This is a genomic window from Aquidulcibacter paucihalophilus (assembly GCF_002105465.1).
GTDB classification, from domain to species: domain Bacteria; phylum Pseudomonadota; class Alphaproteobacteria; order Caulobacterales; family Aquidulcibacteraceae; genus Aquidulcibacter; species Aquidulcibacter paucihalophilus.
Genome location: NZ_NCSQ01000171.1, coordinates 1 through 57,671, shown reverse-complemented (window position 1 = coordinate 57,671; position 57,671 = coordinate 1). Strand labels below are relative to the sequence as shown.

Genomic DNA, 57,671 nt, shown 5'->3' with positions numbered 1-57,671 from the left:
TTTGTTGTCGCGAATGGTCGAAGTCGCTCAGACCCGTATCCAAAGGCGTGCAGGGTGACAAGGCTGATGAGAGCAAAAAAAGGGCCGGGCACGAGGCCCGGCCATATAGGTGTTTGGGAGGAAACGCCCAAAAAGGGCAGGGACGCCACAGCATCCATGGGCTTATTTATCTCGCATCTGCGAAATTCTCAAGGTTTTTTGCACTGAGAAAATTGTGATCAGACTGAATTTCGGATAATTCGGGTCTTAAACATCTGATAAATATAGATTTTAGAGATATTGCACTGCAGCATTGCAAATTTGAGTAGCTTTGGAATTGGCCTTGTTTGGGGCTTGGTTGGCTTGATTAAGCGCTCGGACATCCCTTATGTGGCCCGACATGAGGCCAAGCTACCGGTTTTTCGTCTTCTGAAGGGTTATCAATGTCGTATTTAGCGCTGGTTCGTCACGGGCAATCTCAATGGAATCTGGAAAATCGGTTCACTGGGTGGATGGACGTGAATTTAACTGCGGAGGGCGAAGCCCAAGCCCGCAAGGCGGGGCAGCTTTTGAAGGCATCTGGCGTTGGTTTCTCGCGCGCATTCACATCGCTGCAGACACGGGCGATTCGAACCCTATGGTTAGCTTTGGAAGAAATGGATTGCTGTTGGCTTCCCGAGGAGAAGAGTTGGTGCTTGAACGAGCGTCATTATGGCGCGCTCACAGGCCTTGATAAGGCTGAGACGGTTGCCAAGCATGGCGAAGAGCAGGTGCGGATTTGGCGTCGATCCTATGATGTTCCGCCGCCACCGCAGTCCAAGTCGGATCCGTTTCATCCCTCGCATGATTTACGTTACAGGAATGTCCCCTCGGGCGCTCTGCCCGATGGGGAAAGCTTAGCCATGACTTTGGCGCGGGTTCTTCCTTATTGGTCGTCGAGCATTGCACCGCATTTGGCGCAGGAAAATCTCGTTATATCTGCGCATGGCAATTCTCTTCGTGCGATCATCAAGCACCTGTTCGGACTAGATGAGGGCCAAATCATGGAAGTCGAAGTGCCAACGGCTAATCCTTTATTGATTGAGTTGGATGGGGCCTTGAAGCCCGTTTCAGCGAGATATTTGGATTCGAGCCGCGCGCAGCCCTTACCGGCCCTTGGCTGAAAACATGGGCGATCCGGTCGAGGTCTGGTCGCTGGCTGATAAGGCATTCATGTCTCGGGCGCTCGTGCTCGCCCGTATGGGACTGGGTGAAACCCAGCCCAATCCGAGTGTGGGCTGCGTGCTGGTGCGCGATGGCCTGATTGTCGGCGAGGGGCGTACCCAAGCAGGCGGACGCCCGCATGGCGAAGCGATGGCTTTGGCAATGGCCGGTTCAAATGCGGCCGGGTCTCATGCCTATGTGACCTTAGAGCCGTGTGCGCATGAAAGTGCACGTGGCCCCGCCTGTAGTTCGAGTTTGATTGCAGCAGGTGTGGCAGCGGTTACCTTAAGCGTGCTCGATCCAGATCCGCGCACGCGCGGCATCGGTGCCTCGCGCTTAGAGGCCGCAGGAGTTCAGGTGCGACTTGGTCTGTTGGAGCAGGAGGGTCGGGCGCAGATTGCAGGATTTGAGAAACGACTGCGCACTGGCCTGCCTTGGGTTCATCTTGGTCGTGACGATGGGACGTTTGACGCCGTGCTTACGGCTGGATTGCACGTTGAGCTCGCAGCCCATCTCGCCCAGCTCGGCGCACAAGGGGCTATGCGTGTTTGCCTGGTGGCTGGATCGCCCATAGCGGAGATGGCAACAGCCCTAAATCTTGTCGATTCTGCGGACTAAACTTATCGCGCGATGGCGGTGAGTTTGCGGCACAAATCGTCCAATTGTTCCAGGCTGCGATAGTGGATCGTCAAAGCGCCACCCTTGTGGCCTTTATGGGCGAGACTGACTTCGAGGCCCAACGCGGCAGATAGATCATGGGCCAATGCTTTTGAATCCGCATCGCCTTGGTCGTCCCGGATCGTGCCCGGCGTGCGCGACGACTCTGGTTTGGTGGCGAGTTTTTCCGCATCGCGAACGCTCAAGCCGCGATCAATGATCGCGCGGGCTGCGGCCAATGGATCTGGCGCGCTGATGATGGCGCGCGCATGGCCAGCGCTGAGTTCGCCGGATCGCACAAGGTCTTTGACAGATTCGGGTAGGGATAACAGCCGCATCATATTGGCGATGTGTGCCCGACTCTTGCCGACAGTTTCTGCGATTGCCTGTTGGGTGCGGCCAAAGCGCTCTGCCAATTGCTGAAAAGCCAGGGCTTCTTCGATAGGGTTTAGATCCGCGCGCTGGACATTTTCAACGATCGAGACTTCTAGGGTCGCCAAGTCATCGAAGGTGCGCACCAAGGCCGGAACGACATGCAACCCGGCCAATTGTGCGGCGCGCCACCGGCGTTCGCCCGCGACAATCTCATAGCGTCCAGAACCATCCTCTAGTTGACGCAACAGCAATGGCTGCAAGATGCCATGCTGGCGGACGGAATCAGCCAATGTTTGCAAGTCAGCCTCGTCAAATTGACGGCGTGGCTGCTGTGGGTTGCGGATGATTTGGTCCAAGCCAATTTCACGTGTACCGCCATCGGTGCCGCGGTCCTCGGTCGGGCGCGTTGTTTCTGCATCGCCCAAAAGTGCGGAGAGGCCACGGCCCAAACCACGCGCGGGACGGCTATCAGGTTTGGTGGTGGCTTTGGGGGCTAAGTCGGTTTCGTCGCTCATGCTGCTAACCTTGTGCGTTCACGATGCAGGACCTCGCTCGCCAAGCGCATATAGGCTTGGCTGCCCGAGCATTTATGGTCATAGAGGAGGGCTGGTTTTCCAAAAGAGGGCGCTTCAGAGACCCGCACATTGCGCGGGATTACAGTTGTATAGACTTTGTCGCCGAGATGGGTGCGCACATCCATAGCTACTTGGTCAGATAGATTGTTACGCTGATCATACATAGTTAGCACGATGCCTTGGATCTCAAGGGCAGGATTGAGAGAACCTTTGACGAGATCGACAGTCCGCATGAGTTGCGTCAGGCCTTCGAGCGCGAAAAACTCGCATTGCAGCGGCACCAGCACGGCATCGGCCGCAGTCATGGCATTTATGGTTACAACATTAAGCGATGGTGGGCAGTCTATGAGGATAAAATTGTAATGCACGCCATCTCCACGACTTATGTCCGCTCGATGGCGAGCTAGGGCATCGCGTAGGCGGAAGGCCCGGTTTGGCGCTTGGGATAACTCCATTTCTACCCCGGCAAGATCGACACTGGCCGGTATGACTGCGAGATTTGGAATTCGGGTCGCAATGGCGGCTTCGGCAAAAGAGGCCTCGCCCATGATGACGTCATAAGACGTCAATTTACGGGCAGCGGCGGACACGCCCAAGCCGGTAGAGGCATTGCCTTGCGCATCAATGTCAAGGATCAGGACGCTCTCTCCCACGGCGGCAAGCGCAGTGGCAAGGTTGATCGCGGTCGTTGTTTTGCCAACGCCACCTTTTTGGTTGGCCACGGCAATGACGCGTGTCTTCTTCATGATAGCGCGGACCCTGTTCTGGCTTGGCACTCGGTGATTTCAACGATGCAACCTCGCGCATCGCTTGCCGAGGGGTGGATTGTCGACTTAAACAGCCAGTTTGTCGAGGCCTGTTGAAGCTCTGCAGACACTTCTTCCCCTTTTGGAAACAGTGCTTGCGTCTGCGGCCCTTGCCACTTGTCTCCATAAGCAAGGAGACGCTCTAAGGCGGTGAAGGCGCGCGCCGTGATGACATCAACCGGCCTGGGCACCACATGTTCCAGCTTATCATTGATGATTTCGGCATGCACTTGCATCGCCCGTGCCGCTTCTCTCAAAAAGCCACAGCGCTTGGTGCTCGCTTCTATCAAGGTGACCTGGGCACCATGTTTCTGATGGAGAAGGGCGGCCAAGACCAGTCCGGGGAACCCTGCACCTGACCCAAAGTCGACCCAGGTTCGCGCGTCGGGGCGAGCGAGCGGCAGAATTTGGGCCGAGTCGAGAATGTGGCGGTCCCAAAATGAGGCCAGCGTCGACGCGCCCACTAAATTGATCCGCGGAGCCCATTTCGTCAGTATGGCTTGATAGGCCTTAAATCGTTCGATGGTTTCACGTGAAACACCATAGTCTGACATCAGTAGTGCTTGGACGGCCTCCGGGGTGTAGGCTTGGTTGGCGTCACGCGGTGGCACGGGCATTAACCCCCCGACGAACATAGGCCAAAAGAGCGGTCAGTGCCCCGGCTGTCAGGCCCTCAATCCGTGAGGCTTGCCCCAAAGTTGTCGGGCGAACGGCCAATAGCTTTTCGCGTGCCTCATTCGACAGACCGCCAACCGCGCGATAGTCGAGATCCTGCGGCAGCTCCAAATCCTCATCGCGTCGGAAAGCAACAATATCGGCCTGCTGGCGGTCCAAATAACCGGAATAAACCGCTTCGGTTTCAAGCTGCGTCAAGGCCCGCGCACTCATGCTAGACAAGTCGGGGAATAGAGCCATCAGACGAGGCAACCCAATTTGGGGATGGGCGATCAATTCCAATACGCTGCGCTTGCGACCATCTTGATTGACAGGCAAGCCAAGCTTGGCGGCTTCTGTCGGTGTGATGGTTGTCTCTGTGGCATAAGTGCGGGCCGATGAGATTTCCTGGAGCTTCTGGGTGAACTCCTGAGCTCGGCGCGCGCCAACAATCCCTAGAGACATGCCAATAGGCGTAAGGCGTTGATCGGCGTTATCGGCGCGCAAAGTCAAGCGATACTCGGCGCGCGAGGTAAACATGCGATAGGGTTCTGAAACGCCGCGCGTAATCAAATCGTCAATCAGCACTCCAATATAGGCCTCATCGCGACGGAAGCTGATCGGAGATAGTCCGCCGACACGCCGCGCGGCATTCAGCCCCGCCATCAGGCCCTGCGCGGCCGCCTCTTCATACCCGGTCGTGCCATTGATTTGGCCTGCCAGATAAAGACCGGGCACCGCTTGAACCGACAAGTCTGAACCCAATGCCCTTGGGTCCACGTAATCATATTCGATAGCATAGGCATAACGCAGGATTTCAACTTTCTCGAGACCCGGGATCGTCCGCATAAAGGCGGCTTGGACTTCCTCTGGGAAGGAGGTTGAAATGCCATTCGGATAAATGGTCGGATCGTCTAAGCCCTCCGGTTCCAAAAAGATTTGGTGCCGATCCTTGTCAGAGAAGCGGACAATTTTGTCCTCTATGGATGGACAATAGCGCGGACCGCGACCTTCAATCGCACCACCATAGACTGCCGAGAGATGAAGATTGTCGCGAATGATTTGATGCGTCGCCTCATTCGTCCAAGTTATCCAGCACGGAACTTGCGGCGTCGTGATGCGGTCATTCAGGAAGGAAAAGGGAATCGGTGGTTCATCGCCGGGTTGCTTCTCACAAACCGTGTAATCGATGGTGCGACCATCCAAGCGCGCCGGTGTTCCGGTCTTCAATCTGCCCATCGGCAGGCCAAGTCTATAAAGGGTTTGGGCAAGTCCAATGGCTGGCGCTTCATCAATTCGCCCAGCCGGCCATGTCTTCTGTCCTAGATGGATCATCCCATTCAGAAATGTGCCGGTCGTCAAGACAACGGCACCCGCCTCAATCCGGTCCCCATTACCCAAGACAATGCCGCGGCAACGTCCTTCGACCAGAATCAAATTTTCAACGGCAGCACTGAGTATGGTCAGATTGTCTTGGGTGTTGAGAAGCGATTGAATGGCTTCGCGATACAATTTGCGATCCGCCTGTGCCCTTGGCCCGCGCACCGCAGGGCCTTTCGAACGATTCAGCATGCGGAACTGAATGCCTGCGGCATCGGCAGCCTTGCCCATAATTCCGTCGAGCGCGTCGATCTCGCGGACTAAATGACCTTTGCCAAGCCCGCCGATGGCCGGATTGCACGACATTTCGCCGATGGTTGCGGCATTATGGGTGACCAAGAGCGTCCGCGCGCCGACGCGCGCGCTCGCTGCCGCCGCTTCGCAGCCGGCATGACCGCCGCCAATAATGATGATGTCATATGCGTTATGTGCCAAAGTCTTGCCTCTGATTGGGGCGGCCTACATAGCGAAACTCTCGACGCAGGTCGACTCATCCGTTCAGAGCTGTTTCACGTGAAACGCGACTATGCGTTCAGACTTACTTTCCAATGCAAAATTGGGCGAAAAGGCGATCAAGCACATCCTCCATATCCACCCGCCCCGTGATGCGTCCTAGGGCACGGGCCGCGAGACGCAAATCCTCGGCCACCAGCTCTGGCGCATGAACCGATGCTGTCAAGGCGCGGTCCAATGCGTCGATCCCTTCTCGCACCGCCTCTTGATGACGAAGACGCGTGAGTGGCGCGGACTCTGATTTTCCAAGATCGGATTGGGCCCGTTCGATGATCACTGCTTCAAGCGCATCGAGGCCTTGTCGTGTCACGCTAGACACTGCCAACTCGCCGGCGCTCGGTGCGGCCCAGTCGAGCCGATCGGCCTGGCCCAGAAGCCACAAGTCTCCAGCCTTCATCAGGTCTGCAAACTCTGCCTTATCTTCGTGATCTGTAATCAAGCCCAATCGTAAGTCTGCTTCGACGGCCCTTTGACGTGCTCGACGGACCCCTTCAGCTTCAATAAGATCGGAGGACTCTCTGATCCCTGCGGTATCTGAGATCAAGACGACCATGCCGCCTATCACCAATCGTACCTCGACAATGTCACGTGTCGTACCTGGAATGGCTGATACAATCGCTGCTTCTCGCCGCGCTAGCTGATTGATTAAACTTGATTTTCCAGCATTTGGCTTGCCCACGATGGCTATCTGGAACCCCGTCCGAACCCGCTCTGCCCGGCGAGACTCTGCCAGATACGTCTCAAGCCGTCGCTTTAAGTCCTCAATCCGTTGACGTGCACGTTCACTCAGGCCCGGTGGCAAGTCTTCATCGGGAAAATCAATGTCGCCCTCGGCATCGGCCAAACAGTCAATGACCGCTTCTCGCCACCGACCAATTTCATCGGCCAGCGCGCCTTCCATCTGCCGCAACGCTTGCCGACGTTGTGCCGCCGTCTCCGCCTCAACCAAATCAGCCAAGCCTTCGGCCGCGGAAAGGTCCATCTTGCCATGGATGAAGGCCCGCCGGCTAAACTCGCCTGCGTCAGCGAGGCGGACCCCTGCCATGCCGAGGCACGCCTCTATCGTATCCCGTACGACGGCGCGACCACCATGGACATGCAGCTCTAGAACGTCTTCGCCTGTAAAGCTTCTCGGCCCGGGAAAGAAAATAACCAAAGCATTATCAATAGGTTCGCCATCAAGGTCGCGCAGTTTCGCAAGCTTGGCTTGCCGGGCCGGTGGCACTTTGCCAATCAAGACTTCTGCCACGTTTGAACAAGCTGGCCCCGACAATCGGATAATGCTGACCCCAGCTGGCCCCGGGCCAGAAGCAAGCGCCACAATGGTAGAAGCTGTCACGAGGTCTTGTCGCTCGCGCTCTTGTCCGTAGTAGAAGTGGGTTTTGTGCCGACATCACTGGTGGCAACCTTCAAGGCAGCCCCGACCAAGGCTCCAAAAGCTTCGGTCGCTGCCCCACCAAGCCCAGTCCACGTCCGCAACATGGGTTCTACGTCCACCATATTGCCGGTTTTCTCGAGCTTATCCTTAGCGATCCCCACGAAGGTCTCTTGAATGGAGGTCAAGTTCGGCATGCCCAAAAGCTCTCGTGCTTCACTAGGGGTCAAATCCACTTCAATGCTGACTTTCATGCTACCGATCTCCAAATCTGCGGTCCCAAAGGCCTGACCACCTTATCATCCGTTGCAGCCTTCTTGAAAGATAACAAAACTGATTGTCATCTTGTGGTCTTCCGACTAGGTCATAGCCGTAACACCCCTCACTTGGGACGCGACTTCCATCAGGTCAAGCGAGGCGGCGATCAATTCTGATTTTGCGGAGGATACACATATGGGCGAGCATGTCACGATCAATGGACCAGATGGCGCATTTTCGGCCTATGTTGCCAAGCCAGCGCAAGCCAATGGCCGCGCTTTGGTCGTGATACAAGAGATTTTTGGCGTCAATAAAGTTATGCGTGACCTCGCAGATGCCTATGCCGCCCAGGGTTATCTGGCCGTGGTTCCCGATCTCTTCTGGCGCATTCAGCCAGGCATTGATATCACGGACCAAACGCCAGAAGAATGGCAGCAGGCCTTTGATTATTTTGGTAAGTTCAACGTCGACACCGGCGTGATCGACATTCAGGCAACCATTGATTATGTCCGCCAAACCCATGCCTCCGTTGGCTCGGTTGGCTATTGCTTAGGTGGCTTATTGGCGTATCTGACGGCAACTCGGACCACCATTAACGCCAGCGTCAGCTATTATGGGGTCGGCATTCAAGACCGTTTGGCGGAAGCCAATGCTGGGACCCGGCCCTTGCTCCTGCATGTCGCATCCGAAGATTCTTTTGTGAATAAGGAGGCACAAGCCGCCATGAAGGCGGGCCTATCTGGTCATGCCCAAATCCGTATGCATGTCTATGATGGTCTGGATCACGCCTTTGCCCGTGTGGGGGGCCAACATTATGATGCCGCCGGAGCTGCGCTGGCGAATGAGCGCACAATGGCCTTCTTTGCTGAGACCCTGTCATGATGCGCCAAATCGGCCTGACGCGGCTTGGCGGTCCCGAAGTTCTTGAACTGCGCGACGTGCCGATCCCCAATCCGAAGTCGCATGAAATCTTGATTGAGATGGCTGCATGCGGCCTCAACTTCATTGATACGTATCAGCGCACCGGCCTTTATCCGATATCGCTGCCTTCAGGCCTCGGCCTCGAGGGGGCGGGGATTGTAACTGCAATTGGTGAGGCTGTAACCCGTTTTGCAATTGGCGATCGGGTGGCTTTCTCCTCTGGCCCACTTGGGGCCTATGCGGATTTTGCCGCCGTGCCAGAGGGACGTGCCGTAAAAGTTCCAGATGGAATTGGCTTAGATGTCGCTGCTGCTATTCTTTTGAAGGGTCTGACGGCAGAATTTTTGATCCAAAGATTACGACCGCTCAAAGCCGGCGACACCGTCCTTTTCCATGCTGCTGCCGGTGGGGTTGGTCTGATTGCTTGCGCGTGGCTTGCCCATTTGGGGGTGCGGGTCATTGGAACAGTCGGCAGCGAGGAGAAAGCGAAACTCGCACGCCAACATGGCTGCTCTGACATCATTCTTTATCGCTCAGAGCCGATTGCTGAGCGGGTCAAGGAACTGACCAGCGGCAGGGGCTGCGAAGTCGTTTATGACTCAGTTGGTGCCGACACCTTGGTTGCTTCCCTCGACACCGCAGCACGTCGCGGCTTGGTCGTCAGTTTCGGCAACGCCTCAGGGCCGCCTGCGCCTGTCTCCCCGTTGGAGCTATCTCGCCGTGGTTCGCTTTTCCTGACAAGGCCGACCTTATTCGACTATGTTGCAACCACGCCAGAGCTCGATCAAGCCGCAAAGGACTTGTTTGATCTTGTTGAGAGCGGCGTGATCCGTCCCGTGATAGGCGCGCGCTATCCGCTGGAGCAGGCGGCGGACGCCCACCGCGCTTTGGAAGGCCGTCTCACAACGGGTGCCACGATCTTGCTGCCTCGCCCTTAGCCTCTAAAGCAGAGGTCACTTCAGTCTGAGGCGGCTTCAAGCTCATCGCGCAAGACATAGCCAACCCTCTTCTCTTTGTAGCGCGTAATCTCGGCCCATTTGCCCGTGGGCGTCTCAGTATAGCCCCAAATCTGGATCATGGTGCCCGGTGGAATTGCATCGGTCTGAGCCGTTGCCGGATCTGGTTCTTCGTAAAGGGAGATAGGCTTCTGAAGCGCCTTGGCGCGATAAGCCCCCGTCAAAACGGGCCGACGATCTACATCGATGTCCGAAAGCGGGATGAAACCGTTGCTGGAAGGCGGAACCATGACCATGGCCCAGCCATCTAATTCTCGTGACAACATCACATTGACTTCCGCGCCGCGCTCTAAAGTCTGCAAAACTTCGCCGCCAGGTTTGATCTGGCTTTGGATAAAGGCTTTGGTTCGGGCGTAACGAATATCTGGCTTTGGCTTCACAAACCAGTAAATCAAGCCCCCCGTGGCCAGAAGCGCCAGCAAGACTGGAATCGCGCGACCCAAAAAGGAGGAAGGCTTTTGGGAAACAACACTTAAATCAACAGACATTCAAACTAACCTCACTCTGATGAGGTTTACTATGATGTCCCGTTGAAGTTGTGTCTAGCCCTGTCACTGGCGCTGGGACACGAAGGTCCCAAACGCCGCGGCACAGAATTTAGTCGGCCAGCAATTTGACCAAATCAATGGCCTTCTGCCGTTGTTTCGGCGATTTAATTGCGGCAAAGGCGATCACCAAGTCGGTCGCATCTGGATTCTGTGCAATCAAGCTCAAAATCGACGACTGGGGCCCTTCGGTACGCTCGGATTTCGGGGTCAAGCCATATTGCGAGCAATCAACACCCTCGTAGAAATACTCTGGACCAACACCCAAAACACAGGAAATTTGGAAAAGACGCGAGGCGGAAATACGGTTGACGCCGCGCTCGTACTTCTGAAGCTGTTGAAATGAAATGCCCAAGGCTTGGGCCAGCTGGTCTTGCGTCATGTCGACGGCATCTCGTTGCCGGCGGACTCGCTGCGCGACAAAATGATCGAGGTCATCGGCCTTACGGGGGTTTACGTTCTCTTTTACGGACACTTCACATACTCCATTACTACGAACTTAGACGCCAGAAGCGGCGATACGGCGCTTAGGTACCTGTGTTTGCGCAGATACCCTCTCGGTAACTTTGCCTGCCCCGAGCGGCAGGTTAGACGTTTGGCCATCGATGAAGGGGCCAAATTCGCTGGGCGATACATATTCTCTGCGATACCAAGGCTTCGTTTTCTGGTCGAAAACAGCTTCGAGCCATTTCAATACGACCTTAATGCGTGGAATCCGCTCGATGTCGCGATGATACACCAGGCTCATCTCAACCGGTTCGACGGCATCTCCAATCATAACGAGTTCGGGATAAATGGCCGCCAGGACAGTCGGCATCCCTGCAATGCCAATCCCGGCCAAAACACCCTCGACCACGGCAGCGCTCGAATTGGTTTCTATCCGCCGCCGTGCCAGATCCTGAAACGCGGGCACTTTACGGGTCATGTTGGACGTCAGCGTTTGGCCGGTGTGGTGCAAAAAGGGATGACGTAACGCTTCCTCGACGGTTTCCGGCTTCCCATAAAGTTCAAAATAGGACCGCGTTCCAAACAGGCCGTAATGGAAATAGGCCACGGGCTTCGAAATATAGCCCGGAGCCGGTTCCGCGTTGAAAACTAATGAGATTTCAGCATCAGCCTCCACGGGATTATTCGGCCATAAGCCACAATCCAACCGCAAGTCGAGTTTGGGATTTTCCCGCAGCAACTGGGTTAGGGCGGGTGTCAAAAGATAGGCTCCAACCCCATCCGAACAGGACAAAGTAACGGCACCTATGGGGGAAGTTGCTTCTGAGTCCAATACTTCGCGTTCGAGCTCAGCAATTTGGCTTTCAATGGTTCGAACACGCGCCAAGGCCATTTCGCCGGCTTTCGTCAGCACAACGCCCTGCGCGGTCCGCCGCACCAGACGTGCATTGAGGCGGGCCTCTAATTGGTCCAAAGCACGAGACACCGTCGAGGGATCAACCCGCAAGCTGCGCGCGGCCGCATTTAGCCCGCCGCAGACCGCGACCGCATAGAAAACATGTAGATCAGACAAGTCTGACCGATGGCGGACGACTTCCTTCAATTAGGGTCCCCTCAAGTAAGCAGCCACTGTATTGCAATTTTTCTGGCTCCCCAAGCTTTTTTTGCTGAGTAAATCTTTGCCTGCAACCAATTGGTAGCCGAGCCACCTTGGGCAGCGCTCTCGTGCTTCCTTTGGCGGGGGGTGTCACCCAATAAGCCGACTAAACCACAATCACCTAGGGATCTATGGCGCATCATTTCATCCGCACAAACTTAGAAGTTCGAAGCCCTATGGAAGCCCGGACGACGATGGAACGCATTGCCCGCGCTGCGGCTGACTTTAATGTCCACGCTCTTTCGGGGTCGCGGTTGATTGAAGGGCGGTCCTTGGCTGTAGGCTTGATCGGCGAACCGATCGCAAGCTTGGAGACCATGGTATGGGTCCATGCGCGAACCAAGCTTGGATTGTTAGGCATCACCCATGCTGGTCTCGCTGACGAAACAGATCCCACTGATTCAAGCCCGCTATGTGGCCTCTTAGGCATTGTTCCGCTCACTGCGGCGGGGAACCAAGCTGTCCTGACCGATCATTTTGACGCCGTCAGCCCAGACCCAAACCATATTTGCACGCTTGAAGACGAGCCAATCGGCATTTTTGGGTGGGGGATTGCTGTTTCTCGGCACGAAGCGGCCCGGCTCTTGGTCAATCTGGGTCTTTTCATCTCGCAGCACATCGTGCCGCACGCAGACTGGTATGCGCGTGCAGTGACCGATGATGGCGCAAGACTTCTGATGGGCCGCATGAATCTGGGCCCCCTGGAAGGTACTAAAATCGGCACACTCTACATGCCCTCATACCAAAAGGCCGAAGCGCTCTCTAACCAGACCAGAGGTGTTGCATGATCCCACCTACACGTGTCCCAGAACGGCTTGTTCCCAGTAATGGGCCTAACTGGGAAATCAGAGTCGCCCATCGGCTCGACGAAATCATGCAAGTCATTTCGCTTCGGGCGATTGCCTATATGCATGAACAGTCCTGTCCCTACGATGAAGAAATTGATGGAAACGACTTCGCAGGCGCTACCCATCTGATCGCCAGACTGAATGGTGAGCCGGTAGGTTGTGTGCGGCTTCGGTGGTTTGCAGATTTCTTTAAGGTCGAACGCGTTGCGGTTCTACCGCGCTATCGCAAGTCTGGTCTGGGTGCTTCCCTATTAGATGCGTCCTTCGAATTGGGTGCCAAAAAAGGCTACACGCACGCCCTGGGCCATGTCGAGCCATCGATCGTGGGCCTTTGGCAACGCGCTTGTGGCGTGAATCCTCGCCCAGGCCGGGCCAATCTTGCCTTTTCCGATCATGAATATGTTGAGGTTGAGAAATTTGTGCCCAAGCGGTCGGACTCGATCCACGTCGATTCGGACCCAATGATTCTCTTGCGTCCAGAGGGGGAGTGGGATCGGCCCGGCATTTTGGACCGATCCAACGAACGATTGATTCCATTGAGAACAGCAAGGCAAGCCTAACCATGTTTTCCCACAGTTATGCGTATCCGGGGCCAAAAAACCAAATCACACCCCTCCTCATGTGCAATGACCTCGTTGTGGATGGCCATGTATCGGAAGAGCCGGCCTCTTGGCGAACCTGCATCCACAACAGCATGTTGATCCTTGCCGAAGCGCGAAAGCGGGGCTGGAACATCGTCCATGTCTACCGACAAGATCGGCCTCCCAATCCCATTCCCAGCTTGCGGCCACAACCTGAGGAGCCGGTCTTTCAGTGCCGGGGACCGTCCGCTCTATCGTCGGCGGCGCTTCGTGATTTCCTTATGATGAGCCAAACCGACGAGATCATCCTCATTGGCCGCTCTATGGTTCCCAATTGCTTGGCGACAGCAGTTGCTGCCGCAGACTTGGGCGTGTCGGTTTCGTTGGTTGCCGATGCAGTTTCCTACCCAGCAGCCGATCTCGACAGTTCGTCGGTCTCCATCACGCATGCCGCGAGGCGTCTCATCCCTCAATTTGCCACCATGACCAGCACGGCGAAGCTTTTACAGCTTCAGTCCAGCCTCAGTCTGTTTGTCTCTGGAACCTGACATGACCACCCTGTCTATCGCGCCAAGCCTAAATGATAATCATGACGAGGCGTCTGGCACAAGCCAAACCACGCGCCCGACAGTGGCGTCCGGGCTCCCAAGTGAGCCCGTGTTACGGGTTATGCGTACTGCCCTACAGTGTTTGGGTCCCCTCGCTCCGAGCGATGCCATGGTTCTGTCACGCATGCTCAACCGACTTTTCGAAATCGAAGATGATGACGGGATCAGCGTCGCCATTAGCCATGCCCACGAGCTGGCCGAAGTTTTGCAGATGCAACAGCCTGCCGCACGCTAGGCCAAGGCCAATTTAGCTTGGCGTTACCCTGCCTGCACCGCGTGCCCGTGGATCAGGCGAAACGATAGGCAGGCGGCCTTGCACCTGAATCGCTGCAATATCGCCATTAAAATTCTGCGCTTCGATCCGATAGCCACGGCGTTCCAGTTCTTGGCGCAGTTCTGGGCTGGCTGGTGCATAAGGTTCTGTGAAGATGGTGTTTTCCGGCAAAAGTTGGTGGTGATAGCGGGGGGCATCCACCGCAGCCTTCAAAGGCATTTTATAGTCGAGTGCGTTGAGGAGCACTTGGAAAACGGTTGTGATGATACGTGACCCACCGGGCGAGCCCAACACCATGACCGGCAACCCATTCTGCATCAGGATCGTGGGTGTCATGGATGACAAGGGGCGTTTAAAGGGCTGGATGGCATTCGCATCCCCACCAACCACCCCATATTGGTTTGCCACACCGGGTTTGGCAGAAAAGTCATCCATCTCATTATTTAAGAGGAAGCCTGCTCCTTCGACCACCACGCCCGAGCCATACCAGCCATTCAGCGTATAGGTGTTTGAGACCGCGTTTCCATCGGCATCGACAACGGAATAATGCGTTGTCTGTGGCTTCTCCAGACCGGGCCGGATTTGCTCGGTGGGGGAAGGAAATTGTGGCTGGACACCTTTTGCGCGTGCTTGGATATAGTCCTCCGCTAGCAAGCGCGCGACAGGCACTTGAACAAAATCGGGGTCACCAAGATAGGCAGCGCGATCGGCGAAAACGCGCTTCTCGAGCTCCGCCAAGAGGTGAATATAGTCTGCAGAATTGTGCGCCACATTGGCAAACAGATCCGCGCGCGCTTCCTTCATGCCCAAGAGTTGCAGCAAAGCGATCCCGCCCGAACTTGGCGGAGGCGCGCTGATGACGTCATAGCCGCGCCACTTAGAGGTAAGGGCGGTGCGCCAAACAGGGCGATAGGCCTCCAAATCAGCCAAGCTGATGAGGCCCTTCTCCTTGCCCCGATACATTTGTGCCACGATCTGGGTCGCCACGCGGCCTTGATAGAAGGCAGCCGGGCCGCGCTGCGCAATTGCTTCCAGCGTATCGGCAAGTTCTGGTTGGGTAAAGGTCTTGCCTTCCGCCATAGCGCCGAAATAAGCGCCAAAATTGGTATCGCGCCCTAACTCAGCGAACGCTTCCTGATAGATGCGGATCATTTGTGCCGGTGGCACAAAACCATCGCGCGCCAAGCGGACTGCCGGGGCAAGGACGCGCGCCCAAGATAGTTTTCCAAATCGGCGATGGGCGGCAAAAAGACCAGCCACGGTGCCAGGCGTTCCTGCGGCCAGATTGCCAACAAGGGTGCTTCCGGGGCGCACCTCGCCCTGTGCGTCCAGATACATGGTGGGCGAGGCCTTGCCCGGCGCGGTCTCGCGATAGTCTAAGAAATAGGGCTTGCCCTGCATGACCAAAGTCATGAAGCCGCCCCCGCCAATATTGCCCGCCTCTGGATAACTGACCGCCAGGGCGAAACCGATGGCGACGGCTGCATCCACAGCATTGCCGCCGGCTGCCAAAATTTGTGCGCCAATCTCTGCCGACGGCGTATCAGCTGTCGCCACGGCCCCAGCCTTAAGGGCGCGACGGCCTTTGGCAGTGCCGGCCTCTGGCAAGATAAGCGCACCCGTCGCGCCTAGACCTAAGCCCCACAAAGTTTGACGACGCGAAATCTTCGACATGGCGTTTACTTTCTTAGAAACATCCGAATGGTGGTAACCCATCACATTAGACTGCAGTGCGACATAAAAACAACTTCCAAGCCGCTTGAGTTTCGTTAGGGTGCCTCCAAAAGAAACACATGACGGTGGGTGAGGGAAACATGACTAAAGTTGCAGTTGTTACAGGTGGGTCGCGTGGTATCGGCGCGGCGATTTCTATTGCCCTGCGCGATGCCGGATATAACGTAGCTGCCAATTATGGTGGGAATGACGAGGCTGCTGCCGCGTTTTCTGCCGAAACAGGCATTGCGACCTATAAATTTGATGTTGGCGACTATGATGCTTGCGTGGCGGCCATGGCCAAGATCGAGGCCGATCTTGGTCCAATCGATGTTCTTGTGAATAATGCGGGTATCACGAAAGACGGCTTCTTCCATAAAATGTCGCCAGAGCAGTGGCGCGGGGTCATTAATGTGGACCTAGACAGCCTGTTCAATTGCACGCGCCCGGTCATCAATGGCATGCGGGAGCGGGGTTACGGCCGCATTATCAATATTTCGTCCATCAATGGTCAAAAAGGCCAAGTCGGCCAGGTGAATTATTCAGCGGCCAAGGCCGGTGTGATTGGCTTTACAAAGGCTCTGGCCCAAGAAGGTGCCGCAAAGGGTATTACCGTCAATTGCGTTGCGCCGGGCTATATTGCGACAGAAATGGTCTCGGCCATGAACCCTGAAGCTTTGGCAAAAGTAAAGGCGGGGATTCCGTGCGGCCGCCTTGGCGAAAGCGAAGAAATTGCGCGCGCTGTTGTGTTCTTGGTGGAAGATCCGGGCTTTATCAATGGTTCAACCCTCACCATTAATGGCGCACAATATATCGCTGGCTAAACCTGTCCAATAGCTACAAAAAAGGGCTGTCAGGCCAAACCTGACAGCCCTTTTTTCGTTTTGAAGCTATGCTTAGCTCAGCAAGTCTTTCAAGCTGTCAACCAAATCGGTCTTTTCCCACGAGAAGCCACCATCGGCGTCCAGTGCCCGGCCGAAGTGGCCATAGGCCGCGGTGCGGGCATAGATGGGTTTATTCAGGTCCAAGTGACCGCGAATGCCGCGTGGTGTCAGTTTCATCAATTGTGGCAAGCGTGCTTCCAATTTGTCGAGATCGCAACGTTCGGTCCCATCGCAATTGGCATAAATGGACAGGGGCTCGGCCACGCCGATGGCGTAGGAAAGCTGCAGCGTGCAGCGATCTGCCAGACCGGCTGCAACCACATTCTTTGCCAAATAGCGGGCAGCATAGGCAGCCGAACGGTCCACTTTCGTGGGATCTTTGCCAGAGAAGGCACCCCCGCCATGGGGGGCTGCGCCGCCATAGGTGTCGACAATGATCTTGCGACCGGTCAAGCCGCAATCGCCATCAGGCCCACCAACGACGAACTTGCCCGTTGGATTGATGTGCCATACGCAATCGCGGTCGATTGGCAGAATGTCGCCCAAAGCGTTGCGAATATAGGGCTCTACAATTGCGCGAATGTCGTCGCTGGTCAGGGTTTCATCCAAATGCTGGGTCGACAATACAATCGAAGTTGCTGCAACAGGCTTGCCATTTTCATATCGCGCCGTGACTTGGCTTTTCGCGTCGGGGCCCAACATAGCCAGCACCCCACTTTTGCGCGCATCGGCCAGATCTTTCAGGATCTTGTGGCTGAATTGAATTGGGGCCGGCATCAGTTCTGGGGTTTCATTGGTGGCATAGCCAAACATGATACCCTGATCGCCCGCGCCTTCTTCCTTATTGCCGCTGGCATCAACGCCCATCGCAATATGTTCAGACTGGCCATGCAACAGCACTTCAATATCGGCATATTGCCAATGGAAGCCATCCTGGGCGTAGCCAATATCCTTGATGGCCATGCGGGCCGTATGGGCGATCAGGTCTTCGGTAACGGTGTCGGTGCCGCGGAATTCACCCGCGATAACAACCCGATTGGTAGTCGCCAAGGTCTCAGCGGCGCAGCGCAAGGCCCAAGGATCCAATCCTTCCGCAAGTGTATGACGGAAATACAGGTCAACGACTTCATCCGAAATCCGGTCGCAGACCTTGTCTGGATGTCCTTCAGAAACGCTTTCAGATGTGAAAAGATATGACGCTCGGGCCAATGGTCTACTCCGGATTGAAATTTCAGGATATAAATACATGTTTATATCTTGAAATCAACTTAACCACCGAAAGAATTGGCCTAAACGCTGCGGCCGTGGCAGAGTGACTCACATGACCCGATCCAAGAACCTAACAGATACTATCGAGATTTTGACGGCGCTGGTCGGATTTGACACCACGTCGCGCAACTCAAATCTAGAGCTAATTGAATGGGTTGAGGCCTATGTCGCGCCTTTGAAACCGCAATTGCGGCGTGTTCCAAATGCGGACGGCACCAAAACCAATCTGATCATAAGCTTCGGGCCGCTTACAGCCCCCGGTGGGGTGGTTTTGTCGGGCCACACCGATGTTGTTCCCGTCGACGGGCAAGATTGGACGACCGATCCGTGGACTTTAACCGAACTTGACGGCCGGCTTTACGGTCGTGGCACGTGTGACATGAAGGGCTTTGCAGCCTGCGCTTTGGCTTTGGCCCCTGCGATGGCGCGGGCTAATCTGATAGCCCCGATCCACATCGCGCTTTCCTATGATGAGGAAATCGGGTGTCTGGGCGCGCCCTCCTTGGTAGAGGTTCTCAATCAGCATTATGCCAAGCCTGCGGCGGTTATCATTGGCGAGCCGAGCGATATGGGTGTCGTTTCCGGGCAAAAGGGTTTGTCGACGTTTCAAATTGAAATTACGGGACGGGCGGCCCATTCCAGCCAAGTGCAGCAAGGGGTCTCTGCCATTATGGAGGCAGTTCCCTTATTGGCCAATCTTCGCGCCCTAGCAGAGGAATTGAGGGCCAAAGCCCCTGAAAGCAGCCCGTTTGAGCCATCGGGTACCACGCTTACCATCGGCTTGATTGATGGTGGCACAGCCTCCAACATTCTTGCCCAATCGTGTAACATTACGTGGGATATGCGCTTTGAGCTTGATGACGATCCCAATGTACATGAAGCCAAAGTTGCGGCTTGGGTGGCCGAACTTGATGCCTCAATAAAGGCGCGGGCCCCAGAGGGTGGTGCCCGCATGATGCGCCGCTCGCTGTCACCGGCGATGGCCCCAGAGACCCATGGAGCGGCGGAAGCTTTGGCGCGGGCTTTGACAGGAGACAACACCACCCGGGCTGTTGCCTACGCAACCGAAGGCGGCATTTTCCAAGGCGGTGGACTATCGACCGTAATCTGTGGCCCCGGCTCTATCCTCCAAGCCCATCAGCCCGATGAGTTTATCGAAATCTCCCAGCTGGCCGCCGGATGCGACTTCATGGAGCGTTTGGTAAAGCGCTTATCGGCCGAATCGCGAGACTAGATGCCGGGTGAACCTGCAAACGTCCGATAGAGGCCAATCGCTGCATCGCTCAATTGCGCCTGATTGGCCAAGCGGGCTTGGCGGGCACTGGCGAGTGCACTTTCAGCTTCCAAGCGGTCCTTGAACGACACAAGACCGGCATTAAAGCCTGCCAAGGTGGCGTCAAAGCGCACTTGGGCGGCCTGTTCGCCCTCTATCCCGGCTTTCGCGCGCGCTAGGGCTTGCCCATAAGCCGATAAGGCATTCTGTCCTTCCGCGATCGCATTGAGCGTCGTCGACCGATAGGCCAAAAGCGCCTGTTGGAACCGGGCGTCGGCCGTTTTCAAGCTGGCGCGTCTTTGGCCAAAATCAAATAGGGGGATGGAGATTGCGGGGCTTGAACTGCCGCGTTGAACCGTTTGCGCCAGCGGGTTTCCGGCCAAGGACGACAAGCTGGTAATCGTGCCAACGATCGATAAGCTGGGGTAAAGATCGGCGCGGGCAATCCCTACGGCCGCCGCCTGCAGAATGGCATCCTGCTCAGCGCGGGCAACGTCTAAGCGACGACGGACGAAATTGGCAGGTACGGCATCAACCAGTGGTGCTTCGGCACGGAAAGTAAAGTCTTTGACCGGGGCCAAAGTCTCATCAAGCGACCCAGGAACCACGCCGCGCAGGATCGCAATTCTGTCCAAAGCAGCGCGAACCCGCAGTTCCGCATCGGGCACACGTTGGCGAATTTGGGCAGCTTGGCCTTGCGAGAGACCTTTGTCTGCCAAGGAAATCAGGCCAGCTGCCTCGCGGGCATGAGCGATCGCTGCCAGTGAATCGGCGCGCGCCAAATCTTCTTGAAGATAGGCTAAGCTCTGCTGGGCATTGCGCAGATCAATATAGGCCGCCGCCAAATCCGCAATTATGGCGATCTTCGCAGCTTCGAGCGAGGCTTGAGCGCCTGCTTCATTGGCCTTTGCCCCAGAAAGGGCAGAGCCAAAGCGGCCAAACAAGGGAACTTCCCATGTGGCACGCAAAACCGCTTGCCCGGTCGTTTGCTGTTCTACGGCGGTGCCAGTCGCAGAGGTCAGCTTGGTATCGCCCATGGCATAATCGGTGTCAGCCGTCCCAACTGCGGTCAGGCGTGGCGCGAAACCCGCAATGGTGGCGCGCCCATTATTGCGCGCCTCAATCAGGCGTTGGTTGGCTAACTGCACCGAAATGCCTTCGTTCAATGCTTCACGCACAAGCTTGTCCAAAACAGGGTCAGCAAACTGTGACCACCAAGCGGCACTCTCTCCCGCAGGAGCGGGGGGCATATCGCGGAAAGCGTCTGGCAGCGTGCTGACAGGATTTTTGACCTTAGGCGCACCTATGCCCGGAAAGCCAACCGACCCGCCCGTGGCGCAACCGCCTAACAAAATCAGGACAGCCAGACTTCCGCTGAGGCCAAGCCTGCGGAGATTCTTCTTGTTGGCTGACATCTGAAACCCAAGTGCCGACGTAGACATGTTGTCTCCACAAAATGATGTTTTTTCGCTCCACCGCTTGACCTCGGGAGCAAGGCCGCATAATGCGAACGAACGTTCGCTATCGGAATAGGACTTATGTCGCGCACCGTCAACCCGTTGAAAGCTGAGATCAGACGTCGAGAGATCTTGGATGCAGCTCAAGCTTGCTTTGAGCGGCGCGGATTTCATGCGACCTCGATGGATCAGATTTGTACCGAGGCGAATATTAGCCCCGGTGGCCTTTATCGTTATTTCCCTTCCAAAGAGGCGATTATCGCCGCCATGGCAGATGATGAGCGCCGCACGGCAACTTTGGCTTTTGCCGAAGTGCGGGCGTCAGACAATTTTTTGCTGGCACTGTCAGAGCTATGCGAAAAATTTGCCGAGGCTTATGCCGAGCCTAATCGGGCGGCCTTTGCCGCAGAACTGATGGCCGAAGCGGTGCGTAATCCCAAATTTGCCGCGGTGGCGCGCGAAGCTGAGACCAAAATTCGTACCGAAATCACAGCTTTGCTGCGCGCGGGACAAGAATTGGGACACGTCGAACCCACATTGGATCCGGCCGAAGCGTCGGCGGTTCTGATGGCGGCGGCAGATGGCTTAGGCCTGCGTATGACCTTTATGAACGACTTCACTGCGGAAGAAGCCGCCCAAGCGCTGAAGAACTTGGTTCTGCGCTACCTCAATCCGGCTTCTACCCCAATCCAAATTCCCTCCCCTACCAAAAACTCGGTAAAAAAGCCGATTGGAGCTTCTAATGACGCGTAAAATCCAAGCTGTATCCTTCGCGCTTATCCTTGTCTCATCCTTGGGCTTGGTTGGGTGTGGCAACACAGGTGACGCAAAAAAAGGCGAGGATGCGAAGAAGACGTCTGAGGCCAAGAAAAAGGAAGGCGGTCGTATGCCGCAGGCCGTGTCCGTCGCCCCTGTCGAAGTTAAAAGCTTCATTGGCCGCCTGGTGGTCGCAGGCCAAGTTCAAGCCGTGCAAGAAGCCCGCGTCTTTCCAACATCGTCTGGCGCGCGTGTTATTCAGATTATGGCCGATGCGGGTGACCGTGTTGTTGCTGGCCAAGCCCTGGCCCGCCTCGACGCCCGCCAAATCAATGCTGATAGCGAATTGTTAGCCGCGCAAGTGCGCCGCGCCCGCACATCCTTGGCCGAAGCCGAAGTTGGATTGACTGCCGCGCGCCAAAACTTGACGCGCGCAGAAACGGGACCGCGCGAAACCGCCCTTGACACCGCTGCAGCTCAAATTGCCTTCGAACAAGCAGAGGCCGAATATCAACGTGCGCTTTCGATTAAGGGCGAAGGGGCGCTTTCGGTTGAGCAATTGGAGGCGCGCCGGGCCGCAGCCCGCGCCGCGGAAGCTCGGTTGCGCACCCAAAAGGGTGATATCAATGCGCTGCTTGATAGCCGTCGCCAAGCCGTTGCCCAAGCAGCAGCCCGCGTCGGTGCGGCGCGTGCGGATTTGGAAGTGGCCATTGCCCAGCAAGCCCAATCAAATTCGCGCCAGAATAATGGCTTGATCACGGCCCCGGTCGCCGGTCAGGTTATCTCCCGTTCCGTCAATGTTGGCGAAATCGCCGGTTCAACTGGCCAGCCTATGTTTGTCATTGTCGCCAATGACGCTTTGGAAGTCGCAGCTGAAGTTCCTGAGTCTGAAATCAGCCGTCTCAGCCTCGGTATGGCAGCAGAGTTTAACGCGCCTGACGGCTCTGTGGTCACAGGGTCTTTGCGCCGCCTGCCAGCTCAAATTGATCCGCAACGCCGCACCGGTCTGGCCCGCTTCACTTTGGCGCCAAACCCAGCGGTGAAGTCCGGCGTATTTTTGACGGGCAATGCCTCCTCCCAGCCACGATCGGTGACAGCCGTTCCTGCCACAGCATTGGTGTATGGACGTGACGGGGCTTCCGTCTTTGTCCTGCGAAACGACAACACGGTCACCAAGGTCAAGGTTACACTGGGTTCGCGCGAAGGGGCTTCGGTTGAATTGATTACTGGTCCGCCGGCTGGCTCCCTGGTCGTTACCGCAGGCTCTGCCTTCTTGGCAGAAGGCGAGAAGATCAACCCGATTAAGGCCGCCGCCAAGGCGCCGGCTCAACCCGCAACTCTCCCCAAGAAGTGAGGTAAGTCGTCATGCGCAATATTTCTTCTTGGGCCATCAAAAACCCAATTGCCCCAATCCTCTTGTTCTTCATGCTCACCATTATGGGCATTGGGGCCTTCTTTAAGCTGCCGATTAACTCCAACCCAGACATTGAATTCCCGGCCTTTACGGTCTCCGTGGGTCTTCAAGGCGCGGCACCGAGCGAACTCGAAAATCAGATTGCGACAAAGGTCGAAGGGGCTTTGGCCTCGATTGAGGGCGTCAAGAAAATGACGACCACCTTGGTCACGGGTAGCTCAAACACGTTTGTTGAACTGCAAATCGGCACGGACATCTCAAAAGCGGTGGACGATGCGCGGGCCGCAGTTTCGCAAATCCGCTCAGACCTTCCAGATGGGATTACTGAGCCACAAGTCGCCCGGATTGATTTCAACGATCAAGAACCCTTGGCAATTTACTCGGTGCGTGGCCCCGACATGCCAGCTGAAGATATCTCTTGGCTGATCGACCGAGAGTTTAACCGCCAATTGCTGGCGGTTAAAGGCGTTGGGCGGGTAGAACGCTGGGGCGGCGCAAACCGCGAAATCACTGTCGATTTGGACCCTGCGCGCCTCACCGCCTTTGGTGCGACCGCAGCACAAGTCAGCCGTGCGTTGCGCAGCCAGAACATCGACTTGCCAGCGGGCAAATCTGAATCTGGCGCGGGTGAGCAAACCATCCGGGCATTGGGTTCGGCCAAAACAGTCGACGAACTCCGCAAGACCCCCATTGTCTTGAGTGGGGGGCGTGTCGTGCGCCTGTCTGATATTGCGGATGTCCGCGACGGGTCGAGCGAATTACGAGGCATTGGCCGGTTTAACGATCAGCCTGTCGTTATGTTCCAGATTTTGCGCTCCAAAACGGCCAGCTCTCTGAAGGCTTATGATGCCGTGAAGCTGAAGATTGAAGAATTGCGCAAGGCCTATCCAAACCTCATTATCGAACCTGTCTTCACCCCAACCGATTATGTCCAAGAAAGCTTTGACATGTCGATGGAGACTTTGTTTGAGGGGGCCCTGCTTGCGACCTTAGTGGTGGCAGTCTTCTTAGGCGGATGGCGACCTGTCATTGCCGCTGCCGCTATCATTGGTTTTGGTCTGGTTGGCCTTGCATGGGTGTTGAAAACGACCACAGGCGTCGTCGTCTCAAAAACTGCGCTTCTTGCTATTGGCACGGTTATTTTGGGGATCGTAACTTTCGTCATCAAAGACGGGCGAGCGACTTTCTTGGCGGCAATCGCCATCCCCTTGTCGACCATTCCAACCTTCTGGATCATGAGCCTGTTGGGATTTACACTCAATGACGTGACGCTCTTGGCGCTTGCTTTGGTGGCCGGCATCTTGGTCGATGACGCGATTGTGGAGATCGAAAACATCATTCGCCACATCCGGATGGGCAAGTCTCCTTATTCTGCCGCCTTGGAAGCAGCCGACGAAATTGGTTTGGCGGTGGTGGCAACTACGGCAACGATTGTGGCGGTGTTTGCGCCCGTATCCTTCATGACCGGCATCGTTGGGCAATTCTTCAAAAGCTTTGGCTTGACGGTCGCGGTTGCGGTGCTCTTCTCGCTCTTGGTTGCCCGTTTGATCACGCCACTGCTCGCGGCCTTCATCCTCACGCGCTCTCCGCCTGAGCATGAAGGGGAAGCTGGCAAGCGCTATATCGACTTCCTCGAAATGGCCTTGCGGAACCGGTGGAAGACTGTTGGCGTCGGCCTGGCTGTCATGGCGGTTTCGATTGCCATGCTCAGCTTGGCGCCTAAAACCTTCACGCCAACCATTGACCAAGGCTTTGTGCAAATGCGCATCGACTTACCGCCAGGTCTCTCGCCTGACGAAGCCGACGCCCGAGCGCGCGAGGTTGCGGGTCTTGTGATGGATCGGCCTGAAACCAAATCGGTTGTGCAGAGCGTCAACGGTGACTTGACGGGGGCTACTTACTTTATCTCGCTTGTCGATCGCAAAGAGCGTGACATCTCCCAGCAGGCTTACGAGAGCGAACTTCGCAAAACGGTTGGCATGGTGCCCGGTATTCGCGCCCGCTTTGGCGGGGGTTGGGGCTCTGGCGGCTTGTCGATCAATTTGACCTCTGATGACCCAGACGCTTTGGCGGCTGCGACTCAACGGGTGATGAATGAAATGCGGAAAAAGCCTTGGGCCGTTGATTTACGTTCCTCGGCCGACTTAACCCGACCCGAGCTGCATATCGTGCCGAAGCGGGAAGAGGCTGCACGCCTTGGGGTGTCGATTGCAGAAATTGCGACGGCGTCGCGCTTGGCGACCACGGGCGATATTGAGCTCAATCTTGCTAAGTTTAATGCTGGCGAGCGTCAGATCCCAATTCTGGTCCGTCTGGCACGGGAAAACCGAGCGGATATTGAGGCCATCGGGGCCTTGCGCGTGAATACTGCCAGCGGTGAAACTGTACCTTTAAGTGCCGTGGCTGACATCCAGTTTGGTGGCGGTGAAGCTCGTATCACACGGGAAGACCGCCAGCGCGTGGTGACGATTTCCTCTGGTCTTGCCCCTGGCAAGCAGCTTGGCCCCGCCTTGCAGGAGTTGCAGAAGGAAGACTTCTACAAGAATCCGGGCCCCGGTGTGAAAGTGAAGCCAGACGGCGACGCCGAAGAGCTGGGCGACATGTTCGGCCAGTTTGCAGGTGCCATTGGCCTTGGCATTTTGCTGATCTACTGTGTGCTGGTGCTGCTGTTTAAGGACTTCCTGCACCCGATTACAATTTTGTCGGTCATACTCTTGGCCCCAGCGGGTGCCTTTATTGCGCTGGGTCTGGTCAAGGAGCCGCTGTCGCTGCCAGTGATGATTGGTCTCTTGATGCTGATCGGGATCGTGATCAAAAACTCAATCCTGCTCGTCGACTTTGTGATTGAAGCCCAGCACCGCGGTGTGCCGCGTCATGCGGCCTTAATCGATGCAGCACGCAAACGGTCACGCCCGATCGTCATGACCACGATTGCCATGATCGCGGGTATGGTGCCGGCTGCTTTGACAACTGCCGGTGCGGGTGCGTTCCGGCACGGGATGGCGATTGCGGTGATCGGTGGTTTGACCTTGTCGACGGTCTTGAGTCTGATCTTTGTGCCTGCCGTTTATACACTGATCGATGATCTTGACCAAAAGGTGAAGCGTTTCTTCTCCAAGGTGCCCACGGTCACCAGCGAAGAAAAGGCGATTGCCTTGAAAGAGGAAGTCGAGCGCCGCGCCAGCCAAGCAGCTGCGGAATAAAGAGCGCCCAGCCAACATACTAAAGGGGCCCCGACGGGGCCCCTTTTTTCGTTTTCGGTACCGAAAGGATCAGCGGAAGGGCGGCTCGTCAAAGCTGCGCAGCTTGCGCGAGTGTAGTACCACTCCATCGAGCCGCATCTTTTCAATTGCTGCGATACCAATCTTCAAATGCTCCCCAATGGCGCGCTCATAGAAGATGTTGGCGGTACCCGGCAGCTTGATCTCCCCATGCAATGGTTTGTCGGAGACGCACAACAACGTGCCATAGGGTACGCGGTGGCGGAAACCTTGGGCGGCAATCATGCAGCTTTCCATATCGACGCCGATAGAGCGCGAGATATTGATCAAGCGCCGTTCCCGGCCCCAATAAAGCTCCCAGTTCCGGTCCGAGAAACTCACCACCGTACCGGTCCGTAGACGACGCTTCAGCGCTTCGCCGCTTTCGCCAGTTACTTCCATGGCGGCTTGTTGAATCGACATTTGCACTTCGGCAATTGGCGGAATGGGCACGTCGGCGGGCAAGATGCGGTCAAGCACTTCGTCCTTGCGCAAATAAGCGTGGGCCAAAACATAGTCGCCAATACGTTGGCTCTGCCGAAGGCCACCACAATGGCCCACCATCAACCAACAATGGGGACGCAATACGGCCAGATGGTCGGTGATATTTTTGGCGTTCGAAGGGCCCACGCCAATATTGACGAGGGTAATGCCTTGGCCGTCTTTGGTCGTGAGGTGATAGGCCGGCATTTGATACTTGCGCCATGGGCTGGCCGCAACGCGTCCTTCTGGATCATCGTTCAGATTAGAGGCGTCAATCGTTACCCCGCCCGAACAAATCAAGGAATCATACCGCCCGCCTTGGCGAATCTGATCAATTGCCCAGCGCACAAATTCGTCGACATAGCGCGCATAATTGGTGAACAAAATCCAAGGCTGGAAAGCCCGCCACTCTGTCCCCGAATAATGGGTGAGGCGTTTCAGCGAATAATCGACCCGCAAGCCATCATACAAAGCCAAAGGTCTAGGCTGGCCTTGTACGATTTCAAACTCGCCATCGACAATTTCGTCGCCGACGGCAGTCAATTGTGGGGTTGGGAACCAGCGCGCCAATTCTTGAGGCGGCACATCACCGACGCCAAGGTCGGTTACCCCATCGATCACATAGGAATAGGGCATCTCGGCATCGGATAGGCCGACCTCAACCGTCGCCCCATATTCGCCAACCAAGGGCTCGAGGTTTTCAAGCAGATACTCGGTGAATAAAGCCGGATGGGTGACCGTGGTTGTATAGACGCCAGGCGCATTAAACTTCGCATAGGCGCGTTGTGACACAGGCGGCGGACCGTCCGGGGCGTAGGTTACGCGGATTTCGGGATAGCGAAAGCGCGCCCGCTCTTCTGGTGTGGGAGGGACCCGGGTTTGAACAAACCGGGCGAGGGCATCGTGCAGGGCCTGAACGGAAGCTGCGTGGATGTCTTGAAGCCTATCAATCGCTTCTTGTGGAGATTTGCATGGAAACATGGCCACATCTGGCTGTTTGAGGCCTGCTTGTCAATCTCAAGCGTGTGACAGTGGCGGCCCGCGACCTCAAATCCACGTTGCGGACCGCTAGATGGTTTAGCCAATGCCGTCAAAAAGCGCCGAGGAAATATAGCGCTCGGCAAAGCTTGGGACGATAAATACGATCCGCTTGCCAGCATATTCCGGGCGTTGACCCAATTTTATCGCCGCAGCCAAATTAGCTCCAGTCGAAATCCCGCCGGGCACGCCTTCGATCCGGGCGAGGTCACGGCTGAAGTCAAAGGCCTCTTCATTGGTGACGGTGATGACTTCATCAATCACCGACCGGTCCAGAACTTCGGGAACAAATCCTGCGCCAATGCCCTGAATTTTGTGCGGCCCGGGTGCGCCACCCGATAAGACAGGGCTGCCTGCGGGTTCTACCGCAATGATTTGGATGCCGGGATGGCGTTGCTTCAAGATTTGACCGACGCCGGTAATCGTGCCGCCTGTGCCCACGCCCGCCACAAAGGCATCGACTTTGCCTTCGGTATCAATCCAAATTTCCTCTGCCGTGGTGCGGCGGTGGACAGCTGGATTTGCGGGGTTCACAAATTGGCCGGGAATCAGGGAATTTGGTGTTTCTTCAACCAATTGCTTAGCGCGCGCGACTGCACCCTTCATCCCTTCTGCACCCGGCGTGAGGACGAGTTCCGCACCAAGGAACGCCAACATTTTGCGCCGCTCTAACGACATTGTTTCTGGCATGACCAAGATCAGGCGATAGCCGCGTTGGGCCGCTACAAAAGCCAGGGCAATGCCGGTATTGCCTGAGGTCGGCTCCACCAAGACAGAGCCCTCTTTAATCAAGCCGCGGTTTTCCAATTCCTCAATCATCGACACGCCAATGCGATCCTTCACCGAGGCGATAGGGTTGAAAAATTCCAGCTTGCCCAGAAGTTCAGCCTTTACGCCATACTTGGCAGCGATCTTGTCTAGGCGTACCAAAGGCGTTGCGCCGATTGTCTCTGTGATGTTTGAGAAAATCCGGCCTTGTGCGCGTGTCGCGGGGCTAGCTGCATTTTGGGTCATGTTTCGTCCTCACTTGTGTCCGTGCATATAACACAGGAGGTGCGACTTCAGTGCGCGAGTTACAAGTTAGAATTTCTAATCGATACATATGGGCGCAGTGTCGGCTTGACGCAGCAGCCGCACCCACCGAAGGAAGAGGTTGAAAAGGTCACACGTGAAGACAGTGCGGGAAATGGCATTGCGGGGCGGAATCGCGCGTCTGGTGGATACCGGACGCGGTTTTTCGGCTGTGCTGATCCGCAATGGAACCATTGTTGCCAAAGTTGATGATGCCGATGGGGCTATGGCCATGGCGCGGCTGCAAGGGGGGCATGGGCGGATTGAAAGCCCGGCAAAAGCCGTCGCCCACTCGCTTGACGACGGTCCTTACCGCGAAGTGGCAGAGCGGATTGAAAAGGCAGAAGGCGGCGTATTTCTTACGGGCCGCGCCGGGACCGGCAAAACCACCTTCCTCAAAGCCTTTATGGATGAGACAGACCTCAAGGCCGCGATTGTTGCCCCCTCGGGTATTGCGGCCTTGAACGCTGGGGGCCAGACGATCCATTCCTTGTTCAAGTTACCGCCGGCCATGATCCAGCCTCAAGATGTGCGTCGCGTCCGCGAAGGGCGGATGTTGAAGGCGCTCGATCTTCTGGTGATTGACGAGATTTCGATGGTGCGTTCGGATTTGATGGATGCGATTGATCGATCCATGCGTCTGCACCGCGGGGTCGCAAGACCTTTTGGCGGCGTACGCCTCTTATGCGTCGGCGACAGCGCGCAATTGCCACCCGTCGTCAGCCGCGAGGATGAACCCATCCTCGAACAGTGGTTTGGTGGGCCTTATTTCTTCGACGCGCCCTCGGTCAAATCCCTTTCTTGGACGTCGATTGAGCTGTGTCAGGTGTTTCGCCAATCTGATGCTGCCTTTCTCGGCCTCTTGGACCGGATGCGGCGCGGACGGCCAACGATGGAGGATGCAGAGCTTTTGGACTCTCGCGTGGTGGGTGAACCCCCGCCCTTTTCTGACAAGGATGGCGACGGGGCAATTGTGCTGACCACCACCAATGAAGCGGCTCGCCGGATCAATGATCTGGAGATGGCGCGCCTTTCAGGGCCCGAAGCTTCTTATGGAGCCAAGGTCGAAGGCCAGTTTGATGAACGCATTTTCCCAACCGACAGCGATCTTGTGTTGCGGATTGGCGCGCGGGTTATGCTGTTGCGCAATGATCCCGACAAACGCTGGGTCAACGGCACGTTGGCGACGGTGGTAGACCTTGGCAAAACCTCTGTCTTTGTGCGCATTGGTGGCCGTGTTCATGAGATCGAGCCCGCCGATTGGGAGCGTTATGTGTACGAGCCCGATCCAGAGGGCGTTCCCCAACGCAAGGCAGTGGGTGTATTTCGGCAAGTGCCGCTGCGGCCCGCTTGGGCCTTGACCGTCCATAAAGCCCAAGGACTGACTTTTGATGCCGTCCATGTCGACTTTGGCCGTGGTGCCTTTGCCCATGGGCAGACTTACGTTGCGCTGTCGCGCTGCCGCACCTTGGAGGGCCTAACGCTGTCACGCCACTTGCGCAGGACCGATGTTCGGGTTGATGATGCAGCCTTCGCCTTTGCAGATCGGGCGGTTTATGCCGATCTTGGCGCGTTTCGGGTTGGCCGGATCGAGCAGGATTAGAGCAGTCAGGGTGCAAGGATCGCGCCAAAAGGAGTTCTGATGTTCATGCGTTTCCCATCCTTTGCTCGCCCGTCGTTAAGCTGGGCGCTTGCCGGCTTCATGCTGACTTCGGCAGTGATCAGCTGCGCCCGTGCCGACGACATCAAGGGTTATCTCCCCACAGCGGTAGCGGTCGCCAATTTCCCAGCGGCACCCGCACCTGGTTCAAAGGTGGATCTGGATGATCGCGCCGCAGCGCTGGACCTGCAAGCCAAGCGCACGCCCGATCGCGTCGCCCTCGCCCAAGCCGATCAAAAGCTCGACGTCTTCTCCGCCTTTGGTTCCGTGCTGGGCCCGCGGGTGACGGCTGAAAGCGCCCCAAGCCTTGCCCGCTTAATGGCCCGTGCTTCCCGAGATGTGGGTGCAACGGTTCTGCCCTTTAAAGAGCTTTACAAGCGCCCCCGCCCACCCTTGGCTGATCCCGCCGTAACCCCCTGTGTCCGTTTGCCCGAAAATGGCTTGAACTCTTACCCCTCTGGCCATGCCATGTGGGGCGCGATGGTCGCAACGCTCCTCGCAGAACTTGTTCTCGCCAAAGCAGAAGCCCTGAAAGCGCGCGGGCTGGATTACGGCCTTAGCCGCGCGGTCTGCGGCGTGCATTACCCCAGCGATGTCGCCGCGGGCCAAGCCCTTAGCGCCGCGCTATTGGTGGAATTGCGCAAGGATCCTACGTTCAAGGCGGATTATGAAGCAGCAAAGGCCGAACTCGCAGCTCTTCTAAAGCCCTAATCAGCCCGTATTGCGCAGGCCGGCGGAAATGCCGTTGATCGTCAATTGAATGCCTTTTTTAACGGTTTCGGCCTGAGATTCATCTTGGCCTGCGCGCAAGCGTTTGATCAATTTCACCTGCAACAAGTTCAGTGGATCGAGATAGGGCATGCGTAAGCTGATCGAGTGGGCAAGTGCTGGATTATTTCCCACCAGTTCCGCCCGCCCGGTCACAAGCTCTAAGGCTTCCAATGTCTTGAGCCATTCCGCTTTAATGCGGGCGAAAATAGCCTTTGCCATCTCTTGGTCGTCCACCAATTCACTATAGCGGCGCGCAATTTCTAAATTGGCTTTGGCTAGGACCATTTCGATGTTGGAAACAAGATTGGCGAAATAGGGGCTGGATTGATAGAGCGCCTTAAGCTCACCCGCCGCCGATGCCCCCACGGCTTCTTGATAACCCGCAATGGCACTACCAAAGCCATACCAACCTGGCAGGTTGACGCGCGCTTGCGACCAACTGAACACCCATGGAATGGCACGCAAATCTTCAATCCGACCCGACGCGGTACGGGCGGCAGGTCGGCTGCCAATTTTCAGGTCGACAATCTCTTTTAAGGGCGTCGATTGGTGGAAATAGCGCGCAAAATCAGGGGTATCATAAACAAGGCTGCGATAGGCTTTGAAAGCCAAATCACTTAAGCGCGGCATGATCCGGCTTAAGGCTTCTTCTTGCGCTTGGTCGACTGGATGAAGCGCTGCCTCAAGGCTTGCCCCCACCAAAGTTTCCAAAGACACCCGCGCGCTATCTGGATGGCCATACTTTGAGGAGATAACCTCCCCTTGCTCGGTCACCGACAGGCCCGATTCCATACTGCCTGCGGGAAGGGCCGCAATCGCATCCCGGGACGAGCCGCCGCCACGACCAATCGAGCCGCCGCGACCATGGAAGAAGCGCATGGTGACACCTAATTCCTTGCCCAAAGCGACAAGCCGACCAATGGCACCGCGCACTTCCCAATTGGCCGTCAGATAACCGCCATCCTTATTGCTGTCGGAATAGCCAATCATCACTTCTTGCACCGGATTGGTGGCGGCACGTGCGCGGACGACTTCAGGCAAGGTTAGCCAGGTTCGCATGATGGCCTCGCTGGCCTGCAAGTCTGCAATGGTTTCAAACAAGGGTGCGATGGCAATTTGCGGGCTGGGATCAGGCGATAGTTCAAACAGCCCACCTTCTTTCAGCAAGAGGGCCACTTCCAAAAGATCAGACACACTGTCGGTCTTGGACACGATGACGCGTCGCAAGACTTCTTCGCCCACCGCGGTGCGGATGGCGCCGGCTTGCCAAAACACTTCCAATTCTTTCAGCGTTTCTGCGCCATATTTGGCATAAGGCGTGGTTAGATTGCGGGGTGAACGCCATTGCGCGCGCAATACCTCAATACGAGCCTCCTCGGTCAGGCTCGCATAATCGGCCTCAATGCCTGCAGCGGCCAGTAATTCGCCAATCGTGCGCTCATGCACGTCCGAGTTTTGGCGCAATTCCATCTGGGCGAAGTGGAAGCCGAAGACTTTCACGCCCGTGATCAAGCGCGCGAGACGTCCATCGGCGACATCGCCTGCTGCATGGGCCCGTAGAGACCCGCCCACGATCTCAAGATCGGCAATCAATTCGCTGGGGCCTTGATAAGCTAAGGCCTCCAAATCGGTCGGTCGGGCAGGGGGTCTTTTGGTTATCGCCTGATAGGTTGCGGCCAAACGGGCATAAATGCCCCTGATCGCCTGCCGATACGGCTCGTCTGCGCGATGGGGGGAAGCATCGCGCCCGGCTTCTGCCAAACGTGCCAAGTCGGGTGAAACGGAGGTAAGTTCAGTCGAAATCGACAATTCACTGCCCAACTGATGCAATTCTTCCAGAAAGGAGCTTAGCAGCAGGCTCGCATGCGACATCACCGCATGGGTTAGGGTTTGGGCATTCACAAAAGGATTGCCATCGCGATCCCCACCGACCCAAGAGCCAACCCGCAAAATCCCCGGCAATTCCGTGCCTAAACGCCGTTCTAGCCGGCGGATAAGGTTGGGCATTTCTTTCAAGAAGGAACGACCCAAAACGCTCGCGACATTGGCGATTTCGTCGGCTACTTCAATGCGTTCCCCGCGCAGCACGCGGGTTTGCCACAAGAGCCGGATTTCGCGGCGTAACCGCTCGACCCGCATGTCGCGCCCATCCACGAGATCAATCCGCGCGTCTAATGTGTCAGAGATCGCAGCTTCCCGGTCCAGTACGCTTTTGCGGCGCACTTCGGTGGGATGGGCGGTGAGGATGGGGGCTATAACCATTTTGGACACCACATCAGACACATGCGCCACGCTCAGCTCTGGCCGTGTGTTGAGGAGTGCCAACGGGTCTTGGCGCACGGCTTGGGTGCGGCTGACATAGTCATCAGCCAGATTGGCTAATTGCGAAAACACGCAAAATCCGTGGATGAAGACGAGTGTTTCATCCAGCTCTAGGCCATCCAGCAAGCTGACGGTAGCACCTTGCGGTGCCTGGCCGCGATATTCGCGCACCGATTCGGCGCGAATGGTTTCAATGGCCTCAAACAGGGCCTCGCCATGCTGATCCTTGATGACCTCCCCCAACAGGGCACCTAAGTCTTTGATTAAGTCGCGGGCGGACGCTGGATTAGTATCGGGCATGCCGCCATTTGACGGCAAGTTTCCTTTAGGGCAAGGCCATGACTGCGTTGCCCATTGGTACAGCTGCAGCCGCCTTTGGGGCGAGCAATGGCTGCCCGCCCGACAGGCAGGGCCGACTAAAAGCCGTAGGCTGCGGCCATATCTGGATCTTTGGCGGCAACCAGTTTGGCGCTATCGACCATCACTTTGGCTTGTTTCCAAGTCGCGTCATCCTGCATTTTTCCGTCCAGCATGGCCACCCCACTGCCATTGGGCATGGCTTCTAGGATGCGCTTGGCGAAGGCGATTTCCGCGGGATCGGGGCTGAAGACTTTCTTTGCAATAGCAATTTGGTCAGGGTGAAGAGACCACGCCCCCGCACAGCCCATAATGAAGGCGTTGCGAAATTGCTGCTCACAAGCCTCAAGGTCCTTAATGTCGCCAAACGGACCATAGAAGGGTTTGATACCGGCAGTTTGGCAGGCATCGACCATCTTTGCGAAAGTATAATGCCACAAATCCTGCTGAACGCTGACCCGGGCGCTGCCGTCCGCATGGGGGTCTTCCACCACGCGATAGCCCGGATGACCCCCGCCCACGCGGGTCGTCTTCATCGCGCGGCTGGCGGCCAAATCGGCTGGGCCAAGGCTGATGCCCTGCATGCGGGGGCTGGCTAGGGCAATTGCATCCACATTGGCCACGCCTTCAGCAGTTTCCAAGATCGCGTGCAATTGGATCGGGCGGGAAACGCCTGCCTTGGCCTCGAGCTGGGCGAGCAATTGATCCAGATAATGTATATCCCAAGGCCCTTCGACCTTGGGTACCATGATGACGTCCAGTTTGTTACCAACTGCGGCGACAATTTCCATCACATCGTCCAGCATCCAGGGACTATTGAGGCAATTGATACGGGTCCACAGACCGGTCCCCATCGCAGCAAAATCAGTTTCGCGCGCCATCTCGATAAACCCAGCCCGCGCGGCTTCCTTCGCGTCTGCCGGGATCGCATCTTCCAAATTGCCCAGAATGACGTCTACGCCTTTGGCCATCTCTGGCACTTTCGCGCGCACTTTTTCCAGATGTGGCGGCACAAAGTGGATCATCCGCTCCACCTTTATCGGCAGGTCACGGTAAGGCGCAGGCGCACCAATGGCGAGGGGTTTGAAGAAGGCGCGGGGAGTTTTCATGAGCATGAGTTCCATATTTTGATTTTTCTCTGCGCTAGGCTGACCACGCCAAAAGGTCAACGCAGCAAGGGGGTTCGCAAGCGGCTAAATGCTGCGCTAAACGCTTCTGATGCAGCGTTGGAAACTGACCCTTGAGTATGATGGCACCAATTTCGCGGGTTGGCAGAGCCAATCGGACGGGAAAGGCGTGCAAGATACAGTAGAGCGCGCCATTATGGCGATTGAAGGCGAACTGCGCCGTACCCATGCCGCTGGGCGCACGGATCGGGGCGTGCATGCCACTGGCCAAGTCATCCATGTTGATCTTGCCAAGAATTGGGCTCCGTTCCGTTTGCAAGAGGCCTTGAACGCGTGGCTGCGCGACTTGGGGCCGGTCTCGGTGCGCGAGGTTGAGGCCGTGCCCGATAGTTTCCATGCGCGATTCTCCGCCCAAGCCCGTGGCTACTTGTTCCGGATGGTCGACCGTCGCCCGCCTTTAACCTTGGAACTCGGCCGCGTATGGCGCGTCTCGCAAGATCAGGATGTCGACCGCATGCAAGAAGCGGCCAATTATCTTCTTGGCACGCATGACTTTACCACGTTCCGCGATGCCGATTGTCAGGCCAAAAGCCCCATCAAGACCTTAAGCCGCTTTGAGCTGCGCCGCGTTGAAGGCGTTTTCGGGCCAGAGATTCAGGCCCGCGTGCAGGCGCGATCCTTCCTGCATCGCCAAGTCCGCTCCATGATGGGGACATTGTCGGAAGTGGGGCGCGGGAAATGGAGCCCCGAAGATGTTCGCGATGCGCTAGAGGCGCGAGACCGTAAGCGGTGTGGCCCCGTGGCGCCAAGCGACGGTCTTTATCTGACCGACGTCTTCTATGATCTTTAGCCTTTAGGCCAAAGCAAAACAGCCAATCAGGCGGACGCCGGTTTCCAGCGGCGCGTCAGGCTCCATGAAGCCCGTGACTTGGATTAAGGCAAGCTCTCCCCGCTCGCTCAAACCTGTGCCCCCATGTTTTTCTAGCGCTGCTTTCGGGCCCGCGAGCAGACTGATGTCACCGCCTGATGCTTCCGGCGCGCGGTTGGCGAGTAGCAGCGATGCCGGTGCACCTTGGGCCACAATTTGAGGGCTTGCCGCACATGCATGCACACCTGCCAAGCGATCATCTAACAAATCCACCCACCAACTTTCCCGCTCCCCCGGCCAAGGCAGGCAGGCGATGGTTCTTGCCCCCTGCTTCGCCGCCACCAACGCCTCGGATGCCGATAAAATGCGCGTCTCGCTGGCCGATCCAAACGCTAATTTCGCCCAAGGGGCTGCTTCCAGCGTGGTCACGACATCAAGCCCACCTTGAGCGGCGAGATTGGCGGAAATCAGCGCCCGCCACACGGCGGCTGCTAAGGCAGGGTCAAGGTTTGGCTCTCGTGTAATCAGTCCACGCAGAATGTCGATCTCGCGCGCGGGACGCCACCCAAAGCCAGAATCGCCTGCCGCCTTTTTGGCTTCGGCAATGGCGCGCGCCAGGCCTGAACGTTGTGCAATCAGGCGCGCCAACTGCCCGTCAATGGCATCAATCGCCTCCCGCAGGGCCGTCATATCGGTGGGTGAAGGGGCGGACGAACTTGGTGCGGGCATATTCATGCCTCAACCATGGTGAAAAATCCTTGTTTGCGCAAGATAATTGCCTGAATTTGGTCAATGTCAGCAGCCACCCTCCCGCAATCCATCCGCACAGGTTAGTGGTGCACCAACTGGAGCTAATCTGACGATGTCGCTTGCCCGCAATACCCTTGTTCAAGCCGGTTTCACCTTATTGAGCCGCCTGTTGGGCTATGCCCGAGACCGGGCGATCTCCAATCTTTTGGGTGCCGGTTGGGTTGGCGATGCATTCGCGACAGCGCAAACATTCCCAAATCTGTTCCGTCGTATCTTGGCAGAGGGAGCCTTTAGTCAAGCCTTTGTGCCGCTCTATGCCAAAACGCAGGCCGAGATTGGCAAGGATAAGGCCGCCGAAGTGGCGAGCCAAGCTTTCTCGGTACTGACTTTGGTTGCGGCCGTGGTCACTATCGTGGCGCAACTGGCCATGCCGTGGATCATGCTGGTGATCCACGGGGGCTATGCCGATAAGCCTCAGGCATTCCAATTCGCCATTCTGCTCACGCAAATCACCATGCCCTATCTCGTCGGCATGGCGATGAGTTCGTTGTTTTCGGGCGTTTTGAATACGGCCGGCAAGTTCGCCCTGTCTGCTGCCGCGCCAACCCTGTTAAATCTGACCATCCTTGCCGCAGTCATTTTTGTGCGAGAACCGACCCAAGCTGCCATCAATGCGGCGGTGGCGATTACAATTGCTGGGGTGTTGCAGGCCACCGCCCTTTATATTGGCTGTCGGCGATTAGGCGTTCGGATCGGCTTTCGAGTGCCGCGCTTGACGCCAGAGGTGAAGGCGATTGTGACCGTCATGGGTCCGTCCGTGATCGCAGGCAGTGCCACGCATTTGAACGTGTTGGTCAGCCAGTCCTTGTCGAGCTTTGAGGTCGGGGCAAAGTCTTGGCTTTATGCGGCCGACCGCTTGTTTCAATTACCCCTTGGCCTGATTGGCGTAGCCATTGGGGTGGCATTACTGCCCCGCCTTGCACGCGCCGTGGCCAGCCCGGAAACGGGCGACGATACCAAAGCTTTGGATGAAGCGTTCGTTTTGTCGATGGCGTTTACGCTGCCCGCCGCCGCCGCCTTGGTTGTGGTACCCTTCTTCCTGATGCAGGGCTTTTGGGCTGGTGGCCAGTTTACCGAGGCAGACGCCCGCGCTACCGCAGACGCATTGTTCCACTATGGCTGGGGTGTGCCTGCCTTTGTGTTGATCCGTATTTTGGCTCCGCCCTTTTTCGCGCGCGGCGATACCAAAAGGCCGATGAATTTTGCCTTGATCAGTGTTTTGGTGAACATTGGCTTAGGGGCATCTTTGTTCTTTGGGTTGCGGGCTTTGGGTCTACAAGGCTATGTCGGGCTTGCCATCGCCGCTAGCGTCGCGGGATGGGTAAACGCGCTTTTATTGGCCGCGACCTTGCTGCGAGAGAAGAATTGGCGACCCGAACCTTGGGTGATTGGCAAGTTCTTCCGTATCCTGATCGCCACCTGCGCCATGGCCGCGGTCTTAGGTTTTGCTGCCTTGAACCGCGTGCCGATTGAGGGCTGGTTTGAGGCCAGACTGGTATTTGGCAAGGAAGTGGCGACTTTATTGGTTTGCTTGCTGGGTGCGATCGTTTATGCGGCAGTCGCCTTCCTCGTGCGGGCGGTAACTATGGCCGACATCAAGCTCGCGCTACAAAAGCCTGCCGGGGCCCCTGCCGCCTCCGCACAAGATGAGTTCTAGGATAAGAAGACAGACATGACTAACGTATCAAAGAAGCGGGTTTTTTCTGGGGTTCAACCAACCGCGAATTTGCATTTAGGCAATTATCTGGGCGCAATCCGCCGCTTTGTCGAATTGCAGAACGAACCTGCCACCGAATGCATTTATTGCGTGGTGGACTTGCATGCCATCACGGTGCCGCAAGACCCTGAGAAGCTGCGCGCCCAAACCCGCGAAGTTGCCGCCGCTTATTTGGCCGCTGGCGTTGACCCCGTTCGCTCGGTCATTTTCGTACAGTCCAATGTATCGGCTCATGCCGAGCTAGCTTGGATTCTCAATTGTGTGGCGCGCATGGGCTGGCTAGAGCGCATGACCCAGTTCAAGGATAAAGCAGGGAAAAATGCTGAGCGTAGCTCTGTCGGCCTGTTTGACTATCCGGTTCTGATGGCTGCCGACATTCTGACCTATAAGGCAACCCACGTACCTGTCGGCGATGACCAGAAGCAGCATCTTGAATTGTCGCGCGACATTGCGGCCCGCTTCAATACAGACTTCAAAGTTGACGGTTTCTTCCCCCTGCCAGAGCCTATCATTGGCGGTCCCGCCGCACGCGTGATGAATCTGCAGGATGGGACCAAAAAGATGTCCAAGTCCGACCCCGCCGATAATTCGCGGATCAATCTGACCGATTCAGTCGATGTGATGGTCAAGAAGATCAAAAAGGCCAAGACCGATACTTTGCCCATGCCAGCCCATGTGGATGAGCTGAAATCGCGGCCCGAAGTAGACAATCTGGTCAGCATTTATGCAGCTTTGTCGGGCCAGACGAAAGAACAAGTCGTGGCTGAATTTGTCGGTGCAGGCTTTGGTGTATTCAAGCCGCGATTGGCCGATCTGGCAGTGGAGGCATTGGGGCCAACCATGACCTCTATGGCCACTTATTTGGCAGACCCTGCCCAGATTGATGCGATCCTGCGCGCGGGTGCAGATCGGGCCAATGCGATTGCCCAGCCGATCTTGAAAGATACCAAAGCCGCGGTCGGCTTCTGGTCTTAGGCCGCTGCAGTCGGGGCAGGCACAGTCTTCTTTGTCTGCCCCAATTGGCACACCAAAAACGCCACTGTTGTGCCAATGCACAATTGCCACGGGAAGGCGAGGCTCTTCCAAGCGGGTGGCAGACCGAAATAATCGACGATATAGGCTTGCTGCAGCAGGATGGTGATGAAGCCTGCGGCTAAGGCGGCAATCACGCTGGCGGTAGAGCCGCGCTTGGTAAAGACCGCCGTGATATAAACCCCTGACAGGCCGGAATAAGCAAAGGTCATGACCGACAACACAAAGGTCAGAAGCGGCGTGTCGGTATATTGCTGCCAGTAGAAACACAGAATGGACATGGCAAACAAAGCGACGCCTAGCACCACCATGCCCAATTGCCCGGCGCGCACATAATGGGCCTCTGGCTTTGGCCCGCGCTTGTCGCGCCAAGGCCGGTAGAAGTCCTGTACGAGAACCGACGACATGGAAATCAGGCCGGAATTGACAGCCGCCGCTGCTATCACCCCAACTGTCACAAAGCCGCGCAAACCCGGCGGCATTTGGGTCAGGATAAAGGTCATGAAGACGGTGATGTCTTGTCCCTCAAATTTGGTCATCACCTCTTGGCTACCTTCTTGGATCATCAGATCCGGCCGTTGGTAAAAGACATAGAGGAGGGACCCGATGGTCATAAAGATCAGCACTACGGGAATGGTCGCAAAGACCGACACAAACATGGCTTGATTGCCCTGCTTGGCATCCTTGCAGGCCAACAAGCGCTGGGATGTATCTTGATCGAGGCCGAAATTACACGCATTCAGGATCGCAACGCCGGTAATCAGCGCCCAGAAGGAGAAGGGTGCGCTGAAATCCAAACTAAAGTCGATCAGTTGCAACTTATTGGTGCCCTCGGGCGTATGGGCAAGGCCCTGCCAGATTTCAGCCTCGGAAGCTGGAATTTTCATCAAAAGAAAAGCCACCACGGTCAAAGCGGCAGTCACATAGATCGCAACTTGGACCAGATCGCTCCAGATGATGGCGTTCAGGCCGCCGATAAAGGTGAAGATTAGGCCGAATATCAGCAAAAGAAGCGAAGCCTGAATGATATGATTGGGCGCAATATCGCCAAACATAATCATGGAGACCGCAATGGCGGCGAGATAGAGGCGCGCACCGCTCGCCAAAATCCGACCTACCAAATACATACCGGCGGCAGCTTGGCGGGCAGTGCGGTCATAGCGCTTCTCTAAAAGCTCATAAACCGTAGTGGCCTGCATGGCGTAAAAGCGCGGCATCAGAGCCATAGCGACAATAATGGCCCCTAAGGCTGCGCCAATATTGCTGCCCAAATAGGTAAAGTCGCCGCGATAGCTGGAATCGGGCGCGCCCAAAAAAGTCGCCGCTGATTGACTGGTAGAGAGAACTGAAATGGCAACCAGCCAGATCGGCACATTATTGCCGGCCAGAAAATAATCATTGGCTTTGGCCATTTTGCTATTGGTCGCCAAAATCCCGGCAATGGCGATAATCGCGACATAGCCGCCCAAAATCAGCCAGTCTAATGCGGTAAATCCAACAGCCATCGCTTGGCTCTCTCCCCAAAAAGGCGCATGCCTTTGACCTATGGCATAAGGCCCCGCCCCGCGTCCACTGCTGTTGAAATCAAAGGTTTAGCTCAAGGCTCAAATGGCGCTAATGGCTTGCGCGTTCAAATAGGGCAGTGGGGCATAAATCGCCCGCATGGCCTCGGCCAGTTCGCGGGCATCGGGGCGCGGGAAGGGTGAGGTGTCGATATGCACCGCCGCAATATTGGATAGGCCAACGGCTCGCGCTGCCAACAGGGCATCAGCCATCGCAACAGCACGACCGGCCTTGCCCTCGCGGCCAATATTGGCGCGCCCGTCGGTCAAGAATAACAGGCGCGGCGTACGGCCCTTGGCCTTTTCCGCCAAGGCCAAGATCAGGCCTGTATCAATACCGGCGGCTAAGGGCGTGCCGCCCCCGCCCGCCAAATCCGCCAATTGTCGTCGCGCCCGGGCCAGTGAGCGGGTTGGCGGCAAGAGGACTTCTGCCCCCTCATTGCGGAAAGCGACCAAGGCCACGCGGCTACGGTCGACATAGGCTTGCGCCAGCAAAAGCTCCACCGCGCCTTTAGCCTCGGCCAAACGCTGAAAGGCCGAAGAGCCGGAGGCATCGACCACTAAGATGGTCGTCGCCTCTTTCGGCTGGGCAAAGCAGCGAATGCGAAAATCGCTTTTGCGAACTTCAATGCGCTTGGCCGCCGGGGCACCCTCTGCTTGCGGGCGACGACGCAACTTTTGCCACGGTGCCGCCGCGCGCAGTGTCTCAATGATGTTAAGGCGTTCGCCGGGCTTTAAAGTTCCGCTCCGCGAACGGATGGGTCGACCACGCAGAGGTGACTTCTGCATCGCCCCACCGCCACTGCCACTGGCGCGGCCTTGACGATTGGGCTTGGCCTGATTGCCAAGTGCTGCAATCAACTCAGCGGGCAGAGCGGACTTAACCGCATCGACCAGTATTTCGCTGGGATTGGGTTGGGTCTTGGCCTCTGCCTCTGCTTGGGTATCGGGGGAGGATTCTGGTGGTGGTGGCTCTGCATCGGTTACGTCGGGTTCAGCTTCATCTTGGCTTTCTGGTGGCTCGACCTCATCGGGTGGGGCTTCCTCAGGCGGCGGGGGTAATTGTAACGCCTGCGGTGCCAAGACCAATTGTGCCGCCAACGTCACATCGCCCAGAGTGGCCGCCGGTCTTCCGTCTAAAGCCGCCACCATGCGCGCGACCCGCAAGCAGAGGAGCGCTGGTCGGGCTGAGTGCAGACCAAAGGCTTGGGCTGCCTCGCAGATCGCATCAACAAGCGTTTCGTCCGCTAAGCCAATGCGCGGTAGAGCCGCTGTTGCCAGTTGGATATGCTCAAAGCTTGCCCCCGCACCTGCTAAGTCTGCCAACCCCAGGCCATTGCCATCGAGGCGAAAGCTGCACCGCTCCAGAAGGGCCGAAGGCGGGGATTCTTCAGCGCCTATGCTTTCATCCAACAAGATCAGACCAAAGCGGGCGGGCAAAAGCGAGGTTAAGCCATCGCGCTCCAGCTGAAACTGGCCTTGATCCAAGGCCGCAGCAATCCTGGCAGCGGTGGCTGTGCTCAAACGCTCTGCCATGGGCAGGACCAAAACGCCACCATCGACTTCACTTAAGAGCCCCCGCTGGACCACGGGTTGGCCAAGTGCAAGGCTGGTTGCGAGATCTAGGCCGCCAAGGAGACGGTCATCCCCGGTTTGCACGGGGCAGCGGCGCAAGGGTGCCCCCTCTGGCAACAGCTCTCTCAAGAGATCGAGCCACGCATCAAAAAACGGGCTGCTGCGTCCTTTGATCGAAATGCCGCCCAGGCCGTGTGGGTCCATGGCAAACAAGGTGGCAATCAACAAAGGTTCCGGCCAAGCGGCGCAGGGCACCTGATCGGTCTGCGCCTCTTGGGTCATGATCCAAACAGGTCGGTCATGGCGCGCTCAATCCGGGTTGACGAGCCAGTTTCATCGAGTGGATTGCGGCGCAAGCGGTGGCGCAGGGCCATCACGGCAATGCCGCGTAAGTGATGGTCTTCTACCTTGGTGTCGCCTTCAAGGGCGGCAACCGCACGGGCGGCACGGATCAAGGTCAGCTCGCCCCGCAAGCCATCAACACCCACAGCCATGCACAGGCGCGACGCCCATTCCAGCGCCGCATCAGGTGTTTCGATTTCGCTTAGTCGGCCGCGCGCGGATACTATCTTTTCCCGCACTGCGGCTTCGGCCTCAGCCTGGCGGGCAGCAAAGCCTGCGCTATCGCGATCAAAGGAGTCGCGCCGCCGCACGACCTCCACCCGCAAGGCCAGATCATCAGGCGTTTTCACATCAACCGATAAACCGAAGCGGTCGAGCAATTGCGGCCGCAATTCTCCTTCTTCCGGGTTTCCGCTCCCGATCAATACAAATCGGGCTGGGTGGCGGACGCTCAGGCCCTCGCGCTCAACCACATTCTCGCCGGAAGCGGCAACGTCCAACAAAAGGTCAACCAAATGGTCATCCAGCAAATTGACTTCATCAATATAGAGAAAGCCGCGATGGGCGCGCGCAAGCAGGCCGGGTTCAAAATGCTTCTCGCCTTGGGTTAAAGCCCGTTCCAGATCGAGAGCTCCGACCACGCGGTCTTCCGTCGCGCCTAAAGGAAAATCGACAACTGGGGTTGCCATCTCGCCCACGTCGGGGGTCTGCCCGTCTAAACGGTGCACACAGCCCGTCGCGCAACTGGATCTATCGGCGCGCGGGTCGCAATGATACTGGCACGCTTTCACCATTTTGATCGGTGGCAGTAGCGCGGCCAGTCCCCGCACGGCGGTGGACTTGCCCGTGCCGCGATCGCCAAACACCATCACCCCGCCAATGCCTGGATCTGTTGCTGCGATCAGCATGGCCAGCTTCATGTCGTCCTGGCCGACAATAGCTGTGAAGGGGAAAGCGATACGCATCAAAAGGGCTCCAAAAGGAAGGGGTTGGCGTCAGGCATTCGCCTCGGCCAGCGGTCGAACCATAGCATCTGGTTCCTCAATTGGCTTGCGCTCTTGGGTGTCAGAAGTCAGGCCATAGGGTGCGGTCAATTGCCACACATGGTCGGGGATCATGTTTTTCATGCGCTGAGGTTCTTCGCGGCGCAGATGCAGAACGGTTTCAATCGCCTTCATTTCAACCCGTGTCCGGGCAAATTCTAAGCCGCGCGGGCCAATCCGTGGCATCAGCCAACCCACCAAGGGCCGCACCCAATTGGGCATGCCCCGCAAGGGCAAGCCACCGGCAGCGCGCTCGACATTGGCTTTAAAGCCTTTCACCGCACTGGCACGCTTGCCGTGGCTGGTTGGGGCGGTCAAGGCGACTTCATCGCCCAGAAGCGACAATAATTCTTCGCCGCGTTCATTGCGCACCAACAGCCACTGCTCGCCCTGCCCGCCCATATAGCCAATGGTAATGTCGGCCAGCGCATTGGTGTAATCGACACAGGTCCGGCAGGTTAGCGGGAAAAAGTCTGACGGCAGCTGTGAGATCGGCAATTGCAAGAACGGGATGATTTGCTTGTGGCCATCATCAAACCGCAGCTCGACATGATAGTCTGCTCGGAATTCAAGATAGCTGATGGTTTCTGGCTGATCAGAGAGAAGGTTCAAAAACTGATGGAAGCTTTCGGTGGTGGTATTGTCTGAGCAGGGCGTGCCAATCACATAAAGCCGATCAAAGCCAAATTCGGCTTCTAATGCCCGCAAAGCATAGACTTGGCAGGGAATGCCTATGACCGCAAGGCGCTTGTAACCCAGGTCTCGCGCTGGTTCTAAGAGCGCCAATAGGGGCGCATAACCCATGCGCATGCCACGGCAATAAGCCAGCTCAGAAGCCTCTGTCACCAAGGTCGGCACTGGCCGCCAACGGTCATCTGGGTCGGGCTTCATGGTCAGCACCGCATCCACGGCACCGGTTTCAAGAAGACGCTCGGCAAGGCGGGTGGTAATACCGGTCCACTGCGCCCCTTCGCGCGGACTTTTCAATTTGGCTTGGTACATGGCTTTAACCGGACCAAAAAAAAGCTCATCACCCACCCCAGAAGCGCGGGCTCGCCCATGGACTTGGGTCTCCATCGATGGATAGTTTGGGCTGATGAATTGGCAGGCCCGGCCACAGCGCTTGGGGTCTGACGAACGCGAAATCCCGCAATCGGTACAGAGAGAGCGTGCAGGCGCTGGGGTGTTCAGCGCTTGGTTGATCCGCGGATCGTTTTGCCCAACGCCCGGTGAACCACGTGTCGAAGAAACCACCCTAACCTCATCTGCTACCCGCATCAGTCCTGACTGTCTCACCCTGCGAACAAATTGCAAGGGTTTGTTCGCCTGATGACTGTCAAAAGTATTGGACGTCTATTTCTATTGACAAGACGTGAAGGGGAGGCATACCTTGTGAAATGGCCTTATCAGAGGTCCGATTTCTGCTGGAGAATTCCGATGTTGATGCAGCCTTCTAACTCGCACGAATGGCGTGTCTCTGAGTCTCATGTCGGTAAAGCCTCCGAACGAAAAAAGGCTTCACCATCTATCTTAAGGCGTTGGATTGACGGTCTTTTGCAATTCGCAAATCCGTGGCCTGCCCATGCGGGATCCAGTTCCGTATCGCATACGAAACAGTCTCATACGCCCAGAGACGGGGCATCCTGAACATGAGTGATGCTGCCACGTTGACCAGCCCTGCCCTCGAGGCACGCCCAGTTCTTCGCGAACGCGGTCAGCGGGAAGTGTTCTGCGGGCTAACCGGGATCGTTTGGCTGCATCGCAAAATCCAAGATGCATTTTTCCTCGTGGTGGGCTCTAGAACCTGCGCCCATTTGATCCAATCGGCCGCTGGCGTGATGGTTTTTGCCGAGCCCCGCTTCGCCACAGCCATCATGGAAGAACGCGATTTGGCGGGCCTTGTGGACGCTAATGAGGAGCTTGACCGAGTGGTGGACAGGCTTTTGTCGCGTCGGCCCGATATCAAACTCCTCTTCCTCGTCGGCTCCTGCCCGTCGGAAGTGATCAAGCTTGATCTGTCGCGGGCGGCAGAGCGTTTGTCGAAGAAGCACAGCCCCTCGGTCCGCGTCTTGAATTATTCGGGCAGCGGCATTGAGACGACGTTCACCCAGGGCGAAGATGCTTGCTTGGTGGCTTTGGTGCCAGAAGCCCCGGTTGCGGCAGACGATGCGCCTGCCTCGCTGCTCGTCGTCGGGACTTTGCCGGATATTGTCGAAGACCAGTTCACCCGCCTGTTCAACCAATTGGGCATTGGGCCGGTTCACTTCTTTCCGCCGCGTCATTCGCAATCCATCCCAGCGATTGGCCCCAACACTAAATTTTTGTTGGCGCAACCCTTTTTGGGTGAGACTGCGCGTGCCTTGGCCGAGCGGGGTGCACAGCATTTGCCGGCTCTTTTCCCCTTTGGGGCTGAAGGCACAACCCATTGGCTGAAAGCCGCCGCCGATGCCTTTGGCATTCCAGAGCTTCATTTCTTGGCCGTTGTGGCTCCCGGGCGGGAGCGGGCGAAGCGCGCGCTCGAAGCGCAAAAGCAGCATTTAGCTGGCAAAAGCATTTTCTTTTTCCCAGACTCCCAGATGGAGCCCAGCCTTGCGCGTTTCCTCGCGCGCGAACTTGATATGACGTTGATCGAAGTGGGCACGCCCTATCTCAACCGCCAGCTTTTGAGTGCGGAGATGGCGTATCTGCCCGAGGCCGTCACGTTGAGTGAGGGTCAGGATGTTGACCGCCAGCTCGACCGCTGTCGCGCCGCAAAGCCAGACTTGGTTGTTTGCGGCATGGGCCTTGCCAATCCGCTCGAACGGGAGGGCATCTCGACCAAATGGTCGATCGAGCTCGTGTTCTCGCCGGTCCATGGCTTTGATTGCGCGGGTGATCTGGCTGGATTGTTTGCCCGCCCGCTTTACCGCCGCTCTGTATTGAAGGTGTAACGCCATGCAATTGACGGTTTGGACATATGAAGGACCTCCCCACGTCGGGGCTATGCGCATCGCAACTGCGATGAAAGGTGTCCATTTTGTCCTGCACGCACCGCAAGGCGACACCTATGCCGACCTCTTGTTCACGATGATTGAGCGGCGTGGCGCGCGGCCACCAGTGACCTATACGACCTTCCAAGCCCGCGACCTTGGCACCGACACGGCTGAGATCTTTAAGACTGCCGCGCGTGATGCGTATGAGCGCTTTGACCCAGATCTCATGCTGGTGGGGGCCTCGTGCACCGCAGAGCTTATACAAGATGATCCCGGTGGCTTGGCGCGCGCGCTGAACCTGCCTGTCCCCACCATCACCCTCGAACTGCCTTCTTATCAGAAGAAGGAAAATTGGGGCGCGGCGGAGACATTTTACCAGATCGTTCGCGGCCTTGCGACCGAGGCCCCGGCCCCCAAGGCTGAGGGGGCCAAGCCTAGCTGCAACATTTTGGGCGCAACGGCTTTGGGCTTCCGTCACCGCGATGACGTGATCGAAATCACCCGCCTGCTCCATCAGCTGGGGATTGAGGTCAATGTTGCCGCCCCCATGGGCGCGACGGCGGATGACATTCGCCGCCTGCCAGAGGCGGACTTTAATGTAGTTCTTTATCCCGAAATCGCCGACACCGCCGCCCGTTGGCTTGAACGTCAGTACGGTCAAAAAGCGGTTCGGACCATTCCCATGGGCTTCCAAGCCACCTGTGAATTTGTGCGCGAAGTGGCCGCCTTGGCAGGGGTCGATCCAGAGCCCCTCTTGGCACAGCATGGCTCGCATATGCCGTGGTGGGCGCGTTCGGTTGATTCCAATTATCTAACAGGCAAGCGCGTCTTTGTGTTTGGGGACGCCACCCATGCCATGGCCGCCGCCCGTGTGGCGAAAGAAGAGCTTGGCTTCGAGGTGGTGGGCCTTGGGTGCTATAATCGCGAGTTTGCGCGGGATGTGAGAGCCGTCGCGGCTCAGTTGGGCGTCGAAGCCCTCATCACAGACGATTATTTGCTGGTGGAAGAAACCGTTGCGGCTCTGCAGCCGGAATTGGTTTTGGGTACACAGATGGAACGTCATATTGCCAAGCGCCTCGGCGTGCCTTGTGCGGTGATTTCAGCACCCGTCCATGTGCAAGACTTCCCCGCTCGCTATGCGCCGGTCATGGGCTTTGAAGGGGCGAATGTGCTGTTCGATACCTGGGTCCATCCGCTTGTGATGGGCTTGGAAGAGCATTTGCTGACCATGTTCCGCGAGGACTTTGAGTTTAATGATGCCGCCGGGCCTTCCCACCTCGGTGGCCACGCCAAAGTCGAAGCCGCCGCACAACCATCTGTCCCAGAAGTTGCGCGCGCGCCAGTCGCAGCGGCAGACCCTGTGCAAGAAACCATCACTGTTTTGAATTGGAGCCCAGAGGCCACCAAGGAACTTTCGAAAATCCCCTTCTTTGTCCGTGGCAAAGCTAAGCGTAACACGGAACGTTACGCCGCTGAGCAGGGCTTAGAGATCATCTCCCTTGAGGCGCTTTATGATGCCAAAAGCCACTTCGCACGTTGAAGACGGCCCTAGCTCGCGCCCACAAGATGGGGGCACGTCGGTACGGGTGGTGGTCGTCACCCTCGACAACCATCTGCGTACCTTGGTTCAGCGCGCATCAGATAGGCTCGCCTCGGAAAGTCCTGGCATTTCGGTTGTGATGCATGCAGCCACGGATTGGGCGGAAAAGCGCGGGGCGCTGGATGCTTGCCTGCGCGACATCGCCCAAGGGGACATCATCCTTGTTTCCATGATGTTTGTCGATGAACATATCCAAGCCGTATTGCCTGCCTTGGCCGCGCGTCGCGATCAGTGCGATGCGATGATCGGTATCATGTCGGCCGGCGAAGTTGTGAAAATGACGAAGCTGGGCAATTTCAGCATGGATGGGTCTGACAAGGGCCCGCTGGCTATGTTGAAGCGCTTGCGTGGCAATAAGACGAAGTCGGGCGGAAGCTCTGGCGCAGGCCAAATGGCGATGCTGCGCCGCTTGCCCAAGCTGTTGAAATATATTCCCGGCCCCGCGCAAGACCTGCGGCATTATTTCTTGACCATGCAATATTGGCTGTCGGGCTCGCAAGAAAACGTCGTCTCAATGGTGCGCAATCTGATTGGCCGTTATGCCAGTGGCGAGCGTAAGGAATTGCGCGGCGTGATGCAGGCGGCTGCACCGATCGATTATCCTGAAGTCGGTCTTTACCATCCTCACGCCGAACAGCGTATCAGCGAAAGTTTGTCGGCTCTACCCGAATTGCGCCGCGAGCATAAAGGCACGGTCGGTGTCCTCTTGTTGCGCTCTTATGTTTTGTCCGATGATGCAGGCCATTATGCAGGGGTGATTGAAGCCTTAGAGGCGCGCGGCCTTCGCGCGATACCGGCTTTCGCCAGTGGCCTTGATTCCCGTCCTGCTATCGAAAAATTCTTTATGGCCGATGGCCGCGTTACGGTGGATGCCATTGTATCGCTATCTGGCTTCTCGCTGGTTGGTGGGCCTGCCTATAATGATGCTGTGGCGGCAGAGAAGGTTCTGGCAGAGCTGGACGTTCCTTATGTCTCGGCCCAACCGCTTGAGTTTCAGACGCTGCAAGGCTGGGGCAGCTCGCACATGGGTCTCTCGCCCGTTGAGTCCACCATCATGGTCGCAATTCCAGAATTGGATGGTGCAACCGCCCCTATCGTCTATGGCGGCCGTTCCGATGGTTCGGGTATGGCGTGTAAAGGCTGCAGCCATGCTTGCACGTTTGAGGAAGAAAAAGGTCCGCCCCGCATGCGGGTATGCCCCGAGCGCGCCGAGACTTTGGCCGATCGCGTTGCCAAAATGGTCAAGCTTCGCCGGACCGAACGCGCAGATCGCAATTTGGGCATCGTCTTGTTCAACTTCCCACCTAATTCGGGCTCGGTGGGTTCTGCTGCCTATCTAGCTGTTTTTGCCTCTCTATTTAACACGTTAAAGACGCTCAAATCCGAAGGTTATGATGTGGATCTGCCCGACGCGGTCGATGCGCTGCGTGACCAGCTTCTGATCGGAAACTCTGCCCGCTTTGGCACCGACGCCAATGTTCACACCCGCATTTCCGTTGACGACCATGTGCGGCGCGAACGCTATCTGGGGCAGATTGAAGCCCAATGGGGTCCAGCGCCTGGACGCCAACTCAGTGATGGTCGCTCGATCTTTATCTTGGGTGCACAATTTGGCCGGGTATTTGTCGGTCTCCAGCCGGGCTTTGGCTATGAGGGCGACCCGATGCGCCTGTTGTTTGAAGCAGGCTTCTCGCCCACCCATGCCTTTTCAGCTTTTTACCGTTATTTGCGCGAAGACTTTAAGGCCTCGGCGCTCTTGCACTTCGGTACCCATGGTGCCTTGGAATTCATGCCGGGCAAGCAAGTGGGCCTAACGGGCGATTGCTGGCCAGAGCGCCTGATTGGCGATATCCCCAATTACTATCTCTATGCCGCCAACAATCCGTCAGAAGGGGCTTTGGCCAAGCGTCGTGGCGGTGCCACGCTGATCAGCTATTTGACGCCCCCGATCGTGCAGGCGGGCCTGTACAAGGGCCTGCAGGATCTGCGCGAAAGTATTGGCCGTTGGTATGGGGCGAAAGAGGGCGATGGTGTCGATCGCGACAGCCTGATCGAACTCATCCAAAGCCAAGCCTCCGCTTTAGATCTCGCCCCTGCCAGTCCCGCTTGGAAAGGGCCATGCGCAGTCGAGTTGGAAGCTTTGCAGACCCGCGTGAGCGAGTTAAACGACGCGCTGATCCCAGAAGGCCTGCATGTCATTGGCCAAGCCCCTTCGATGGAAGAGCGGATCGACTTGTTGCTGGCCATGGCCAATGGCGTGCCAGACACGGCCTTGCCCCGTTCGGTGATTGAGGCCTTGGTACAGGGTGCCAGTCCCGTCGACGCCCTTGAGGCAGCAGGGCTAAAGTCCAGCCGTAGCTTGATTGAGCGGCTGCAGGCCTTGGCCGAAAGCAATGTCTTGCTGGAGAAGGACCACGAACTGTCGGCCCTGATCCATGCCCTAGATGGTGGCTATATCCGCCCTGCACCGGGTGGTGATTTGGTTCGCACACCCGCTGTCCTGCCTACTGGGCGCAATCTGCACGGTTTTGATCCCTTCCGCTTGCCCAGCGCTTTCGCCACCCATGATGGCGCGCGCCAAGCCCGTAAGTTGCTGGATCGGCATATGGATGAAACCGGGGCCTTCCCCGAAACCATCGCCATGGTTCTTTGGGGCTCTGACAATCTGAAGAGCGAAGGCAGCACAATCTCGCAAGCGCTTTATTTGATGGGCACACGGCCTCGCTTTGACAGTTATGGCCGCTTGTGTGGGGCAGAGCTTATTCCTTTGGAAGAACTTGGCCGCCCCCGCATTGATGTCGTGATGACTTTGTCGGGCATTTTCCGCGACCTTCTGGCGCTGCAGACCCGCATGCTGGCAGAAGCGGCTTGGCTGGCGGCCAGCGTGGATGAACCCGATGACATGAATTTCGTCCGCAAGCATGCGCTTGCGCAGACCGTCCAAACCGGCTGCGATTTAGAGACGGCTTCTCTGCGCGTCTTCACCAATGCCGACGGGGCCTACGGGGCCAATGTCAATCAGATGATTGATGCCAGCTGCTGGACCGATGAGAATGAACTGGCAGAAGCCTATCAAAGCCGCAAATGCTTCGCCTATGGCCGTAAGGGCCCACCCATGCGCCAGTCAGCTGTGTTGGAAGGCATCTTGAAGACCGTCGATCTCACCTATCAGGGTCTCGACTCGGTAGAGCTCGGCGTCACCACGATTGACCATTATGTCGATACGCTGGGTGGCATTACCAAAGCGGTAAAGCGCGCCCGCGGTGTCGATGTGCCGGTTTATATTTCCGACCAAACTCAAGGCGACGGCAAAATCCGCACCTTGGCGGAGCAAGTGACGTTTGAGACCCATACCCGCATGCTGAACCCACGCTGGTATGAAGGCCTTTTGTCACATGGCTATGAAGGCGTGCGCCAAATCGAGGCGCAGGTCACCAACACCATGGGCTGGTCGGCCACGACCGGACAGGTCCAGCCTTGGGTCTACCAAAAAATCAGCGAGACTTATGTGCTCGATGACGCCATGCGCCAGCGCATGGCCGCCCTCAACCCGAAAGCTTCCGCCCGAATGGCTAACCGCCTCTTGGAAGCCCATGCCCGCAATTATTGGCAGCCCGACAGCGCGACTTTGGAAGCGCTCCGCCATGCCAGTGATGAACTTGAAGACAATTTGGAAGGCATCGCAGCCGCCGCTGCCTGACCTAGGAGAAGAACCCATGGCTCTATTAGACCTACCCCGCGGCCTGAAACCCAGAGCGACCCCGATCACGCGGGCCCCATCTTTGCGCGGGGATGGCGAAGGCAGCGTTCAAGTAGAGCTTGATCCCAATTTGAAGATTGATAAGGCCAAGGTCTTCGCCATTTATGGCAAGGGCGGCATTGGCAAGAGCACTACCTCTTCCAATCTGTCGGCGGCCTTCTCCAAATTGGGCAAGCGCGTCTTGCAAATCGGCTGTGACCCCAAGCATGACAGCACCTTTACCTTGACCAAGCGGCTTGTGCCGACCGTCATTGATGTCCTTGAAAGCGTTGATTTCCACAGCGAGGAATTACGCCCCGAAGACTATGTCTATGAAGGCTATAATGGGGTGATGTGCGTTGAGGCCGGTGGCCCGCCAGCGGGTACGGGCTGTGGCGGCTATGTTGTCGGCCAAACGGTGAAGCTGTTGAAAGAGCATCATTTGTTGGAAGATACCGATGTCGTGATCTTCGACGTGTTGGGCGATGTGGTGTGCGGCGGGTTTGCCGCCCCCTTGCAGCATGCTGAGCGTGCCTTGATCGTCACTGCCAATGATTTTGACTCCATCTTTGCCATGAACCGCATCTTGGCAGCCATTAAGGCCAAGTCGAAGAACTATGATGTCCGCTTGGGTGGCGTGATCGCCAATCGCAGCAAGGATACCGACGAGATTGACCGGTTTAATGCGGCCTGTGGTCTCGAACGTGTGGCCCATTTCCCTGACCTCGACGTTATCCGGCGTTCACGCCTTAAAAAGTCGACCTTGTTTGAAATGGAGCCTTCGCCAGAGCTGGAAGCCGTTCAGAATGAATATCTTCGTTTAGCCGCCTCGCTCTGGGTTGGCACGAAAGAGCTGAAGGCTGAGCCGATGAAGGATCGCGACATTTTCGACTTCCTCGGCTTTGATTGATCGGGAGCATTTGGCATGTTGACCACCACCTATGTTGAGCGCCGCCAACGTCTCGAGACCTATTTCGACCGCACCGCGTCAGAGACGTGGGCACAGCTGACCTCGACTGCCCCAGTCAGCAAAATCCGCGCAACGGTGCGGGCCGGTCGCGATCAAATGCGTGCGATTTTGGTCTCTTGGTTGCCGGACTCTCTGACCGGCAAGCGCATTTTGGATGCCGGCTGTGGCACGGGAGCTTTGGCCGTCATTGCAGCCCATCGTGGTGGCGATGTGGTGGCGGTGGATGTGGCTGCAAGCTTGGTTTCGGTCGCAGGTGAGCGCGCGCCGATTGATCCGGCACCGGGTACGATTGAGTTTCGCGTTGGCGATATGCTCGACCCGTCTCATGGTGTCTTCGACCATATGGTGGCGATGGATTCCCTGATCCATTACCCGCGCGAGGAAATCATGACGGCTCTGTCGTCACTGGCGGCGCGCTGTTCAGGTTCGATCGTCTTTACCTTTGCGCCCAAGACACCGCTTTTGACCCTCATGCACACGGTCGGGCTATTGTTCCCGCGCGCCGATCGCGCCCCGGCGATTGAGCCGGTTAGCGAGGCTTTCTTGCGCAAAGCGGTGGCCAGTGACCCGCGTATGGCGGGCTGGAAGATTGGCCGCACAACCCGTGTTGTCAGCGGCTTCTATACCTCGCAAGCCATGGAGTTGGTCCGGTCATGAGCGAGTCTTACCTCTTCCACCAGCAGCCCGAATTCTGGACCTTGCAATGGCCAGACGCCCTGAAGCGTGTGTCGCATGTGACAACTTGTACCATTGAGATTCAGCATGATGAGACTAGCCTCCATGCCCATGTCTCCTTGGACGATGGCACCATCCTCGGCCCTGGCGACAAGATGATTGTCCAAGGACCCCCGATCCGGCTGTCGTTTGGTGAATCCTGCACGCTCCATCGGGGTGTGAAGATCATTCGCGCGACGGCCCTTGAAAGACTTTGGATCAAAGTCGCCTCTTATTTTGAGCTCTTTGAGCTTTACGAAGTCAGCTTCACACCGGGGAAACTGCCATGACAGCAGCCACTTTTGACGACACCTATCTCGACACCACCCAGCTGGCCAAAACCGACACGATTTTGAGCCCGCGCTTCTACACAACCGATTATGCGGCGATGGACAAGATCGACGTGTCCTTGGTGCAAGAAGAATGGGACCAAATGCTGTCGGCCATGGCGGCCGATCCGCGCCGCGGCCACTTTAAGCGCGATGCGGCTTTCGATAGTCGTTTGGATGATCTGGACCCAGAATTGCGCCGCGAGTTTGTGGACTTTTTGGTCAGCTCCATCACGTCGGAATTCTCAGGCTGTGTGCTCTATGCAGAGATCGTCAAGCGCGTCTCCAATCCTGATATCAAAGCCTTGTTCAAATATATGGCGCGCGATGAATCGCGCCATGCAGGCTTTATCAATGAGTCGCTGAAGGATTTTGGGATTGGCGTTGATCTGGGCTTTCTGACCAAGACCAAGAAATACACCTATTTCAAACCAAAGTTCATCTTCTATGCGGTCTATCTGTCCGAAAAGATTGGCTATGCGCGCTACATCACCATCTTCCGGCAATTAGAGCGCAACCCACAGCATAAATTCCATCCAATTTTCAATTGGTTCAAGGAATGGTGCAATGATGAATTTAGCCATGGCGAAGCTTTTGCCTTGATGCTGCGCGCCAATCCATCCTTGCTTCAGGGCGGCAACAAGCTTTGGATTCGCTTTTTCCTCTTGTCGGTCTATGCCACCATGTATGTGCGCGACCATTCGCGGCCAGCCTTCCACAAGGCATTGGGCGTGAACCCAACCGATTATGATTATCAGGTGTTTTCGCTCACGACAGAGATCTCCAAGCAGGTCTTCCCCGTCATGCTCGATACCGATAATCCAAAGTTCCGAGCAGGCTTTGAGCGTTTGCGAATCCTGTCGGACAAGATTGAAGCCGCTAAAGCTGAGGGTGGTTTTATCAATCAGATCAAACGACTGGGGTGGAGCGCGCAAGTCGCGGCAACCTTCGCCGGCCTTTATCTACTGCCAACACTTTCGAATGAGCTACCCAGCAACGTTCGGCTACAACCCGTTTGGTAAGTCGCTTGCCAAACAGATATCAAAACGGCCTGGTGGTGGTGAAAGCACTGCCAGGTTGTCGGGAGGGGAAATAACATGGACTACCAAGCCTATTTCAACAGTCAGTTGGACGCGTTGCGTGCTGAAGGTCGCTATCGCGTTTTTGCGGACTTGGAACGTCATGCGGGCCAATTCCCGCGCGCGACGCGTCATGCCGATGGCGGTGTCCATGAAGTAACGGTTTGGTGCTCGAACGATTATCTCGGCATGGGCCAGCATCCCAAGGTCTTGGCCGCCATGCATGAGGCGATTGATCGCTGCGGTGCCGGTGCCGGTGGGACGCGCAATATCTCGGGCACCAATCATTATCACATCTTGCTTGAGCAAGAATTGGCTGACTTACACGGTAAAGAAGCCGCGCTTTTGTTTACCTCAGGCTATGTGTCCAATTGGGCAGCTTTGAGCACCTTGGCAAGCAAAATCCCAAATTGCGTCGTGGTCTCGGATGAAGGCAATCATGCCTCCATGATCGAGGGCATTCGCCATAGCCGCGCCGAAGTGCGCATCTTCAAGCACAATGATACTGAGGATCTTGAGCGTGTTTTGGCCAGCCTGCCGCCTGAACAGCCCAAGCTGGTGGCTTTTGAATCGGTCTATTCGATGGATGGCGATATCGCTCCGATTGCGGCCATCTGTGATGTCGCAGAAAAATATGGGGCCATGACTTATCTCGACGAAGTCCATGGCGTTGGCCTTTATGGTCCACGCGGCGGCGGTGTGGCCGAACGCGAGGGCTTGATGGATCGCTTAACCGTGATTGAAGGTACATTGGGCAAGGCCTTTGGGGTCTTCGGCGGCTATGTCGCCGCCTCGACAGCGCTGTGTGACTTCATCCGCAGCTTTGCTTCGGGCTTTATCTTCACAACGGCTCTGCCACCTTCAGTGGCTGCAGGTGCGTGCGCCAGCATCCGTCATTTGAAGGCAAGTTCGGCAGAGCGTGAGCGCCATCAAGATCGTGTGGCGCTGGTTCGTCGCCGTTTAGAGGCCGTGGGTATTCCCTGTATGGAAAACGACAGCCACATCATTCCCGTGATGGTTGGCGATCCGGTGAAGTGCAAAATGATCAGCGATTGGTTGCTCGAGCGCTCGGGTATCTATATCCAGCCGATCAATTATCCGACCGTCCCGCGAGGAACCGAGCGGCTCAGGATCACGCCGTCACCCTTGCATAGCGACGCAGACATTGAGCGCTTGGTGACGGCCCTTTCCGACCTGTGGCAACAATGCGCTCTCGGTCGGGTATCCGCAGCGGCCTAAGCGCAGTCTCTGGCCTTGGGCCGAAAAGTGCGCTGAGGTCCCCGCTTGCCACTACGCTTCGGTGGGGATGACATCGCACCTTTTGAAGGAGTCTCATCTGGACGCGTTTTGGTGATCCCTATGGTCCACCAACAATTGAGCCTGGCCTTTGGGACAGGCACAGCCTGCACCAAAGCCTTCCAGATAAAGACCTTTTTCACGGTGTCATCCCGGACGGCGCAGCCGATCCGGGACCCTGTGCCGCACAAGCACAAGGAGGTCCCCGCTCTGCGCTTCGCTCCGGCGGGGATGGCATTGAGGGGGCGGGGAAAGTTTTTTATCTAGAAGCGCTTTGGTGACCCTTCTGGTCACCCAACCGCTACCAAAATTGTTTCTGCGACATCGGGGTAGTCAAGTGCGCAGCTTTGCTGCGTCGCGACGCGATCCGTTTTCGAAGAAAACGGACACTTGACGACCCAGATGTCGCGGCCATCCTCGATACTCCATTTTGGTGAAACAGGGTTTCCACCAAAATGGGTCCAGATGGAATCTCCCCTCTCCCTGTGNTTTCGCATGAGGGCATTGAGAGCGACCATTTTGGGCTTGGCGTTGGAGATGAGTGTGTCGAAGAAGGCTTTGGAAGGTTTGTGGCAGCGCTTGGCAGCCATTGCGGCAAGATAGAGCATGTTTCGTGGCCGCATGCGTCCTCCTGAGCAACGCGCATGGCCTTTCCACTGACCGCTTTCACGGGTGAAGGGCGCTAAGCCAACTAAGCGTGCGATCTGTTTGCTGTTGAGCGTGCCCAATTCTGGTAGATCGCCAAGCAGGGTCATGGCGACGATGGGGCCAACACCCGGTGCGGTTTGCAAGCGGCGGCTTGCCTCATCCAGATGGGCATGAGCAGCAACATGCTTGTGGGCGGCGAGTTCCAGCACGGAGATTTCGGCCTTCAGCTTGCGGAGCTGGCGGGCGAGTGCGCGCTTGGCATCAGGCTGGTGTTCCCCACTTAGACGCTGCTCCAGTCTTTGAGCATTTTCCACCAGAAAGGCTCGTGCCGACATGATAGCCGATAAAG

At 56.8% G+C, this 57,671-nt stretch carries 49 protein-coding genes (1 of these 49 running past the window's edge); 27 read left to right on the top strand and 22 right to left on the bottom strand.

The features are described from left to right. The 3 genes from B7364_RS15425 to B7364_RS15415 all read left to right on the top strand — a co-directional run. Positions 1-58, top strand: partial view of an N-formylglutamate amidohydrolase gene (locus B7364_RS15425; protein WP_085340929.1) — the final stretch only. The gene continues 854 nt to the left of window position 1, outside the view; 58 of the gene's 912 nt are visible here — the last part of the coding sequence; its start codon lies off the left edge, out of view; its stop codon occupies positions 56-58. A gap of 364 nt (positions 59-422) precedes the next feature. Continuing rightward, positions 423-1,142, top strand: a complete 720-nt coding sequence (gene gpmA / locus B7364_RS15420) for a 2,3-diphosphoglycerate-dependent phosphoglycerate mutase (protein ID WP_085340928.1) — start codon at positions 423-425, stop codon at positions 1,140-1,142. Between the two features lie 4 nt (positions 1,143-1,146). After that, positions 1,147-1,800 (top strand): bifunctional diaminohydroxyphosphoribosylaminopyrimidine deaminase/5-amino-6-(5-phosphoribosylamino)uracil reductase RibD, encoded by a 654-nt coding sequence (locus tag B7364_RS15415; RefSeq protein ID WP_085341023.1) that lies wholly within the window; start codon positions 1,147-1,149, stop codon positions 1,798-1,800. Between the two features lie 2 nt (positions 1,801-1,802). Here B7364_RS15415 and B7364_RS15410 read toward each other — a convergent pair whose 3' ends face one another. From B7364_RS15410 to B7364_RS15385, 6 genes are all read right to left on the bottom strand, one after another. After that, positions 1,803-2,729: a ParB/RepB/Spo0J family partition protein gene (locus B7364_RS15410; RefSeq protein ID WP_085340927.1), complete on the bottom strand. Its 927-nt coding sequence runs from the start codon at positions 2,727-2,729 to the stop codon at positions 1,803-1,805. Further along, on the bottom strand, positions 2,726-3,535 hold the full coding sequence (locus B7364_RS15405; RefSeq protein ID WP_085340926.1) for a ParA family protein: 810 nt from the start codon (positions 3,533-3,535) through the stop codon (positions 2,726-2,728). Before B7364_RS15405 ends, B7364_RS15410 begins: the two co-directional genes overlap by 4 nt. Then, on the bottom strand, positions 3,532-4,212 hold the full coding sequence (rsmG, locus tag B7364_RS15400; protein ID WP_157893738.1) for a 16S rRNA (guanine(527)-N(7))-methyltransferase RsmG: 681 nt from the start codon (positions 4,210-4,212) through the stop codon (positions 3,532-3,534). Before rsmG ends, B7364_RS15405 begins: the two co-directional genes overlap by 4 nt. Continuing rightward, the gene (gene mnmG, locus B7364_RS15395) at positions 4,193-6,064 is read right to left on the bottom strand and encodes a tRNA uridine-5-carboxymethylaminomethyl(34) synthesis enzyme MnmG (RefSeq protein ID WP_106407660.1); all 1,872 of its coding nucleotides are present in this window, start codon (positions 6,062-6,064) and stop codon (positions 4,193-4,195) included. The genes rsmG and mnmG overlap by 20 nt, the downstream gene beginning before the upstream one ends. 103 nt (positions 6,065-6,167) lie before the next feature. Beyond that, positions 6,168-7,481: a tRNA uridine-5-carboxymethylaminomethyl(34) synthesis GTPase MnmE gene (gene mnmE, locus B7364_RS15390; protein ID WP_085340923.1), complete on the bottom strand. Its 1,314-nt coding sequence runs from the start codon at positions 7,479-7,481 to the stop codon at positions 6,168-6,170. Continuing rightward, positions 7,478-7,771: a DUF6489 family protein gene (locus B7364_RS15385; RefSeq protein ID WP_085340922.1), complete on the bottom strand. Its 294-nt coding sequence runs from the start codon at positions 7,769-7,771 to the stop codon at positions 7,478-7,480. Before B7364_RS15385 ends, mnmE begins: the two co-directional genes overlap by 4 nt. A gap of 199 nt (positions 7,772-7,970) precedes the next feature. On the opposite strand from B7364_RS15385, the gene B7364_RS15380 reads away from it, so the two are divergent. Together B7364_RS15380 and B7364_RS15375 are read left to right on the top strand one after the other, a co-directional pair. Then, positions 7,971-8,657, top strand: coding sequence for a dienelactone hydrolase family protein (locus B7364_RS15380; protein ID WP_085340921.1), 687 nt, complete (start codon positions 7,971-7,973; stop codon positions 8,655-8,657). Then, on the top strand, positions 8,654-9,634 hold the full coding sequence (locus tag B7364_RS15375; protein ID WP_106407659.1) for a quinone oxidoreductase family protein: 981 nt from the start codon (positions 8,654-8,656) through the stop codon (positions 9,632-9,634). The genes B7364_RS15380 and B7364_RS15375 overlap by 4 nt, the downstream gene beginning before the upstream one ends. A 20-nt stretch (positions 9,635-9,654) precedes the next feature. Here B7364_RS15375 and B7364_RS15370 read toward each other — a convergent pair whose 3' ends face one another. The 3 genes from B7364_RS15370 to B7364_RS15360 form a co-directional block, all read right to left on the bottom strand. Continuing rightward, positions 9,655-10,200 carry a hypothetical protein gene (locus tag B7364_RS15370; protein ID WP_085340920.1) on the bottom strand — a complete coding sequence of 182 codons (546 nt, stop codon included), beginning with the start codon at positions 10,198-10,200 and terminating at the stop codon, positions 9,655-9,657. Positions 10,201-10,309: 109 nt separating this feature from the next. After that, positions 10,310-10,732: a helix-turn-helix domain-containing protein gene (locus B7364_RS15365; RefSeq protein ID WP_085340919.1), complete on the bottom strand. Its 423-nt coding sequence runs from the start codon at positions 10,730-10,732 to the stop codon at positions 10,310-10,312. Positions 10,733-10,756: 24 nt separating this feature from the next. Further along, positions 10,757-11,806 (bottom strand): LysR family transcriptional regulator, encoded by a 1,050-nt coding sequence (locus B7364_RS15360; RefSeq protein ID WP_085340918.1) that lies wholly within the window; start codon positions 11,804-11,806, stop codon positions 10,757-10,759. Between the two features lie 185 nt (positions 11,807-11,991). Here B7364_RS15360 and B7364_RS15355 point away from each other — a divergent pair, with 185 nt between their 5' ends. The 4 genes from B7364_RS15355 to B7364_RS15340 are packed head-to-tail and all read left to right on the top strand — an operon-like array spanning position 11,992 to position 14,132. Next, positions 11,992-12,648 carry a hypothetical protein gene (locus B7364_RS15355; RefSeq protein WP_157893737.1) on the top strand — a complete coding sequence of 219 codons (657 nt, stop codon included), beginning with the start codon at positions 11,992-11,994 and terminating at the stop codon, positions 12,646-12,648. Further along, positions 12,645-13,268 carry a GNAT family N-acetyltransferase gene (locus B7364_RS15350; RefSeq protein ID WP_085340916.1) on the top strand — a complete coding sequence of 208 codons (624 nt, stop codon included), beginning with the start codon at positions 12,645-12,647 and terminating at the stop codon, positions 13,266-13,268. The genes B7364_RS15355 and B7364_RS15350 overlap by 4 nt, the downstream gene beginning before the upstream one ends. Before the next feature lie 2 nt (positions 13,269-13,270). Beyond that, positions 13,271-13,837, top strand: coding sequence for an isochorismatase family protein (locus B7364_RS15345; protein WP_085340915.1), 567 nt, complete (start codon positions 13,271-13,273; stop codon positions 13,835-13,837). Between the two features lies 1 nt (position 13,838). Continuing rightward, positions 13,839-14,132 (top strand): hypothetical protein, encoded by a 294-nt coding sequence (locus B7364_RS15340; RefSeq protein WP_085340914.1) that lies wholly within the window; start codon positions 13,839-13,841, stop codon positions 14,130-14,132. Positions 14,133-14,144: 12 nt separating this feature from the next. On the opposite strand, the gene ggt is transcribed toward B7364_RS15340, so the two are convergent. Continuing rightward, a complete protein-coding gene (gene ggt, locus B7364_RS15335) occupies positions 14,145-15,845 on the bottom strand; it encodes a gamma-glutamyltransferase (RefSeq protein WP_085341021.1) in 1,701 nt (566 codons plus the stop codon). Positions 15,846-15,985: 140 nt separating this feature from the next. On the opposite strand from ggt, the gene phbB reads away from it, so the two are divergent. Continuing rightward, on the top strand, positions 15,986-16,708 hold the full coding sequence (gene phbB, locus B7364_RS15330) for an acetoacetyl-CoA reductase (RefSeq protein WP_085341020.1): 723 nt from the start codon (positions 15,986-15,988) through the stop codon (positions 16,706-16,708). Positions 16,709-16,780: 72 nt separating this feature from the next. Here phbB and metK read toward each other — a convergent pair whose 3' ends face one another. Further along, positions 16,781-17,977, bottom strand: coding sequence for a methionine adenosyltransferase (gene metK / locus B7364_RS15325; RefSeq protein ID WP_085341019.1), 1,197 nt, complete (start codon positions 17,975-17,977; stop codon positions 16,781-16,783). A 112-nt stretch (positions 17,978-18,089) separates the two neighbouring features. Between metK and argE the strand changes: the two genes are divergently transcribed. Next, positions 18,090-19,271, top strand: coding sequence for an acetylornithine deacetylase (gene argE / locus B7364_RS15320; protein WP_085340913.1), 1,182 nt, complete (start codon positions 18,090-18,092; stop codon positions 19,269-19,271). Here argE and B7364_RS15315 read toward each other — a convergent pair. Continuing rightward, entirely contained in the window at positions 19,268-20,752 is a 1,485-nt protein-coding gene (locus B7364_RS15315) for an efflux transporter outer membrane subunit (protein ID WP_157893736.1), read from the bottom strand. The two genes, argE and B7364_RS15315, sit on opposite strands and share 4 nt — an antisense overlap. 96 nt (positions 20,753-20,848) lie before the next feature. Between B7364_RS15315 and B7364_RS15310 the strand changes: the two genes are divergently transcribed. Genes B7364_RS15310 through B7364_RS15300 form a run of 3 tightly spaced genes read left to right on the top strand, consistent with a single transcriptional unit; the run spans position 20,849 to position 26,140 of the window. Then, positions 20,849-21,520, top strand: coding sequence for a TetR/AcrR family transcriptional regulator (locus B7364_RS15310; protein ID WP_157893735.1), 672 nt, complete (start codon positions 20,849-20,851; stop codon positions 21,518-21,520). Then, on the top strand, positions 21,510-22,877 hold the full coding sequence (locus tag B7364_RS15305; RefSeq protein ID WP_085340911.1) for an efflux RND transporter periplasmic adaptor subunit: 1,368 nt from the start codon (positions 21,510-21,512) through the stop codon (positions 22,875-22,877). Before B7364_RS15310 ends, B7364_RS15305 begins: the two co-directional genes overlap by 11 nt. A gap of 11 nt (positions 22,878-22,888) precedes the next feature. Beyond that, complete coding sequence (locus tag B7364_RS15300; protein ID WP_085340910.1) at positions 22,889-26,140, top strand: efflux RND transporter permease subunit; 3,252 nt, start codon at positions 22,889-22,891, stop codon at positions 26,138-26,140. 69 nt (positions 26,141-26,209) lie between these two features. Here the strand turns inward: B7364_RS15300 and B7364_RS15295 are convergent, their stop codons facing one another. After that, positions 26,210-27,661: an AMP nucleosidase gene (locus tag B7364_RS15295; protein WP_085340909.1), complete on the bottom strand. Its 1,452-nt coding sequence runs from the start codon at positions 27,659-27,661 to the stop codon at positions 26,210-26,212. A gap of 96 nt (positions 27,662-27,757) precedes the next feature. Then, positions 27,758-28,732 (bottom strand): cysteine synthase A, encoded by a 975-nt coding sequence (gene cysK, locus B7364_RS15290; protein ID WP_085340908.1) that lies wholly within the window; start codon positions 28,730-28,732, stop codon positions 27,758-27,760. Positions 28,733-28,886: 154 nt separating this feature from the next. Here cysK and B7364_RS15285 point away from each other — a divergent pair, with 154 nt between their 5' ends. Continuing rightward, entirely contained in the window at positions 28,887-30,392 is a 1,506-nt protein-coding gene (locus tag B7364_RS15285; RefSeq protein WP_157893734.1) for an ATP-dependent DNA helicase, read from the top strand. A 39-nt stretch (positions 30,393-30,431) separates the two neighbouring features. Continuing rightward, entirely contained in the window at positions 30,432-31,160 is a 729-nt protein-coding gene (locus B7364_RS15280; RefSeq protein WP_085340906.1) for an acid phosphatase, read from the top strand. On the opposite strand, the gene ppc is transcribed toward B7364_RS15280, so the two are convergent. Both ppc and B7364_RS15270 read right to left on the bottom strand, forming a co-directional pair. Then, positions 31,161-33,842, bottom strand: a complete 2,682-nt coding sequence (gene ppc, locus B7364_RS15275; protein ID WP_085340905.1) for a phosphoenolpyruvate carboxylase — start codon at positions 33,840-33,842, stop codon at positions 31,161-31,163. Between the two features lie 116 nt (positions 33,843-33,958). Continuing rightward, entirely contained in the window at positions 33,959-35,008 is a 1,050-nt protein-coding gene (locus B7364_RS15270) for an HpcH/HpaI aldolase/citrate lyase family protein (protein ID WP_085341017.1), read from the bottom strand. A gap of 109 nt (positions 35,009-35,117) precedes the next feature. On the opposite strand from B7364_RS15270, the gene truA reads away from it, so the two are divergent. Further along, entirely contained in the window at positions 35,118-35,876 is a 759-nt protein-coding gene (gene truA / locus B7364_RS15265; RefSeq protein WP_085340904.1) for a tRNA pseudouridine(38-40) synthase TruA, read from the top strand. A gap of 3 nt (positions 35,877-35,879) precedes the next feature. Here truA and B7364_RS15260 read toward each other — a convergent pair whose 3' ends face one another. Then, positions 35,880-36,629, bottom strand: a complete 750-nt coding sequence (locus B7364_RS15260; RefSeq protein ID WP_085340903.1) for a chorismate mutase — start codon at positions 36,627-36,629, stop codon at positions 35,880-35,882. Between the two features lie 127 nt (positions 36,630-36,756). Between B7364_RS15260 and murJ the strand changes: the two genes are divergently transcribed. Continuing rightward, positions 36,757-38,361 (top strand): murein biosynthesis integral membrane protein MurJ, encoded by a 1,605-nt coding sequence (gene murJ / locus B7364_RS15255; RefSeq protein ID WP_085340902.1) that lies wholly within the window; start codon positions 36,757-36,759, stop codon positions 38,359-38,361. 15 nt (positions 38,362-38,376) lie between these two features. Next, positions 38,377-39,396, top strand: coding sequence for a tryptophan--tRNA ligase (gene trpS / locus B7364_RS15250; protein ID WP_085340901.1), 1,020 nt, complete (start codon positions 38,377-38,379; stop codon positions 39,394-39,396). Here the strand turns inward: trpS and B7364_RS15245 are convergent. The 4 genes from B7364_RS15245 to B7364_RS15230 all read right to left on the bottom strand — a co-directional run bounded on the left by B7364_RS15245 (position 39,393) and on the right by B7364_RS15230 (position 45,229). Next, positions 39,393-40,958, bottom strand: coding sequence for a sodium:solute symporter (locus B7364_RS15245; protein WP_085340900.1), 1,566 nt, complete (start codon positions 40,956-40,958; stop codon positions 39,393-39,395). The genes trpS and B7364_RS15245 overlap by 4 nt on opposite strands. Positions 40,959-41,057: 99 nt before the next feature. Next, positions 41,058-42,872, bottom strand: coding sequence for a magnesium chelatase subunit D (locus B7364_RS15240; protein ID WP_085340899.1), 1,815 nt, complete (start codon positions 42,870-42,872; stop codon positions 41,058-41,060). Next, positions 42,869-43,897 carry a magnesium chelatase ATPase subunit I gene (gene bchI / locus B7364_RS15235; protein ID WP_085340898.1) on the bottom strand — a complete coding sequence of 343 codons (1,029 nt, stop codon included), beginning with the start codon at positions 43,895-43,897 and terminating at the stop codon, positions 42,869-42,871. Before bchI ends, B7364_RS15240 begins: the two co-directional genes overlap by 4 nt. A 30-nt stretch (positions 43,898-43,927) precedes the next feature. After that, complete coding sequence (locus tag B7364_RS15230) at positions 43,928-45,229, bottom strand: Coenzyme F420 hydrogenase/dehydrogenase, beta subunit C-terminal domain (RefSeq protein ID WP_232780928.1); 1,302 nt, start codon at positions 45,227-45,229, stop codon at positions 43,928-43,930. A 395-nt stretch (positions 45,230-45,624) separates the two neighbouring features. Between B7364_RS15230 and B7364_RS15225 the strand changes: the two genes are divergently transcribed. From B7364_RS15225 to hemA, 8 genes are all read left to right on the top strand, one after another. Further along, entirely contained in the window at positions 45,625-46,905 is a 1,281-nt protein-coding gene (locus B7364_RS15225) for a ferredoxin:protochlorophyllide reductase (ATP-dependent) subunit N (protein WP_085340896.1), read from the top strand. Between the two features lie 4 nt (positions 46,906-46,909). Beyond that, a complete protein-coding gene (bchB, locus tag B7364_RS15220; protein WP_085340895.1) occupies positions 46,910-48,487 on the top strand; it encodes a ferredoxin:protochlorophyllide reductase (ATP-dependent) subunit B in 1,578 nt (525 codons plus the stop codon). Then, positions 48,459-52,247 (top strand): magnesium chelatase subunit H, encoded by a 3,789-nt coding sequence (locus B7364_RS15215; RefSeq protein WP_232780927.1) that lies wholly within the window; start codon positions 48,459-48,461, stop codon positions 52,245-52,247. The genes bchB and B7364_RS15215 overlap by 29 nt, the downstream gene beginning before the upstream one ends. Positions 52,248-52,263: 16 nt before the next feature. Continuing rightward, positions 52,264-53,196 carry a ferredoxin:protochlorophyllide reductase (ATP-dependent) iron-sulfur ATP-binding protein gene (gene bchL, locus B7364_RS15210; RefSeq protein WP_085341015.1) on the top strand — a complete coding sequence of 311 codons (933 nt, stop codon included), beginning with the start codon at positions 52,264-52,266 and terminating at the stop codon, positions 53,194-53,196. Between the two features lie 15 nt (positions 53,197-53,211). Further along, entirely contained in the window at positions 53,212-53,913 is a 702-nt protein-coding gene (gene bchM, locus B7364_RS15205) for a magnesium protoporphyrin IX methyltransferase (RefSeq protein ID WP_085340894.1), read from the top strand. Beyond that, complete coding sequence (locus B7364_RS15200) at positions 53,910-54,260, top strand: hypothetical protein (RefSeq protein ID WP_198534287.1); 351 nt, start codon at positions 53,910-53,912, stop codon at positions 54,258-54,260. The genes bchM and B7364_RS15200 overlap by 4 nt, the downstream gene beginning before the upstream one ends. Continuing rightward, the gene (acsF, locus tag B7364_RS15195) at positions 54,257-55,321 is read left to right on the top strand and encodes a magnesium-protoporphyrin IX monomethyl ester (oxidative) cyclase (protein WP_085340893.1); all 1,065 of its coding nucleotides are present in this window, start codon (positions 54,257-54,259) and stop codon (positions 55,319-55,321) included. The genes B7364_RS15200 and acsF overlap by 4 nt, the downstream gene beginning before the upstream one ends. A gap of 75 nt (positions 55,322-55,396) precedes the next feature. Beyond that, positions 55,397-56,617, top strand: coding sequence for a 5-aminolevulinate synthase (gene hemA / locus B7364_RS15190; protein WP_085340892.1), 1,221 nt, complete (start codon positions 55,397-55,399; stop codon positions 56,615-56,617). Between the two features lie 347 nt (positions 56,618-56,964). Here the strand turns inward: hemA and B7364_RS15180 are convergent, their stop codons facing one another. Continuing rightward, positions 56,965-57,429, bottom strand: a complete 465-nt coding sequence (locus tag B7364_RS15180) for a transposase (protein ID WP_456297791.1) — start codon at positions 57,427-57,429, stop codon at positions 56,965-56,967. Positions 57,430-57,671 lie beyond the last annotated feature (242 nt).

Coding starts and splice junctions, on each gene's coding strand:
- gpmA (WP_085340928.1), top strand. CDS start 423: ATGTCGTATTTAGCGCTGGTTCGTCACGGGCAATCTCAATGGAATCTG.
- B7364_RS15415 (WP_085341023.1), top strand. CDS start 1,147: ATGGGCGATCCGGTCGAGGTCTGGTCGCTGGCTGATAAGGCATTCATG.
- B7364_RS15410 (WP_085340927.1), bottom strand. CDS start 2,729: ATGAGCGACGAAACCGACTTAGCCCCCAAAGCCACCACCAAACCTGAT.
- B7364_RS15405 (WP_085340926.1), bottom strand. CDS start 3,535: ATGAAGAAGACACGCGTCATTGCCGTGGCCAACCAAAAAGGTGGCGTT.
- rsmG (WP_157893738.1), bottom strand. CDS start 4,212: ATGCCCGTGCCACCGCGTGACGCCAACCAAGCCTACACCCCGGAGGCC.
- B7364_RS15385 (WP_085340922.1), bottom strand. CDS start 7,771: ATGAAAGTCAGCATTGAAGTGGATTTGACCCCTAGTGAAGCACGAGAG.
- B7364_RS15380 (WP_085340921.1), top strand. CDS start 7,971: ATGGGCGAGCATGTCACGATCAATGGACCAGATGGCGCATTTTCGGCC.
- B7364_RS15375 (WP_106407659.1), top strand. CDS start 8,654: ATGATGCGCCAAATCGGCCTGACGCGGCTTGGCGGTCCCGAAGTTCTT.
- B7364_RS15370 (WP_085340920.1), bottom strand. CDS start 10,200: ATGTCTGTTGATTTAAGTGTTGTTTCCCAAAAGCCTTCCTCCTTTTTG.
- B7364_RS15355 (WP_157893737.1), top strand. CDS start 11,992: ATGGCGCATCATTTCATCCGCACAAACTTAGAAGTTCGAAGCCCTATG.
- B7364_RS15350 (WP_085340916.1), top strand. CDS start 12,645: ATGATCCCACCTACACGTGTCCCAGAACGGCTTGTTCCCAGTAATGGG.
- B7364_RS15345 (WP_085340915.1), top strand. CDS start 13,271: ATGTTTTCCCACAGTTATGCGTATCCGGGGCCAAAAAACCAAATCACA.
- B7364_RS15340 (WP_085340914.1), top strand. CDS start 13,839: ATGACCACCCTGTCTATCGCGCCAAGCCTAAATGATAATCATGACGAG.
- ggt (WP_085341021.1), bottom strand. CDS start 15,845: ATGTCGAAGATTTCGCGTCGTCAAACTTTGTGGGGCTTAGGTCTAGGC.
- phbB (WP_085341020.1), top strand. CDS start 15,986: ATGACTAAAGTTGCAGTTGTTACAGGTGGGTCGCGTGGTATCGGCGCG.
- argE (WP_085340913.1), top strand. CDS start 18,090: ATGACCCGATCCAAGAACCTAACAGATACTATCGAGATTTTGACGGCG.
- B7364_RS15315 (WP_157893736.1), bottom strand. CDS start 20,752: ATGTCTACGTCGGCACTTGGGTTTCAGATGTCAGCCAACAAGAAGAAT.
- B7364_RS15310 (WP_157893735.1), top strand. CDS start 20,849: ATGTCGCGCACCGTCAACCCGTTGAAAGCTGAGATCAGACGTCGAGAG.
- B7364_RS15305 (WP_085340911.1), top strand. CDS start 21,510: ATGACGCGTAAAATCCAAGCTGTATCCTTCGCGCTTATCCTTGTCTCA.
- B7364_RS15300 (WP_085340910.1), top strand. CDS start 22,889: ATGCGCAATATTTCTTCTTGGGCCATCAAAAACCCAATTGCCCCAATC.
- B7364_RS15295 (WP_085340909.1), bottom strand. CDS start 27,661: ATGTTTCCATGCAAATCTCCACAAGAAGCGATTGATAGGCTTCAAGAC.
- cysK (WP_085340908.1), bottom strand. CDS start 28,732: ATGACCCAAAATGCAGCTAGCCCCGCGACACGCGCACAAGGCCGGATT.
- B7364_RS15280 (WP_085340906.1), top strand. CDS start 30,432: ATGTTCATGCGTTTCCCATCCTTTGCTCGCCCGTCGTTAAGCTGGGCG.
- ppc (WP_085340905.1), bottom strand. CDS start 33,842: ATGCCCGATACTAATCCAGCGTCCGCCCGCGACTTAATCAAAGACTTA.
- B7364_RS15270 (WP_085341017.1), bottom strand. CDS start 35,008: ATGAAAACTCCCCGCGCCTTCTTCAAACCCCTCGCCATTGGTGCGCCT.
- truA (WP_085340904.1), top strand. CDS start 35,118: ATGCAGCGTTGGAAACTGACCCTTGAGTATGATGGCACCAATTTCGCG.
- B7364_RS15260 (WP_085340903.1), bottom strand. CDS start 36,629: ATGAATATGCCCGCACCAAGTTCGTCCGCCCCTTCACCCACCGATATG.
- murJ (WP_085340902.1), top strand. CDS start 36,757: ATGTCGCTTGCCCGCAATACCCTTGTTCAAGCCGGTTTCACCTTATTG.
- trpS (WP_085340901.1), top strand. CDS start 38,377: ATGACTAACGTATCAAAGAAGCGGGTTTTTTCTGGGGTTCAACCAACC.
- B7364_RS15245 (WP_085340900.1), bottom strand. CDS start 40,958: ATGGCTGTTGGATTTACCGCATTAGACTGGCTGATTTTGGGCGGCTAT.
- B7364_RS15240 (WP_085340899.1), bottom strand. CDS start 42,872: ATGACCCAAGAGGCGCAGACCGATCAGGTGCCCTGCGCCGCTTGGCCG.
- bchI (WP_085340898.1), bottom strand. CDS start 43,897: ATGCGTATCGCTTTCCCCTTCACAGCTATTGTCGGCCAGGACGACATG.
- B7364_RS15225 (WP_085340896.1), top strand. CDS start 45,625: ATGAGTGATGCTGCCACGTTGACCAGCCCTGCCCTCGAGGCACGCCCA.
- bchB (WP_085340895.1), top strand. CDS start 46,910: ATGCAATTGACGGTTTGGACATATGAAGGACCTCCCCACGTCGGGGCT.
- B7364_RS15215 (WP_232780927.1), top strand. CDS start 48,459: ATGATGCCAAAAGCCACTTCGCACGTTGAAGACGGCCCTAGCTCGCGC.
- bchL (WP_085341015.1), top strand. CDS start 52,264: ATGGCTCTATTAGACCTACCCCGCGGCCTGAAACCCAGAGCGACCCCG.
- bchM (WP_085340894.1), top strand. CDS start 53,212: ATGTTGACCACCACCTATGTTGAGCGCCGCCAACGTCTCGAGACCTAT.
- B7364_RS15200 (WP_198534287.1), top strand. CDS start 53,910: ATGAGCGAGTCTTACCTCTTCCACCAGCAGCCCGAATTCTGGACCTTG.
- acsF (WP_085340893.1), top strand. CDS start 54,257: ATGACAGCAGCCACTTTTGACGACACCTATCTCGACACCACCCAGCTG.
- hemA (WP_085340892.1), top strand. CDS start 55,397: ATGGACTACCAAGCCTATTTCAACAGTCAGTTGGACGCGTTGCGTGCT.